Origin of the sequence: Pseudomonas sp. MYb185, assembly GCF_002979975.1 — a bacterium.
Taxonomy (GTDB): Bacteria; Pseudomonadota; Gammaproteobacteria; order Pseudomonadales; family Pseudomonadaceae; genus Halopseudomonas.
On record NZ_PCQD01000014.1, the window covers coordinates 1 to 57,246 of the forward strand.

General features: G+C 61.4%; 54 protein-coding genes (1 of these 54 only partly in view). 13 read left to right on the top strand and 41 right to left on the bottom strand.

What is annotated here, in order from left to right; translation table 11 throughout:
* Window positions 1-328: 328 nt before the first annotated feature.
* From CQ007_RS16640 to CQ007_RS16710, 17 genes are all read right to left on the bottom strand, one after another.
* A complete protein-coding gene (locus CQ007_RS16640; protein ID WP_105646963.1) occupies window positions 329-1,423 on the bottom strand; it encodes a 3-deoxy-7-phosphoheptulonate synthase in 1,095 nt (364 codons plus the stop codon).
* 264 nt (window positions 1,424-1,687) lie between these two features.
* Window positions 1,688-1,816 carry a hypothetical protein gene (locus tag CQ007_RS19240; RefSeq protein WP_256582322.1) on the bottom strand — a complete coding sequence of 43 codons (129 nt, stop codon included), beginning with the start codon at window positions 1,814-1,816 and terminating at the stop codon, window positions 1,688-1,690.
* A 254-nt stretch (window positions 1,817-2,070) separates the two neighbouring features.
* A complete protein-coding gene (locus tag CQ007_RS16645; RefSeq protein WP_105646964.1) occupies window positions 2,071-2,991 on the bottom strand; it encodes an SPFH domain-containing protein in 921 nt (306 codons plus the stop codon).
* 36 nt (window positions 2,992-3,027) lie between these two features.
* Window positions 3,028-3,501: an NfeD family protein gene (locus CQ007_RS16650; RefSeq protein ID WP_105646965.1), complete on the bottom strand. Its 474-nt coding sequence runs from the start codon at window positions 3,499-3,501 to the stop codon at window positions 3,028-3,030.
* Window positions 3,502-3,643: 142 nt separating this feature from the next.
* Window positions 3,644-4,510: an iron-sulfur cluster carrier protein ApbC gene (apbC, locus tag CQ007_RS16655; RefSeq protein ID WP_105646966.1), complete on the bottom strand. Its 867-nt coding sequence runs from the start codon at window positions 4,508-4,510 to the stop codon at window positions 3,644-3,646.
* 38 nt (window positions 4,511-4,548) lie between these two features.
* Window positions 4,549-5,325, bottom strand: coding sequence for a ferredoxin--NADP reductase (locus CQ007_RS16660; RefSeq protein ID WP_105646967.1), 777 nt, complete (start codon window positions 5,323-5,325; stop codon window positions 4,549-4,551).
* A 28-nt stretch (window positions 5,326-5,353) separates the two neighbouring features.
* Complete coding sequence (locus CQ007_RS16665) at window positions 5,354-6,361, bottom strand: YeiH family protein (protein ID WP_218278908.1); 1,008 nt, start codon at window positions 6,359-6,361, stop codon at window positions 5,354-5,356.
* Window positions 6,358-6,690: a DUF971 domain-containing protein gene (locus CQ007_RS16670; RefSeq protein ID WP_105646969.1), complete on the bottom strand. Its 333-nt coding sequence runs from the start codon at window positions 6,688-6,690 to the stop codon at window positions 6,358-6,360. Before CQ007_RS16670 ends, CQ007_RS16665 begins: the two co-directional genes overlap by 4 nt.
* 11 nt (window positions 6,691-6,701) lie before the next feature.
* Window positions 6,702-6,869 carry a hypothetical protein gene (locus tag CQ007_RS19035; protein WP_177424384.1) on the bottom strand — a complete coding sequence of 56 codons (168 nt, stop codon included), beginning with the start codon at window positions 6,867-6,869 and terminating at the stop codon, window positions 6,702-6,704.
* Between the two features lie 3 nt (window positions 6,870-6,872).
* On the bottom strand, window positions 6,873-7,196 hold the full coding sequence (gene fdxA / locus CQ007_RS16675; protein ID WP_105646970.1) for a ferredoxin FdxA: 324 nt from the start codon (window positions 7,194-7,196) through the stop codon (window positions 6,873-6,875).
* An 81-nt stretch (window positions 7,197-7,277) separates the two neighbouring features.
* Window positions 7,278-8,237: a HEAT repeat domain-containing protein gene (locus tag CQ007_RS16680; protein ID WP_105646971.1), complete on the bottom strand. Its 960-nt coding sequence runs from the start codon at window positions 8,235-8,237 to the stop codon at window positions 7,278-7,280.
* Window positions 8,238-8,248: 11 nt separating this feature from the next.
* Window positions 8,249-8,482 (bottom strand): ferredoxin family protein, encoded by a 234-nt coding sequence (locus CQ007_RS16685; protein WP_105646972.1) that lies wholly within the window; start codon window positions 8,480-8,482, stop codon window positions 8,249-8,251.
* Window positions 8,483-8,556: 74 nt separating this feature from the next.
* The gene (locus CQ007_RS16690) at window positions 8,557-10,296 is read right to left on the bottom strand and encodes a fumarate reductase/succinate dehydrogenase flavoprotein subunit (protein ID WP_105646973.1); all 1,740 of its coding nucleotides are present in this window, start codon (window positions 10,294-10,296) and stop codon (window positions 8,557-8,559) included.
* A 10-nt stretch (window positions 10,297-10,306) separates the two neighbouring features.
* Window positions 10,307-11,050 (bottom strand): GntR family transcriptional regulator, encoded by a 744-nt coding sequence (locus tag CQ007_RS16695; RefSeq protein WP_105646974.1) that lies wholly within the window; start codon window positions 11,048-11,050, stop codon window positions 10,307-10,309.
* 69 nt (window positions 11,051-11,119) lie between these two features.
* The gene (locus CQ007_RS16700) at window positions 11,120-11,998 is read right to left on the bottom strand and encodes an ABC transporter ATP-binding protein (RefSeq protein WP_105646975.1); all 879 of its coding nucleotides are present in this window, start codon (window positions 11,996-11,998) and stop codon (window positions 11,120-11,122) included.
* Entirely contained in the window at window positions 11,995-12,726 is a 732-nt protein-coding gene (locus CQ007_RS16705) for an ABC transporter permease (RefSeq protein ID WP_256582326.1), read from the bottom strand. Before CQ007_RS16705 ends, CQ007_RS16700 begins: the two co-directional genes overlap by 4 nt.
* A 225-nt stretch (window positions 12,727-12,951) precedes the next feature.
* Complete coding sequence (locus CQ007_RS16710; RefSeq protein WP_105646976.1) at window positions 12,952-14,253, bottom strand: ABC transporter substrate-binding protein; 1,302 nt, start codon at window positions 14,251-14,253, stop codon at window positions 12,952-12,954.
* Window positions 14,254-14,846: 593 nt separating this feature from the next.
* Between CQ007_RS16710 and CQ007_RS16715 the strand changes: the two genes are divergently transcribed.
* On the top strand, window positions 14,847-15,764 hold the full coding sequence (locus tag CQ007_RS16715; protein WP_371919840.1) for a triacylglycerol lipase: 918 nt from the start codon (window positions 14,847-14,849) through the stop codon (window positions 15,762-15,764).
* 66 nt (window positions 15,765-15,830) lie between these two features.
* Complete coding sequence (locus CQ007_RS16720) at window positions 15,831-16,835, top strand: lipase secretion chaperone (RefSeq protein ID WP_105646978.1); 1,005 nt, start codon at window positions 15,831-15,833, stop codon at window positions 16,833-16,835.
* A gap of 3 nt (window positions 16,836-16,838) precedes the next feature.
* Here the strand turns inward: CQ007_RS16720 and CQ007_RS16725 are convergent, their stop codons facing one another.
* The 3 genes from CQ007_RS16725 to CQ007_RS16735 are packed head-to-tail and all read right to left on the bottom strand — an operon-like array spanning window position 16,839 to window position 19,688.
* The gene (locus tag CQ007_RS16725) at window positions 16,839-17,183 is read right to left on the bottom strand and encodes a YdbL family protein (protein WP_105646979.1); all 345 of its coding nucleotides are present in this window, start codon (window positions 17,181-17,183) and stop codon (window positions 16,839-16,841) included.
* Window positions 17,184-17,195: 12 nt separating this feature from the next.
* Window positions 17,196-17,384, bottom strand: a complete 189-nt coding sequence (locus CQ007_RS16730; protein ID WP_105646980.1) for a YnbE family lipoprotein — start codon at window positions 17,382-17,384, stop codon at window positions 17,196-17,198.
* A gap of 12 nt (window positions 17,385-17,396) precedes the next feature.
* A complete protein-coding gene (locus CQ007_RS16735; RefSeq protein ID WP_158256790.1) occupies window positions 17,397-19,688 on the bottom strand; it encodes a YdbH domain-containing protein in 2,292 nt (763 codons plus the stop codon).
* A gap of 86 nt (window positions 19,689-19,774) precedes the next feature.
* On the opposite strand from CQ007_RS16735, the gene CQ007_RS16740 reads away from it, so the two are divergent.
* Complete coding sequence (locus CQ007_RS16740) at window positions 19,775-21,235, top strand: phospholipase D-like domain-containing protein (RefSeq protein WP_105646982.1); 1,461 nt, start codon at window positions 19,775-19,777, stop codon at window positions 21,233-21,235.
* A 42-nt stretch (window positions 21,236-21,277) separates the two neighbouring features.
* On the opposite strand, the gene aldA is transcribed toward CQ007_RS16740, so the two are convergent.
* From aldA to CQ007_RS16755, 3 genes are read right to left on the bottom strand one after another with little or no spacing between them, the layout of a single operon-like run.
* On the bottom strand, window positions 21,278-22,714 hold the full coding sequence (gene aldA, locus CQ007_RS16745) for an aldehyde dehydrogenase (protein ID WP_105646983.1): 1,437 nt from the start codon (window positions 22,712-22,714) through the stop codon (window positions 21,278-21,280).
* Window positions 22,711-23,922 (bottom strand): alpha-hydroxy acid oxidase, encoded by a 1,212-nt coding sequence (locus CQ007_RS16750; protein WP_158256791.1) that lies wholly within the window; start codon window positions 23,920-23,922, stop codon window positions 22,711-22,713. The genes aldA and CQ007_RS16750 overlap by 4 nt, the downstream gene beginning before the upstream one ends.
* 28 nt (window positions 23,923-23,950) lie before the next feature.
* Window positions 23,951-25,186 carry a cytochrome P450 gene (locus CQ007_RS16755; protein WP_105646985.1) on the bottom strand — a complete coding sequence of 412 codons (1,236 nt, stop codon included), beginning with the start codon at window positions 25,184-25,186 and terminating at the stop codon, window positions 23,951-23,953.
* A gap of 300 nt (window positions 25,187-25,486) precedes the next feature.
* Between CQ007_RS16755 and CQ007_RS16760 the strand changes: the two genes are divergently transcribed.
* From CQ007_RS16760 to CQ007_RS16770, 3 genes are read left to right on the top strand one after another with little or no spacing between them, the layout of a single operon-like run.
* The gene (locus tag CQ007_RS16760) at window positions 25,487-26,161 is read left to right on the top strand and encodes a hypothetical protein (RefSeq protein ID WP_105646986.1); all 675 of its coding nucleotides are present in this window, start codon (window positions 25,487-25,489) and stop codon (window positions 26,159-26,161) included.
* A 20-nt stretch (window positions 26,162-26,181) separates the two neighbouring features.
* Window positions 26,182-27,234, top strand: coding sequence for an aldo/keto reductase (locus CQ007_RS16765; protein ID WP_105646987.1), 1,053 nt, complete (start codon window positions 26,182-26,184; stop codon window positions 27,232-27,234).
* A gap of 35 nt (window positions 27,235-27,269) precedes the next feature.
* On the top strand, window positions 27,270-27,608 hold the full coding sequence (locus CQ007_RS16770; protein ID WP_105646988.1) for a Rieske (2Fe-2S) protein: 339 nt from the start codon (window positions 27,270-27,272) through the stop codon (window positions 27,606-27,608).
* Window positions 27,609-27,756: 148 nt separating this feature from the next.
* Here the strand turns inward: CQ007_RS16770 and CQ007_RS16775 are convergent, their stop codons facing one another.
* The 8 genes from CQ007_RS16775 to CQ007_RS16810 form a co-directional block, all read right to left on the bottom strand.
* A complete protein-coding gene (locus tag CQ007_RS16775) occupies window positions 27,757-30,201 on the bottom strand; it encodes an RND family transporter (RefSeq protein WP_218278910.1) in 2,445 nt (814 codons plus the stop codon).
* Between the two features lie 39 nt (window positions 30,202-30,240).
* Window positions 30,241-31,344, bottom strand: coding sequence for a YCF48-related protein (locus CQ007_RS16780; protein WP_105646990.1), 1,104 nt, complete (start codon window positions 31,342-31,344; stop codon window positions 30,241-30,243).
* Window positions 31,345-31,421: 77 nt separating this feature from the next.
* The gene (locus CQ007_RS16785; protein WP_158256792.1) at window positions 31,422-32,819 is read right to left on the bottom strand and encodes a DUF1329 domain-containing protein; all 1,398 of its coding nucleotides are present in this window, start codon (window positions 32,817-32,819) and stop codon (window positions 31,422-31,424) included.
* Window positions 32,820-32,849: 30 nt separating this feature from the next.
* The gene (locus CQ007_RS16790) at window positions 32,850-34,559 is read right to left on the bottom strand and encodes a DUF1302 domain-containing protein (RefSeq protein WP_158256793.1); all 1,710 of its coding nucleotides are present in this window, start codon (window positions 34,557-34,559) and stop codon (window positions 32,850-32,852) included.
* 478 nt (window positions 34,560-35,037) lie between these two features.
* Window positions 35,038-35,484, bottom strand: coding sequence for an ester cyclase (locus tag CQ007_RS19430; RefSeq protein ID WP_105646993.1), 447 nt, complete (start codon window positions 35,482-35,484; stop codon window positions 35,038-35,040).
* Between the two features lie 114 nt (window positions 35,485-35,598).
* Window positions 35,599-39,129 carry an indolepyruvate ferredoxin oxidoreductase family protein gene (locus CQ007_RS16800; RefSeq protein WP_371919839.1) on the bottom strand — a complete coding sequence of 1,177 codons (3,531 nt, stop codon included), beginning with the start codon at window positions 39,127-39,129 and terminating at the stop codon, window positions 35,599-35,601.
* 7 nt (window positions 39,130-39,136) lie between these two features.
* Window positions 39,137-39,841: a glutathione S-transferase family protein gene (locus CQ007_RS16805; RefSeq protein WP_105646995.1), complete on the bottom strand. Its 705-nt coding sequence runs from the start codon at window positions 39,839-39,841 to the stop codon at window positions 39,137-39,139.
* The gene (locus tag CQ007_RS16810; RefSeq protein ID WP_256582324.1) at window positions 39,841-41,310 is read right to left on the bottom strand and encodes an FAD-binding oxidoreductase; all 1,470 of its coding nucleotides are present in this window, start codon (window positions 41,308-41,310) and stop codon (window positions 39,841-39,843) included. Before CQ007_RS16810 ends, CQ007_RS16805 begins: the two co-directional genes overlap by 1 nt.
* A 287-nt stretch (window positions 41,311-41,597) precedes the next feature.
* Here CQ007_RS16810 and CQ007_RS16815 point away from each other — a divergent pair, with 287 nt between their 5' ends.
* Window positions 41,598-42,032 (top strand): nuclear transport factor 2 family protein, encoded by a 435-nt coding sequence (locus CQ007_RS16815; protein ID WP_158256795.1) that lies wholly within the window; start codon window positions 41,598-41,600, stop codon window positions 42,030-42,032.
* A 15-nt stretch (window positions 42,033-42,047) separates the two neighbouring features.
* Here CQ007_RS16815 and CQ007_RS19300 read toward each other — a convergent pair whose 3' ends face one another.
* From CQ007_RS19300 to CQ007_RS16855, 7 genes are all read right to left on the bottom strand, one after another.
* Window positions 42,048-43,367, bottom strand: a complete 1,320-nt coding sequence (locus CQ007_RS19300; protein ID WP_146114603.1) for a PAS domain-containing protein — start codon at window positions 43,365-43,367, stop codon at window positions 42,048-42,050.
* Between the two features lie 21 nt (window positions 43,368-43,388).
* On the bottom strand, window positions 43,389-44,159 hold the full coding sequence (locus CQ007_RS16830) for an enoyl-CoA hydratase/isomerase family protein (RefSeq protein WP_105647000.1): 771 nt from the start codon (window positions 44,157-44,159) through the stop codon (window positions 43,389-43,391).
* Window positions 44,159-45,397, bottom strand: coding sequence for an NAD(P)/FAD-dependent oxidoreductase (locus CQ007_RS16835; RefSeq protein ID WP_105647001.1), 1,239 nt, complete (start codon window positions 45,395-45,397; stop codon window positions 44,159-44,161). Before CQ007_RS16835 ends, CQ007_RS16830 begins: the two co-directional genes overlap by 1 nt.
* A gap of 41 nt (window positions 45,398-45,438) precedes the next feature.
* Window positions 45,439-45,756, bottom strand: coding sequence for a 2Fe-2S iron-sulfur cluster-binding protein (locus tag CQ007_RS16840; RefSeq protein WP_105647002.1), 318 nt, complete (start codon window positions 45,754-45,756; stop codon window positions 45,439-45,441).
* 69 nt (window positions 45,757-45,825) lie between these two features.
* Window positions 45,826-47,223 (bottom strand): enoyl-CoA hydratase/isomerase family protein, encoded by a 1,398-nt coding sequence (locus tag CQ007_RS16845; RefSeq protein WP_158256796.1) that lies wholly within the window; start codon window positions 47,221-47,223, stop codon window positions 45,826-45,828.
* An 11-nt stretch (window positions 47,224-47,234) separates the two neighbouring features.
* Window positions 47,235-48,440, bottom strand: a complete 1,206-nt coding sequence (locus CQ007_RS16850; RefSeq protein WP_105647004.1) for an acetyl-CoA C-acetyltransferase — start codon at window positions 48,438-48,440, stop codon at window positions 47,235-47,237.
* A 48-nt stretch (window positions 48,441-48,488) separates the two neighbouring features.
* Complete coding sequence (locus tag CQ007_RS16855) at window positions 48,489-49,271, bottom strand: SDR family NAD(P)-dependent oxidoreductase (protein WP_105647005.1); 783 nt, start codon at window positions 49,269-49,271, stop codon at window positions 48,489-48,491.
* A gap of 255 nt (window positions 49,272-49,526) precedes the next feature.
* Here CQ007_RS16855 and CQ007_RS16860 point away from each other — a divergent pair, with 255 nt between their 5' ends.
* From CQ007_RS16860 to CQ007_RS16875, 4 genes are all read left to right on the top strand, one after another.
* Window positions 49,527-50,534, top strand: coding sequence for an AraC family transcriptional regulator (locus CQ007_RS16860; RefSeq protein ID WP_105647006.1), 1,008 nt, complete (start codon window positions 49,527-49,529; stop codon window positions 50,532-50,534).
* Between the two features lie 167 nt (window positions 50,535-50,701).
* Window positions 50,702-51,115: an ester cyclase gene (locus CQ007_RS16865; RefSeq protein WP_105647007.1), complete on the top strand. Its 414-nt coding sequence runs from the start codon at window positions 50,702-50,704 to the stop codon at window positions 51,113-51,115.
* Window positions 51,112-51,915, top strand: coding sequence for an SDR family oxidoreductase (locus CQ007_RS16870; protein WP_105647008.1), 804 nt, complete (start codon window positions 51,112-51,114; stop codon window positions 51,913-51,915). Before CQ007_RS16865 ends, CQ007_RS16870 begins: the two co-directional genes overlap by 4 nt.
* 13 nt (window positions 51,916-51,928) lie before the next feature.
* Window positions 51,929-52,735, top strand: coding sequence for an EthD domain-containing protein (locus CQ007_RS16875; RefSeq protein WP_158256797.1), 807 nt, complete (start codon window positions 51,929-51,931; stop codon window positions 52,733-52,735).
* A 190-nt stretch (window positions 52,736-52,925) separates the two neighbouring features.
* On the opposite strand, the gene gabT is transcribed toward CQ007_RS16875, so the two are convergent.
* Complete coding sequence (gene gabT, locus CQ007_RS16880) at window positions 52,926-54,200, bottom strand: 4-aminobutyrate--2-oxoglutarate transaminase (protein WP_105647010.1); 1,275 nt, start codon at window positions 54,198-54,200, stop codon at window positions 52,926-52,928.
* A 24-nt stretch (window positions 54,201-54,224) separates the two neighbouring features.
* A complete protein-coding gene (gene gabD, locus CQ007_RS16885) occupies window positions 54,225-55,685 on the bottom strand; it encodes an NADP-dependent succinate-semialdehyde dehydrogenase (RefSeq protein ID WP_105647011.1) in 1,461 nt (486 codons plus the stop codon).
* A 155-nt stretch (window positions 55,686-55,840) separates the two neighbouring features.
* On the opposite strand from gabD, the gene CQ007_RS16890 reads away from it, so the two are divergent.
* Together CQ007_RS16890 and CQ007_RS16895 are read left to right on the top strand one after the other, a co-directional pair.
* Entirely contained in the window at window positions 55,841-56,497 is a 657-nt protein-coding gene (locus CQ007_RS16890; protein ID WP_105647012.1) for a hypothetical protein, read from the top strand.
* The gene (locus CQ007_RS16895) at window positions 56,494-57,171 is read left to right on the top strand and encodes a DUF2931 family protein (RefSeq protein WP_105647013.1); all 678 of its coding nucleotides are present in this window, start codon (window positions 56,494-56,496) and stop codon (window positions 57,169-57,171) included. Before CQ007_RS16890 ends, CQ007_RS16895 begins: the two co-directional genes overlap by 4 nt.
* Window positions 57,172-57,229: 58 nt before the next feature.
* Here the strand turns inward: CQ007_RS16895 and CQ007_RS16900 are convergent, their stop codons facing one another.
* On the bottom strand, window positions 57,230-57,246 hold the 3' portion of the coding sequence (locus tag CQ007_RS16900) for a MarR family winged helix-turn-helix transcriptional regulator (RefSeq protein WP_105647014.1). The gene runs 445 nt beyond the window's last position; only the last 17 of its 462 coding nucleotides appear in the window; the start codon falls outside the window, past its right edge; the stop codon is at window positions 57,230-57,232.

A 57,246-nucleotide genomic window follows, 5' to 3' on the forward strand; every position in this document is an offset into this window, starting at 1 on the left:
CGACAGACCCGCAGCGGCACCCATAGCATGTCGTCGCGCAGGGGCGCGACAACCCGAAAAGCGCGCCCTCGAGCATTAATGCCACAACTGCGCTGGTATCACGGGGTGTAGCGCCCCTGCGCTACGCCGACAGACCCGCAGCGGCACCCATAGCATGTCGTCGCGCAGGGGCGCGACAACCCGAAAAGCGCGCCCTCGAGCATTGATGCTACAACTGCGCTGGGATCACGGGGTGTAGCGCCCCTGCGCTACGCCTGCAGACCCGCAGCGGCAGCGGCAGCATGTCGTCGCGCAGGGGCGCGACAACCCATCATCCTCGCCCCCTCCGTCATCCCCGGCGCAGACGCTCTGCGGCACCGCGCAACAGTTGCTCGGTCCCCGTCCAACCCAGGCAGCCATCGGTGATCGACACGCCGTACCGCAACTCACCGGACAGCGGCTGGTTGCCGTCGAACAGGTGGCTTTCCAGCATGACCGCGCGCAGGCTCGCGTCGCCGGCCAGGCGCTGAGCGATCACGTCATGCAGCACCTCCGGCTGGCGTAGCGGGTTCTTGCCGCTGTTGGCATGGCTGCAGTCGACCATGATCCGCGGCTCCACTCCGGCTTGTTGCAATGCCGCACGCGCCGCCGCGACGCTGGCGGCGTCGTGGTTCGGGCCCTGATTGCCGCCACGCAGCACCAGATGGCTATCCGGATTGCCTGCGGTCTCCACCAGCGCCGGACGACCCAGGTCATCCACACCGAAATGCTGATGGGCATGGGCCGCAGAGCGCATCGCATCGACGGCGATGCCCATGCTGCCATCGGTACCGTTCTTGAATCCGACCGCCATGTCCAGCCCGCTGACCAGCTCGCGATGAACCTGCGACTCACTGGTCCGCGCACCGATCGCCGCCCAGCCGAGCAGGTCATCCACATAGCCCGCCACCAGCGGCTGCAGCAGTTCACTGGCCAGCGGCAGGCCCAGCTCCAGCATCTGCAGCATCAGCCGGCGGGACAGCTCCAGGCCACCGGCCATATCACCACTGCCATCCAGCCGGGGATCATAGACCAGGCCCTTCCAGCCAATGGTGGTGCGCGGCTTCTCGATGTAGGCACGCATCACCAGCAGCATCTGGTCCTCGACCTGCGGGGCGAGATCGGCCAGGCGCCGGGCGTACTCCAGTACCGCCTCGGGATCATGGATGGAACAGGGTCCGACCACCACCAGCAGGCGCGGGTCATCACCATTGAGGATGTCGCGGATGGACTGACGCTGGGCCTGGACCCGTTCCGCCAGGGCGCGGTGCAGCGGCAGATGCTGGCGCAGTTCGGCGGGGGTCGGCAGCGGCCGGGTGTGACGACGGGTATTGCTGGCGAGGCTCTGCTCAGGCTCGATGCTGTGCAGAACGGCGATATTCATGGCGGAAACGGAAGAATTCATCAGTGCTGTCCTCAGCCGCGCGGTTCACTCCGCGCAGCGTTCTATCGTGTTAGTCGATGTAATGTCTGGTTGTCATGGGTACGACCGCTAAATCGCCAGCTGCAGTAACGGTAGGAGTAGGTGAAGTAAGTGCTCATGTCTGAATCCTCTATGTGTATCTGGCCGTTATCGGCCCAAAAAACAAAACCCCCGGTCGGAAGGCCGACCGGGGGTTTCTGAATACTGCGGTGGGCGGCCCGTTTCTATTGGGCCGCCTGATAGGGATCAGGTCAGCCCGTGGCTAAACCAATACCCATAAAAATAAGCGGAAACACCCGTATCCACAGCACAGGCAGCAGCCGCCACGGCACTCGCCGGGATGCTCTGATGCTGAATGGATGTGATCTGTGACATGGGTTGCTCCGTTGACTGACAGTTAACTTACTGCATTAGCCGAGTCTGTTCAACTATCTGCGTCAAAGCATGGCAGCTGGCGATGACGATAACGTGACATCCGCCGCATATAAGGCTCCGGTCGTCTGTCTGGTGCATGTGGAGCAAAGCCTCTGTCGCCAAGGATGGCGACAGGGAGCCTACATGGACGTATTCACGGCGTCTTTGCGGGCATGCAGCGGATAGACGATCCCAACTCGTAACACATCGACAACCTATTGCTTCACCGTATCCAGGGTCTTGGTGATCGCCGCTACCGCCCCGCCGATATTGCTCAGCTCCGCCGGCAGGATCATGGTGTTGTTGGTCTTGGCCAGCTTGCCGAACTCGGTGACATACTGTTCGGCCACCCGCAGCGCCACCGCATCCTTGCCGCCCTGGGTATTGATCGCTTCGGCCACCAGACGCAGACCTTCAGCGGTAGCCTGGGCCACCAGCTCGATCTGCCGCGCCTTGCCCTCGGCCTCGTTGATCTGACGCAGTTTGTCGGCTTCGGACAGGTTGATGGTTTCCTGCTTGATACCCTCGGAGACGTTGATCTTGGCCTGCCGCTCACCCTCGGACTGGGCCACCACCGCCCGGCGTTCCCGCTCGGCACGCATCTGTTTCTCCAGTGCATCGAGGATGGTCGCCGGCAGTTCGATATCGGCGATCTCATAGCGCATCACCTTGACGCCCCAGGGCCGTGCTGCCTCGTCCAGCGCATCCACCACCTGCACGTTGATGGCGTCACGCTCCTCGAAGGTCTTGTCCAGATCGATCTTGCCGATCACCGAACGCAAGGTGGTCTGCGCCAGCTGCGTGGCGGCATAGCGGTAGTTGGATATGCCATAGCTGGCAGCCTTGGGATCCACCACCTGCAGGTAGATGACACCATTGACCACCACCTGGATATTGTCCTTGGTCACACAGGCCTGGCGATCCACATCGATGGCTTCTTCCTTCATCGTGTGACGATAGGCAATGCGGTCGACGAAGGGGATCAGCAGGTGAAAGCCGGCCTCCAGGGTCTTGGCATATTTACCCAGCCGCTCGACCACGTAGGCAGAGCGCTGCGGCACTATCTGCGCAGTCTTGGCCACGGTAATGACGATCAGCACCAGCAGTGCCAGGGCGATAATTGTTGCGGTTTCCATACATGCCTCTCCGTTCGATTGGTTATAGATTCAGATTCAGGAAACGCTGTCGGTACGCCGCGCAGCCACCTTCAATACGATGCCGCTGAAACCGACCACCCAGGCCGTATCGCCGGCGCGCAGCGGATCACTGGATTCGGCATCCCACTTGGCGCCATTGAGCTGCACATCGCCGATACCATCGCTGAAATCGGTCAGTACCATCACCCGCTGGCCAAGCACACCGGCATTGTCCAGATCGTTGTCCGGGCGACCGGCCACCGAGCCCTTGAGCCAGCGCGTGCAATGACGCCGCAGACCGAACAGGGCAACCAGGCTGATCAGCCCGAAGCACAACAACTGCACCGCCAGGCTGTCGATGATACCGAACAGCGTGAGCAGACCGACGACCAGGGCGCCAATGCCGAAGAACACGGCGACCAAACCCGGAATGAATAATTCGGATATCAGCAACGCCAACCCCAGCAGCAGCCAGAAGGCGTATCCATTGAGAAAGCTGCCAAGCAACATGGACTTTTCATCCCTAGACGCCCCACTCGGGGCCACGCGGCCAGACTAGCAGATTGGCCGCCCAGCTGTTGGAAAAATGGCCTGAATGTGTGAACCCGGCAACGACCCGGAGCCTGCCTATGGATCCCCTCGTCAACCGATCCTAGGCAATGGTGATGGTCGGTACCGGCTGCGTGATCTGGGCGGTGGCGGACAATCTCGCGGCGATCCTGCGCGCGATCCCCCTATAGGTCTGGGCCAGAGCGCCCTGCGGATCGGCCACGAGAATGGGACAGCCGTCATCAGCACCGATGCGGATGCGGATATCCAGGGGCAACTCACCAAGCATTTCACTGCCGTACTGCTCGGCCATACGCAGCGCGCCCCCTGCCCCGAAGATGTGTTCCTCATGACCGCACTGGCTGCACAGATGGGTGCTCATGTTCTCGATGATGCCCAACACCGGAATGTTGACCTTCTGGAACATCTTCAGGCCCTTGCGGGCATCGAGCAGGGCAATGTCCTGTGGGGTGGTGACAATCACCGCGCCGGAAACCGGCATGCGCTGCGCCATGGTCAGGTGGATATCACCGGTCCCCGGTGGCATATCGATGATCAGGTAATCCAGTTGCTGCCAGTCCGTCTCGTTCAGCAATCGTGCCAGCGCCTGGGTGATCATCGGGCCGCGCCAGATAACCGGGGATTCCTCATCGACCAGAAATCCGATGGACATGGTTTGTATACCGTATCCCACCAGCGGTTGCATGCGACCTTCAACCACCTGCGGCAAGCCGGTCAACCCCAGCATTCTTGGCTGGCTGGGGCCGTACAGGTCGGCATCGAGAATGCCGACCCTGGCGCCCTCTGCGGCAAAAGCCAGGGCCAGATTGGTGGTGGTAGTCGATTTGCCGACTCCGCCCTTGCCCGAAGCCACGGCAATAAGATGTTTTACTCCGGGTATTGATTGGGGGACCCTCTCGACCGCTGGGCTTGATGGGGTCGTTGTCATTGCGGCTTGTGCTTGAAACATGCTGTACTCCTGGCCCGGCGGTCGTGGCCGGGCGGCTGTCACTTTTCGACAAAGGCCCGTTCGATCACGTAATCGCCCGGCTCTCCCTGCTGCGCCGAGGCGCAGAACCCCATGCCATCGAGCATCCTGGTCAGCTCCTCCAGCATGGCCGGGCTACCGCACATCATCACCCGGTCAGTCGTGCTGTTGATTGCGGGCAAGCCCAGATCGCTGGTCAGCTTGCCGGTCTCCAGCAATGTGGTGATGCGGCCCTGGTTGCGAAACGGCTCGCGGGTGACGGTGGGATAGTAGATGAGCTTTTCACGCACCTCTTCGCCGAGGAATTCATGCTCCGGCAGCTCCCGGGTCAGATAGTCGTGATAGGCCAGTTCACTGACCTGACGCACGCCGTGCACCAGTACCACCTTCTCGAACCGCTCATAGACCTCCGGATCGCGGATGATGCTCATGAACGGGGCCAGCCCGGTGCCGGTGCCGAACAGGAACAGGTGCTTGCCGGGGCGCAGATCATGAATCACCAGGGTGCCTACCGGCTTGCGGCTGATCATCAACGAGTCGCCCGCTTTCAGATGCTGCAGCCGGGAAGTCAGCGGCCCGTCCGGCACCTTGATGCTGAGAAACTCCAGATACTCGTCATGGTTGGCGCTGACGATGCTGTAGGCGCGCATCAGCGGCTTGCCGTCGATTGGCAGGCCGATCATGACGAAATGCCCGTTCTCGAAACGCAGGCTCTGGTCGCGTGTGGTCTTGAAGCTGAACAGCGTATCGTTCCAGTGATGGACACTCAGAACACTTTCCGTACCTATTGCTGCCATGGGGGCATCCTCCAACGATTGCAGAAAATCAACTCGTAAACAGCGCCAGCGAACCGATGGCGAACACCATCAGCAGCAGGCTCGTAATCAGTAGCAGGGCTATTGGCTGCCAACCCTGCGCCAGCAAGGCGCCCAGACTGGTGCGCATGCCCAGCGCCGCCATGGTGACCAGCAGGCAGGCGGTGGAAATCGACACCAGCATGTTTTGCAGCGGGGAAGGCAGCCAACCGAGACTGTTCAGACAGAACAGCGCCAGAAAACCCAGCAGAAACCAGGGGAATTCCGTTTCGCCGGCCCGCCCCCGGCGCAGCAGCAAGCCGAGCAGGAGTACCAGTGGCGCCAGCAGGGCCACGCGCAGCAGCTTGGTCAGGGTGGCGATGTCACCGGCGGAATCGGAAATCAGATATCCGGCGCCCGCCGCCTGGGCCACATCGTGAATGGCGGTACCGAGCAGCAGACCTGCCTGCACATCGGTATACCCCAGGGCGGAGAGCAGCGGCGGGTAGACCAGCATGGACAGGGTTCCCAGCACCGTTACCCCGACGACCACAGCCAACAGCCGGCGCTCCTCCAGCCGGCCAGCCGGGAGCACCGCGGCTACCGCGATAGCCGCAGATACACCGCAAATGGCAACGGCGACACCCGCCACCAGGCTTTGCATGGTAGGCAGACCCAGCCAGCGGCCCAGCCCCAGGGCCACGCCGATGGTCAGGGGTACGCAGGTCAGTACCACCAGCAACGGCAGGCTCCCTACCACCAGCAACTGCTCCACGCCCATGCGTGCGCCCAGCAATGCCACGCCGATGCGTAGAATCTGGCGGCTGCAGAAGTTGATCCCTGGCTGGACGCGCTCATCGCCAGCCTGGCTGGCAAAACCAAAGCCGAGCAGCAGCACCAGCAACAGAGCCGGGGTCAGGTAATGCTCCGCCAGGAAGCTGCCCGCCAGGGCCAGCACCACGCAGAGTGCGACACCGGGATACAGGCGCCGCACCGCCATCCACCACAGCCACTCCCGGGGTTGGGCGCGCTCGCTCATGCCGCTTGCTCGCCGGGGCTGGTGGTCAGGCCGGCCAGTTCGCGCAGGTAGGCCCAGGGGTAGAGCCCGCGATAGTGGCCATCGGAAAAGTGGAACTGCAGACCACTGATGCCCGATACCTCAAGCCGGTCAATAGCGACCTCGGCGTCGATCAGCGTCAGGGTGCCAACCTGCCGGTCCCGGACGCAGGATGCACAGGCGCAGGACTTGCGCAGCGCCAGACAACTGAAGGTGCTGAGCTGGCCGTCCGACCAGCGTATTTCCAGCTGCTTTTTCGCCTTTCTCAGGCGTACTTCCCGGGGTGCCTCGACAACGATCTGAATGGACATGGTTCTACTCCTTAACTATTCGGGCCGGTACGAGCCGGGATCAGCAGCACTGGCGCCTCGGCGAGCCTGATAAACCGGTCTTCCAGCAGCACGGGACGAGCGCTGTCGCTGGCGGCGCCGACAATCAGCAGGGCGACCAGCATCTGTTTCAAGCCACTCGTCATGACAAGTTGGCGCATGGGTCAGCGCTCGAGGAACTGCAGCTTGCCGCCCTGATCGACCCAGTCATCTGCGCCGTGCATGGGCGCGCTGGTCTGGCTGATGACCGGCCAGAGCTCGGCCAGCTCGGCGTTCAGCTCGATGAAATGCGCCTGCGCTGGGGGTATCTCCTTGTCGGCGAATATCGCGTCAGCAGGACATTCCGGAACGCACAGACTGCAATCGATGCAGGTCTGCGGATTGATCACCAGGAAGTTCGGGCCTTCATGGAAGCAATCCGCCGGACAGACTTCCACGCAGTCGGTGTACTTGCAGCGGATACAGTTTTCGGTAACGACACAGGTCATGGCGAAATCCTCATTACGTATGCTTTTCAACCTGCTGACCCGGCCAGCCCGTCACGCGGCTGGCCGGGTCAACCGCCCGGCTCAGGCAGCTGCGCCCAGCTTCGACATGGCCCAGCGCGCGAGCTTGCGCACGTCCGGGTCCGGATCATCCATGGCGACCGCGATGAAGGGCCGGCCATCGTCATGGCCGATACTGCCCAGCGCGCCGATGGCCGCCTTGCGCAGGTTGCTCATGGGATCGCGTGCGCACTCTCCCAGCACCGGAATCGCGCCGACCGCCCCCAGCTTGCCCAGGGCATCGACGGCTTTCTCGCGAACCTGCCAGAAGCTGTCACGCGTGGACCTGATCAGCTCCGGCATGGCCTGCTGGTAATCCAGCTTGCCGATGCTCACCGCCGCCTCGATCCGCACCTGCCAGTGCGGGTCGCCCAGGAGACCGACCAGCGCCGGCCCGACCTGCGCCGCTTCGGCATAGACCAGTGCACCGGTGGCGGCACGGCGCACATCCGGGTCTTCATCCTGTTGCGCGCGTTCCATCAGCGCCGGCAGGTTTTCCGGTTGTTTCAGCCAGCCGATGACGCCCACCGCCTCGCGGCGTACCAGCGCATCGGGATCGCCCAGACGCGCCAGGGCGGGCCCTTGGGCAGCGGGATTGCGCAGCGGCTTGAGCGCACGCAGGATGCCCGCCACCACGAAGCTATCCTGGCTACCCGCCAGCGCCTCCAGCAGCGGGTAGGCGGCAGCCGGGTCCTTCAGGTCGGCCAGGGCATGGGCGGCGGCGTTGCGCACCACCTCGTTGCTGTCACCCAGGGCAGCGATCAATGCATCGGCGATATCCACCGCATCGAATTCGTCCACCACCTTGGCTGCCTCCTGGCGCACCGAGGGGTCCGGGTCGTTGAGCGCCTGGATCAGCAGCTCGGCGGCTTCCGGCTCACCGCTGTCCACCAGGTCCAGTACCGCAACGCGGCGGATACCCGGGTCGCTGGAAGCGAGTTTCAGGGCAATGTCCTGCAGGTCTGGATCGTCATACGTCTTCATGGTGTCGTCCTTCAGCGCAGGAGGTAAGGGATGTTGACCTTCACCGCATCGGTGGGGCAGTCGGTCTCGCAGGGCATGCAGTACCAGCATTCGTCGTACTTCATGTGTGCCTTGCCGGTGTCTTCGTTGATCCACAGAACGTCGAGCGGGCAGACATCGATGCATACGCGACACCCCTTGTCGGCGATGCATTTCTCTTCGTCCACAACGACCGGGACGCTGGCGTAATGGTTGGCTATGGGCATGGTTGTATCCTCATCAAGGCTGTAGTCGGGTCTGGAGCGCCGCGGCCATGCAGGCCGCAGCGCGTACTGTCGGTTCAGGCGTTGGCCGCTTTCTTGACACGCATCTTGCTGTAGGCGTCCTTCTCCTCCCCCAGCGGTACGATGTACTCGGCGACCGGCCGCTTGCCGCTGGCCATGTTGCCGTTGGCGTCCTTGAACAGGCGGGTGTGGTAGAACCACTCGGCGTTGTCCTGCTCGGGATAATCGACGCGGTAGTGGTACAGCCCCCAGCGCGATTCAGTGCGGTACAACGAGGCGCGGGCGGCCATCTCGGCGCAGTCGATGATCGACTGCAGCTCCAGCGCACGCAGCAACTGGTGTGGGTCGGCGGCCGAGAGCAGCGGCAGGTCCTCGCGCACGGCAAGAATGCGCTCCAGGCCGATCTCCATCTTCCTGGTGACCTTGGGCGGTTGCAGGTAATCGTTCACCAGCCGGCGCACCTTGTATTCCATCTGCTCGGGCGGGATACCGTCCCTGACCTGCAGCGGGGCCTGGATGCGCGCCAGCTCCTCGGCAATAAAGCCCTCGTCGAGCACGGGCGTGGCGCGATCCTTGACGAACTGCGCCGCGCTTTCGCCGCAGATCTGGCCGAAGACGAAGGCCCCGAGCATGTAGTTGTGCGCGACCGAGGCCATATCCCCGGCGCCATACAGGCCTGGCACCGTGGTGGCGCCGGTTTCGTCGGTCCACACGCCCGAGGCGGAGTGGCCGGAGCAGAAGCCGATCTCGGAGATATGCATCTCGACCATGCGCTGGCGGTAGTCGACCTTGCGCCCGTCATGGAAGCGGCCGCGGGTCGGTCGCTCATTGGTGTGCAGCACGGTCTCGATCTCCTGGATGGTTTCCTCGGCCAGGTGATCAAGCTTGAGAAAGACCGGTCCGGTGCCGGATTCCAGTTCCTTGAAGAACTCCAGCATCATCTGGCCGGACCAGTAATCGCATTCGATGAAGCGCTCGCCATAGGCATTGGCGGTGAAACCACCCAGGGGACCGGTAACGTAGGCGCAGGCCGGGCCGTTATAGTCCTTGAGCAGCGGATTGACCTGGAAGCACTCCAGGTTCACCAGATCGGCACCGGCATGGTAGGCCATGGCATGGCCATCTCCGCAGTTGGCGGGGTTTTCATAGGTGCCGAACAGGTAGCCGGAGTTGGGCAAGCCGATGCGACCGGCGGCACCAGTGGCCATGATCACCGCCTTGGCACGGATGATGATCGGCTCGGCGGTACGGGTGTTCACCCCGATCATGCCGGCGATGTTGCCGTCCGGGTCCTTGAGCAGGCGGGTGGCCTGGAAGCGGTTCTCGATCTCCACCCGCACGCGGCGCAGGCGACGGTAGAGAATCTTCTTCACGTTGTGCCCTTCGGGCATCGGCAGGACATAGGTGCCCAGGTGATGCACCTTCTTCATGTCATAGTCGCCGGTTTCATCCTTCTGGAAATGCACGCCCCAGGAATCGAGCTTCTCGATCATCGGGAAGGAACGCGTGGCGTAGGCCATCAGTGCCGGCTGGTGGACGATGCCATCATTGGCGATGGTGATCTCCTTGACGTACTGCTCGGGGGTAGCGTGGCCGGGCACCACCGCATTGTTGAGCCCGTCCATGCCCATGGAGATGGCACCGGAACGTTTGACGTTGGCCTTTTCCAGCAGCATCACCTTCAGCGAAGGGTCCTGCTCCTTCACCGTTACCGCGGCCATCGGGCCAGCGGTGCCGCCGCCGATCACCAGCACGTCGGTATCGATTACGGGTATGTCATTGATGGTTGTAGTCATGGCTGATCTCCTATTTCCGCTCTACACGGAACTGGTATTTGAATGAATCACCGCGGTAACAGAGGTATTCGAAGTCGATGGGGCGACCGTTGCGGTCATGGGTGAGGCGCTCCACCCGCAGGATCGCCTCACCGGCTTTGAGGCCGAGCAGGTCCTGGGTTTCGTCATCGGCGAGCACCGCCTCAAGGCCGATCTCCGCGCTGCCGAGGGGGATGCCGAAGAAGTTTTCAAGCATGGGGAAAATGTCGCCGGACAGGTCCCGGGAAAACAGCCGCTGGCCGATATCCAGCGGGAAGTAACTGCTCTCCAGACACACCGGCTCGCGGTTGAGGTAGCGCACGCGCTTGACCTCCACCACGTCCTCGTGGAGTGGCAGACCGAGCGCTGCGATCACCGGCTTGGACGGCTTGCCCTGGCGGATACCCAGCAACCTGCCGGTAGCTTCATAGCCCTGGGCGGCCATCGCTTCACCAAAGCCCTGCAGCCGTTGCACGTTCTGCACAGCCTTGGGTTTGCTGACATAGGTACCCTTGCCCTGGGCGCTGAACACCAGGCCTTCGTTATGCAGGTCACGCAGCGCCTGGCGGATGGTGATGCGGCTGACGCCGAAGGCATGCATCATTTCGTTTTCCGACGGCAGGCGCTCATGGATGGCATAACTGCCCTCCAGAATCCTGCGCCGCAGGTTGTCGCGGATCTGCACATACAACGGCAGCGGCGACTGGCCCGGCGCGAATTGCTCAGTTCCTTTCATGGCGGTCACTCCGGTTGTCATGACATGTCATGTCGAGCACAGGCGGGAGAAACATCGGATTACCCATGGTCAGCCCGCCTGGTTCTGTTGTGTGAAGGCCGCCAGGGTCTGCTCGCGGATCAGTTCCAGACACTGGCGCTTGAGCACCATGAATTCAGGAGTGGTGAGCAGGGCCTGGTCCCGCGGGCGCGGTAGATCCACCTTGATGTCGGCGATGATTCGCCCGGGGCTGGCGCTCATCACCACGATGCGGTCGGAGAGGAATACCGCCTCGTCGATATCGTGGGTAACGAACACCACGGTGTTGCGGAACTCACGCCAGATCTCCAGCAGATTCTCCTGCATCATGATCCGGGTCTGCGCATCCAGCGCGCCGAAGGGCTCGTCCATCAGCAGGACACTTGGGTAGTTGGCCAGCGCCCGGGCAATCCCCACACGCTGCTGCATGCCCCCGGACAGCGTGGTGGGATAGGCATCGGCGAACGCCGCCAGACCGACCAGCGACAGGAAGGTGCGCGCCACGCTGCTGGCCTCGGGGCGACTGGCGCCCGCCATCAGCGGACCGAAAGCGACGTTGTCGTGCACGCTTTTCCAGGGGAACAGCGAGTGCTGCTGGAATACCATGCCGCGATCCGGTCCCGGTTCGGTCACCGCCTTGCCATCCACGCTGAGCTGCCCCCGGGTGGGAGTGACGAAACCGGCGATGGCATTGAGCAGGGTCGACTTGCCACACCCGGATGGCCCGAGCAGACAGACGAACTCGCCAGAGTGGATCTCCAGGTTGGCCTGCCCGACCGCCACGGTCCTGGCCCCCTTGTGGCCAAACTCGATATCGACCCCGCTGACCAGAATCCTGCCGCGCCCCTCTACGTCTCTGATGGACTTGGACTTGAGCCGACTGTGATCGAGTACGGCGAGACGGCTGTCGTTAACCAGGGTGCTGTTCATACACGACCTCCTGTGGGCTGCCAGCGCAGCAGCGGACTGCAGACCTTGCGTACCAGCAAGGTGCTCAGCGTGCCGAGCAGGCCGATGGTGAGCATGCCAATGATGATTTGCGGATACTGGATCAGCGTGTAGGAGGTCCAGGTGAAGTAGCCGATACCGTACTGGCCGCTGATGATTTCCCCGGCGAGCAGGGAGAACCAGGCCACGCCCATGCCCACCGCCAGACCGGTGACGATGCTCGGCATGGCACCGGGGATGATCACGTGCCAGAGGATCGAGCGATTGTTGGCACCCAGACAGCGGGCCGCGCGCACCAGTACGCCGCTGGTCTGTTCAACGCCGTGCACGGTGTTGAGCACCACCGGGAACAGCGCCCCGAGGAAGGTGATGAACACGATGCTCGATTGCTCACTGGGCAGCATCAGGATGGCCAGCGGAATCCAGGCCACCGCCGGTATCGGGCGCAACAGCTCGATGTACGGCAGGATGATGTCTTCGGCCCACTTCGAGCGGCCCATCAGTACGCCCAGTGTTACCCCGAGCACCACTGCCAGACCGTAGGCGATGGCAATGCGCTGCAGGCTATGGGCGATATGCAGGTAGAACTCGCTGCCTGACAGCTCGGCCATGAGCGCCTGGCCCACCAGCGCAGGCTCCGGTACATGTTCGAAGTTGACGAACAGATTGAAATCGTAGGTTGAGGCAAGGTGCCATAGCACCACCGCCATGATCAGCGCAGCGACACGCACCAGATAGCGCCGGCTCTTTTCCACCAGGGCGTGCCGTGCAGCTATCCGTGCATGGGCGCCCTGCTCGGCATGCTGCGCCACCGGCGGCAGCGGGGCGCTGGCGGTCAGCGTGTCACCAGACTGGCGGGGTTCGGTTACTGCAGTGGATACTGGCTCGGCAACCACTGCGCTCGCTTTCATATTCATATCGGCACTCCTTCAGCGTCAGGGCAGCATTGCCACGGCATCGCCCTTGAGCAACGCGGTACCGCCGTGCTCGACGAGGTATTGATCGGAGTCGGACTTCTTCATGAAGGCGACCACCTCGCCCGCATCGCCACGTACCAGATAGGCTGCCTTGCCGAACAGCTTGAGCCCGGTGAGGTTGTCGTACACATAGGTGGCGTTGATCCTGTGGCCGGCGGCGTTGGCCTCCTCAACGGCAGCAAGCATGTCGGCGATGGAGGGGAAGCCCTGGACGCCCTGGCCTTCGAGCCACATCTCGGCGGCGGGCAAGTCCTGGTTACCCGGCTCGGTACTGACTACGGTCTGCACCATCGCGTCGTAGTCGAGGCCGGCGCGGGCATAGACGCGTTTCAGGTAGCTGTCATCGATCCAGGCGTCGAAGTCCAGATCCGGAATATCCATTTCCTTCTGCAACAAGGCGTGGTCGTACTTCAGGGCCTCGACCCACTGCGGTTTGATACTGGCTTCCATGGTGGAAATACCGCTCTGGCTGAAATACAGGTACAGCACTTCCTTCTCCACACCGGTCCATTCGGATACCTGGGTGGCAGCCAGCACCGGATCGGACTGAATCCATTGCTGAGCCTCCAGGGTGGCAGCCAGCACAGCCTCGACGATCTGCGGATGCTCCCGGGCAAAAGCCTCGCGCACCACAATGCCGTGGAAGGTGGGTATACCCGCCTCGCTGCCATCGAAGATCTTGCGTGCCGTGCCGCGAAATTCCATGATCTCCGACCACGGACAGAAGTCGGCATGGGCATCGATGCGTCTGGCGGCGATATTGGCGGCACCCACCGGTGGTGCCTGATTGACGATCTGCACCTTGCCGAACAGCCCGGCGTCACGCAGTGATTTGAGCGTCATCCCCCAGGCGGCGCTACCCACCGGAACGGACAGACTCTTGCCAGCAAGATCGGCCAGCGACTGTACAGGGGAGTCATAGGGCACCACGATGCCGTTACCGGTGCCCTTGAGGTTGTAGCCGGTGACACCGATGAATCGGGTCTGCTGGGATTTGGTTTCCTGAAACTTGGCGCCGTTGACAATCAGTGGGTAGTCACCCATGACACCAAAGTCGAGCTTGCCGGCAAGCATCTGGTTGGTGATGGGCGGGCCGGAGTCGTAGTCACGGAATACGATCCTGTACCTGGCATCTTCATACTGCCCGGCGGTGGGCAGATATTTTTCAATGAGTTTCAGCTTGTCCAGAATCACGCCACCGGAAACGGTATTGGTCACCATGCTCTGATGACCGATGCCGATTTCAATGGTCTTCGCCATTGTCATTCCGCTGAACAGAAACGTACTGCTTAGTGCAAGAGCAATCAGGCCTTTTCGGTTCGTCATCGTCTTCACCTTGCCGGTTGGTCAACTTGTATTAACAGGTCATAACGCCTGCTATTACTTCTGCACCGGGCGTGCCAAGGTTCCGAAAAAAACTCCTATCCTTATGATCTTGAAGAGGAAAAATTGAACCCCGGGTGCATGGGACATGCACTGCGAGCAGCGGGAAACCGCCCGGCATTGGTGCGAGCGCAAACCTGGTGGGTCGCTTGGAGGCAAACGCATGGAGAAGGCTTAAGACAAGTGATGCAAGTTGCTGGCAGGGGCTGGATGGGGTGACAACGGCTCCCTGAGCCATATTTTCAGGCCCGTCCGAGTACCGTCTGTCGGATTCACAACATGAATGATGTCGCCATAGAGCGGGTGACCTGCCAGTCAACCACCGGCCTGCAGGTCATCCTGGCCCCGGCCCCGACAGACCCCACCGGGCTGGTTATCCTCTCAGAACCCCTGTTGCGCAGTCAGGGCTCAAATAAATACAACAATCAAGAAGGATACTCCGCATGTATCGCAAGCATCTCGTTGGCGCCATGGCGCTGACCGCCATGCTGGGCATTTCCAGCCAGGCCCAGGCGTTCTGGTTCAGTTCCTCCGATTACACCAAGACCAAATACCCCATCGTCCTGACCCATGGCATGCTCGGCTTCGACAGCATCCTCGGTGTCGACTACTGGTACGGTATTCCCCAGGCCCTGCGCAAGGACGGTGCCACCGTCTACATCACCGAGGTCAGCCAACTGGATACCTCGGAGGCCCGTGGCGAGCAGTTGCTGTCCCAGGTCGAGGAGATCGTTGCCATCAGTGGCCAGCCCAAGGTCAACCTGATAGGTCATAGCCACGGCGGCCCGACCATTCGCTATGTCGCCGCGGTACGGCCGGACCTGGTCGCCTCGGTCACCAGTGTCGGTGCACCGCACAAGGGCTCGAAAACCGCCGATTTCATTCGCAACGTACCGCCGGGCTCCGCCGGTGAAACCATGCTCGCCGGTATCGTCAATGGCCTGGGCGCGCTGATCAACTTCCTTTCCGGCAGCAGCTCGACCACGCCGCAGAACGCTCTCGGGGCCCTCGAATCGCTCAACTCCGAGGGCGCCGCCCAGTTCAATGCGCGCTACCCCCAGGGCCTGCCGACCAGCGCCTGCGGCGAGGGTGAGCATACGGTCAATGGCGTGCGCTACTACTCCTGGAGTGGCACCAGCCCGCTGACCAATGTGCTCGATATCTCTGACCTGATGCTCGGCGCCTCGTCGCTGACCTTCGGCGGCGAAGCCAACGACGGGCTGGTTGGGCGTTGCAGTTCACGCCTGGGCATGGTGATCCGCGACAACTACCGGATGAACCACCTGGACGAAGTGAACCAGGTCTTCGGCCTGACCAGCATCTTCGAAACCGATCCGGCGTCGGTCTATCGCCAGCATGCCAACCGGCTGAAGAACGCCGGCCTGTGAGCCATTGGCCGGCCCCGGTGGGGCCGGCCAGCATGATGTATCCCCGCAGCCATTCGGACCCGATCCATGAAAGCCGTTATCTACGCCCCCCTGTTGATCAGCGCTGCACTGCTTGGCTGGCACTTTCTCGGCCCCGCTGACGGCCCGGCAACGCAGGCCCCCCTGGCAGAACGCAGCGGTCCCCAGCAGGAAGCCGGCAAGACCATCCTGCCAATGTCCACCAGCGCCGCGCGCCAACCGGCCACCGTATCCGGCCCGGCGCCCACGTCACTGCGCGATACCGCGGTCGACGGCATGCTGGAGGTCGACCACCGGGGCAATCTGCTGATCACCGACCAGATCCGCCATCTGTTCGACTACTTCTTCACCACGGTGGGCGAGGAAAGTTTCGACAGTGCCGCCGCGCGTATCCGCCATTACCTCGCCAGCCAGTTACGGCAACCGGCACAGGACCAGGCCCTGGACTTGCTGGAGCGTTATATCGAATACAAGACCGAACTGGTGGCCCTGGAGGAACATTTTCCGGTGCTCGCCGACCTTGACGAGCTGAGAGCGCGGGAAGATGCCGTGCAACGCTTGCGCGCCGGGCTGTTCAACACCGAGACCCACGCCGCGTTCTTCGCCGCCGAGGAGGTCTACAACAGCTTTACCCTGGAGCGTCTGGCGATTCTGCATGATGATAGCCTGGCCGATGAGGACAAGGCCGGGCGCATCGAGGCGCTGCGCAACGACCTGCCCGAGGCCATGCAGGACCTGCTGGTGCCGCAGATCCATCAGGAATTGAGCCAGCAGACCCGCAGCCTGCAAGAGCAAGGTGCCAGCCCGGAACAGATCCAGCAGTTGCGTCTGAACCTGGTGGGCCCGGAGGCTACCGGCCGGCTGGAGACGCTCGACCGGCAACGTCAGCAATGGCAACAGCGGCTGGAGGACTTCAACCATGAGCGCGAGGCGATTCTGCAACACCCCGGCCTGGCCGACAGCGACAAGCAGCAGGCCATCGATAGCCTGCTGGAGGAGCAGTTCGAACCCAGTGAGCGGCTGCGGGTAAGCAGCCTGCTGGACAACCGCTGACCGCTACTTCTTCATCCACACTCCATTGAGCATGATGTACTGGCCGGGAGGAGTGCGCTCAAGGGCCTTCTTGCCGGCCATGGACTCGACGTCGCGCAGCTGGATATTGTTCCCCGTGGCCAGACGCTGGTATTCCTCGCGCCGCGCCTGGTTGATCTGGCGGGCAATCTCGGCGGCGTTGCCCCCGGGCGTGACCACTCCCAGATAACCGTCCGGCTGCTCACCCACCTGCCCCGCCGCCTTGGCCGCCGGCAAGGCGGACATCGCCTCGTTCAGACTCAGTGCCAGGGCCGGCGCGCTTAGCAGCAGCGCCAGCAGCAGACCGCCCATACGGATACTCATACGCATGCAGTTTCCCTCCTAAAACAGTCCGCTGGATTCACTGAACAGTTCGTCCAGTTCCTTGTCGACCTTGATGTAGATCTCATGCTGGATCTTCACATTCAGATTGATGTTGATCGGGTCGCTGGGCGCCGCCAGCTGTACCGTCGGTGTACAGGCAGTGAGCACCCCGACAGCCACCGCCATTATCATCAGACGCCAATGCATATACCTCTCCTGTCATGGGTTACGCCGCTGCAGATAGTACTGCTGAACCCGGTTCCTGATGATCTCGCTCACCTGTCCGCTGAGCTGCAGGCTGGTCAGCAGGGCCGGAATGTCTTCTTCCAGGCGGATGTTCAAGTGCACCGGCCGGCCCTGCTGGAAAGCCGGGTTGCTGCCTTCGAGCCGCAGCCCGAGCACCAGTACGCCCTGCTCATCATAGGACACATCGCTGGCCAGCACCTGATAATGAAAGTTGTCCAGTGCCGCCGCCAGTTGTTCCAGATTGGGATTGCTGGCCGCCAGGTCGCGCAGTTGCTGCGCCTGGTAGCGTAATACGCCGCCAGGCTGACGCGCCTGCAGTTGGCCATCCTCGACCAGCAGTTTGCCATCCGCCAGGGTTACCGGGAAGCGCCCATCCAGTGTGCCCTGCCCACTCAGCCCCTCCGCCGGATAGACCTCGAAAAGCCGAGCCAGTTCGACGCCCTGTACCACCGCCACCAGTGTCTGCCGCGCCTGGCCCAGATCCACCGCCGCCGGCTCCAGGTGCACGCGCCCATCCAGCACGCCGATACTGGCGCTGCGCAGATCGAGCACCCCGGCCGTTGGCTGGCTGAGCGTGGCGGTGTAGATGCCACTGGCAGTCACAGGGCCGAGCGGCAGGCCGGGGTCCACCACGCTCAGGCCCAGCGCCTCGGTAGCCAACCGCAGCCGCTCACCCTGTAGCGACACATCCAACGGCAATGACAGGCCGCTGAAGCTGGCCCGATCATAGATGCCCTGGCCCCCGGTCAGCGTCAGCCGACCGGTGAGACGTTCCAGGCCATCGCGTCCTGTGGCCTGCAGCTGGCCGCTGATCCGACCGCTGGAGAAACTGAGTAGCGCCGGCCAGTCGGCAAAGGTCGCCACCAGAGGATCGGCAGCGCGCAGAAAGATCTCGCCCAGCTTGAGGTCCAACCGCCAGGGCTCACCGCTGGGCCAGCCCAGCCGCACGTCACTGTTCAGCCCACTGAGCGCACTCAACCTGCCCTCCAGAGTCGATCCGGCAGCGGAGTGCCGCAGCGTGCCGAGCAGATTCCAGCCCTGGGGCTTGAGTGCCGCGTGGCTCAGCCGGCTGGCACCCAGCTGCAAGGGTACATGCATGTCCAGTTGCGCCGGTGTGGCCAGCGGCAACGCCAGCGTGGCCTCACCCAGCCCCGCCCGCAGCCCCGCCAGTTGCAGACCGGCATCGGCCAGGCTCAGGCTGGTCGCCGTCAGCAGCGCCTCACTACCCAATGCCAAGGTCAGTCGCTCACTATCGACCTGGGCCTGGAACGGCCAATCCAGGCGCAGGTCCTGCGCCTGCACACCCGACATCGCCAGTTGCGGCGCAGCCAGTTGCAATCGGGCCGCAGGCAACCTGGCCTGCCACTGTGGCTGACTCACCAGTTCCAATGCCGTGTCCAGTTGGCCGCTGACGGCGCCTTCGACCTGCAGCCGCACCGCCAGCGCAATGCTCTCCTGCCATGTCGCCAGACTGCCCGGCAGGGGTGTCACCTGCATACTCAGGGCACTGGGTCGCAGCTGCGCCGGCAGCGCGTTCAATGCATCAAGCTCGGTCAGTCGCCAATCTGCCTGGCCTTCACGCAGCAACCATTCGTCACCGCGGTTCTCCAGGTCGACCTCGGCGCTGCCACTGAGCTGGCCCAGCCCGGCCAACAACAAGGGTTGCGGTACATCCACGCCGGCCTGCAACAGATAACGGTCGGTTTGCTCCTGCAATCGCAGCGAGCCGTGCAGACGCTGCGCGTCGGCCTGCAGGTCGAGCTGGGCATCCAGCCTCAGGGGCTGCCGGCGACTGGTCAGTTGCAGATCCCCCAGCAGGGTGCAGAACTCGCCCTCGCAGGGCAACTGCAATTGCAGGCTGTCCACGCTCAACTCATCGGGCAACCAGGCCAGCGGTCCGGCCAGATCGGCCAATGCCGGCAGGCTCCAGTCATCGTTCACCGGCTCGCGCTGGGGCAGGTTGGCCGCTGGTTGCCAGACCAGTTGCATATGTTCCACGCGCAGTTGAGCAACCCGCGGCCCACCCCGCCATACCGGCTGCAGCCTGATCCCCTCCAGACGAAAACCCAGCCGCCCCTGCTCGGTGGCATAGGCGCCGCCAAGTTGCCCCAGCTGCAGCGCACCATCGCTCCAGCGCAACTGCTGCCAGTCCAACTGCTCGATCCCCGCTGCGGTCAGGCTGCGCTGCAGCCACTGCCCGGCCAGCAGCGCAGCCAGCAGCACGAACAGCAATACCACCACAGCACCGAGCGCTGCTTTGCGCATCGACCGCTCTCCTCGAAACAGACCCTGACAAGCACCTGGCATCAAGGTTAGCATGCAGCACCACCCCCCATGATGAAGGCAGCGATATGGATATTCTCCGCCGGGTCAATCGTCGCAAACGGCGACCTCGGCCGTTACGCAGGCTGGTCCTGCTATTGATGGTGCTGTGGCTGGGTATGAGCTTGTTCCAGGCCCATCGCCCCTTGCCGGATGGCCTCTCGGTCAGCCAGCCCTGGCGCCCTGCCGAGAATGTGCAATTGCTGCTGGACCAGACCTGGCAGGCAGCCGATGGCCAGCGCGACAGTCGTCAGCAGATCTTCGACCAGGTGCTGGACATCATCGGCCAGGCCCGCCGCCTGGTGGTACTCGACATGTTCCTGTTCAATGAATTTGCCGGGCAGAACAGCTTCCGATCATTGTCCAGCGAATTGTCACAGGCGCTGATCACTGCCCGCAGCCAATATCCGGGGCTGGAGGTCATGCTGATCACCGACCCGTTCAATACCCTCTACGGCGGCATCGGCAACCCCCAACTGCGGTCCTTGCGACAGGCCGGCGTACAGGTGGTGATGACGCCCCTGCAGCAACTGCCGGCCTCCAACCCGTTATGGACCGGCCTGTGGAGCCTGTGCTGCCGTTTTGTCGGCAATAGCACCGACGGTGGCTGGCTGCCCAACCCGGTGGGCCAGGGCAAGGTCACCTTGCGCAGCTACCTGCATCTGGCCAATTTCCGCGCCAACCACCGCAAGACCCTGGTCGCTGATTCGGGCAACAGCTGGACCGCCCTGGTCACCTCGGGCAATCCGCACGACGCCAGCAGCCGGCACAGCAACCAGGCGCTGCGCTTCGAGGGGGCCGCCGCGCTGGACCTGCTGCAGACCGAGCAGGCAGTGGCCCGGATGGCGGGTATCGATACCCGTCACTGGCAGCAGCCCCCTGTCGCCAATGCCACGACGAGTGAGCCCAGACTGCGTGTTCTCACCGAAGGCGCAGTGCGCGACGCCCTGCTGCAGTTGATCGACAGCGCCGCGCCCGGCGACCACCTGGACATGGAGGTGTTCTATCTCTCCCACCGCCCGTTGGTCGAAGCCTTGATCAGCGCCCGGCAACGCGGCGTGGTGGTTCGCGCCCTGCTGGACCCCAATCGTGATGCCTTCGGTCGCGAAAAGAACGGCATCCCCAACCGGCAGGTCGCCTGGGATCTGCACCGCGCCGGCATTCCCCTACGCTGGTGCGCCACCAGCGGCGAACAGTGCCACCGCAAATGGCTGCGCCTGGACCGTGCCGATGGCAGCAGCGAACTGATCAGCGGCTCGGCCAATTTCACCCGGCGCAACCTGGATGACCTGAATCTGGAGACCGATGTGCAACTGGCCTCGGACAGCAACTACCCGCCGATGGTCACTGCCCGCAGCTCGTTCGAGCGGATATGGAATAACGAAGACGGGATTGTCTACAGCCTGCCCTATGAGGAATTTGCCGACCATAATGTCGGGCGTTATGTGTTGTCCCGGGTGATGGAGGCGACGGGGTTGTCGACCTTCTGAGAATAACGGGGCGCCCCGCCAGGAGAGCCCCGTACAGTCTGATCAGCTCTGAATGTAGGCTACCTGGGTATGAGTGTACTCGTACAACCCATGCTTGCCATCAGCTCCGCCGATACCCGAGCGCCGCACCCCGGCATGGAAGCCCTGGATGGCCTCGAAGTTCTCGCGGTTGACGTAGGTCTCACCGAACTTGAGGCGGGAAACCGCGCGCATGGCCGAGTTCAGGTCATTGGTGAAGATCGATGAGGTCAGTCCGTACTCACTGTCGTTGGACAACGCAATGGCCTGGTCCAGATCATCCACCGGCTCGATCAGCAGCATCGGCCCAAAGATCTCACGCTCCAGCACATCCATGCCCGGGCCGGTATTGATCAGAATGGTCGGTTCGAAGAAACAGCCCGCTCCTGCTTCGTGGCCCTTGCCACCGATCAGCACTTCTGCGCCCTTGCCTCGGGCATCGTCCACCTGACGGGTCAGCCGCTCGACCGCCGCCCGGTTGATCAGCGAACCCATGTCGCTGCTCTCGGCCAGGGGGTCGCCCATGCGGATGGTGGCGAAGTCAGCCCGCAACTGCTCGCAGAACCGTTCATACACCGACCGCTGTACATACACCCGCTCGGAACAGTTGCAAGCCTGTCCAGTATTCATCGTCTTTGCCCAACGCAGCGCCGCCACCGCCAGATCCAGATTGGCGTCGGCCAGCACAATGGATGGCGCCTTGCCGCCCAGCTCAAGGCTGAGTTTGGTCACGTTACGTGCGGCATTAGCCATGATCGTCGAGCCCGCCCCCGAACTGCCGGTAAAGCTGATCATATCGACGGCGGCACTGGTCACCAGTTGCTGGCCAACCGTGCTGCCCAGGCCGTTGACCAGGTTGAACACGCCTGGGGGCAGCCCCGCACTCTCTACGATGCGAGCGAACTCGTAGGCGCAGAATGGCGTTTCCTCGCTGGGCTTGATGACAATGGTATTGCCAGTGATCAATGCCGGTGCCACCTTGCGCGCGATCATGAAGAACGGAAAGTTCCACGGCAAAATCCCCGCCACCACACCCATGGGGCGACGGAACAGGAACATGTTCTCGCCAGGGCGGTCACTGCTGATGATCTCGCCTTCGATGCGACGGGCCCACTCGGCGTAATAATCCAGATATTCCGCCGCCAGCCCCACCTCGAGCTGCGCCAGCGCCAGCAATTTGCCCTGCTCCCGGGCAATGACGTTGGCTATCTGCGGCGCCGCTTCGCGGATACCAGCGGCGATACGACGCAGATACTGGGCACGGGCAATCGCCGGCTGGGCTGCCCAGGCATCCTGAGCTGCACGTGCCGCGCCGATGGCGGAATCGGTCAGCGCCGCACCTGCGTCTGGCGCTGCCCCCAGGCTCTGTTCGGTGGCCGGGTTGATAACGTCGATGAGGTTGTCAGCGCTGGCAATGAACTGGCCATCAATAAAATGTTGAAACTGCAATGAACTGGTCATGAATAGGCTCCTGAGCGCAGTGCGCCGGTGGGTACGGATGCAGACAGATAAACCGGCCGCGATTCAAGGTGAGTAAGGGCGCTGCGATCAAGGTCATCGATATGGGGAACGCCTATCAGTGCCAGGGTGCGCTCGGTCTCGCGACGCATGAGTTCCAGCATACGCGCCACCCCTGGCTGGCCGTAGGCCGACAGTGCATACAGGTATGGGCGGCCAATCAGGCAGGCACGCGCGCCGAGGGCCAGCGCCTTGACCACATGGTTGCCGCGGCGTATGCCACCATCCAGCACCACTTCCAGTTGATCGTCCACGGCATCGACGATATCCGCGATCAGGTCCAGCACCGCGGGGCTGCCATCGAGCTGACGACCACCATGGTTGGATACGATGATGCCACTGACACCGGCCACGACAGCGTCCCGCGCATCGGCTACTGACTGCAGGCCTTTGATGATGAATGGCTTGCCCCAGTACTGCTGTAGTTGCTCGACCCGCGCCCAGGTAATGTTCTGCTCCATCTTCTGGGCGAAATAGCTGGTCAGCGTACCCAGCGACTTGGAACCATTCGGCGTCGGCACATTGGGCAGGGTGATCCCGCCATGTGCCAGGTAACGCATGCCCCACAGTGGCTTCTGTACGAAGGACAGGATATTGCGCCGGTTGAGCTGCGGGGGGACAGTCAAGCCAAAGCGCAGGTCGCGCTCGCGGTTACCGGCCACCACGCAATCCACCGTCAGGCAGATCGCATCGTAGCCAGCCGCCTTGCAGCGATCGATGATAGCCCGATTCAGGCCATCGTCATTGAGCAGGTACAGTTGGAAGATCTTGGGCCCGACCGAGCCGTCGGCCACCTCCTCCAGACTGCTGGTAGCCATGGTCGAGAGCATGTATCCCGCGCCCATACGCGCTGCCTCCCGGGCCACCGCCTGCTCACCGTCAGGATGGAACAGCCGGCTCATGCCGGTAGGCGCCATGAATACCGGCCATTCCAGATCGCAACCGAAAACCCGCCGGCGCATGTCCACGGCACGAATATCACGCAGCTGCCGGGGCACCAGTTGATAACGCTCGAAGGCCTGCACATTGGCCCGGGCGGTCAGCTCGTCATCCGCTGCGCCCTCTATGTAGTGGTACAGCGAACCGGGCAGCCGACGCCGGGCGACACGCGCGAAGTCCTGGCAGTTGAAACAGTCATTCAATTGGGTCATGGCGCGAACTCTCGACCTGAAGGCGCTATCAGCGGACCTTGAAACGGACACGCAGGCTATGCGGCCCCCGGGCAAAGTACGAATCCAGCCAGTGAACCTCATTGGATACCGGCTCCAGAACCTCAAAGCGCGAAAGCACCTGCTCCATGGCTACCCGTGCTTCCATCCGGGCCAGGAAGCTGCCCATGCAGAAGTGCGGTCCCTGGCCGAACGACATCATCGGGACTTCCTGCTTGCGATCGATATCGAATACATCAGCGTTGGCATATTTGCTTTCGTCACGGTTCGCCGATGCCAGCAACGGCATTACCGCTTTGCCCTTGGGGATCTTCACACCACCCAGCTCGGTATCTTCCTTGGTATGCCGGAACAGCATCTGCACCACCGGGTTGAAACGCAGCACTTCTTCCAGCAACGGCGGGACCAGACTGTGATCACTACGTACCCGCTGGTAGACCTCGGGGTGGCGATGCAGCTCCACCATGGTGCAGCCCAGCAGGTTGGTGGTGGTTTCGACGCCACCGATCAGCAACAGCGTGGCCATCTGCAATACTTCAAGGCGGGTCATGGTTTCACCCTGAACCTCGGCAGTGATCAGCGTAGACAGCAGGTCATCCTGAGGATTGGCCTTGCGTGCGTCATACAGTTGCTCGAAGAAATTCCTCAGTTCGTCCGAGTGCTTGCGAATTTCCGCCAGCCGTTCGGGGCCATAGGCCTGTCGGTTAGCGGCTGCCAACAGGTCATCAACCCAGACCTTGAATTCCGCCCGACGCTCGGTAGGCACTCCCAGCACCTCGCTGATGATGGTGACGGGATACAGGGCCGTGAACTCCCAGACCCAGTCAAACTCACCTTCCTGGCCATATTTTGCGACAAGGCCATCGATCAGCTCATTGACGATCTCAACGGCCCGGCCTTCCATTGCTGCCACCTTGGAAGGCACGAACGCCTTGTTGGCCAGTTTGCGCAGATGCACATGATTGGGCGGGTCCATGGAAATCATCGGCGGCACTTCCGGCACCGGATCATACTCACCCAGCAGTTCCGGCCAGAAGTGCTGGGAACTGAACAGGCGGTGATCCTTCAGCACCTTGTCCACGTCGTCATAACTGGCAACGGCATAGGTATCCATGTGCGGTAGATACATGACCGGTTCGGTGGCACGCATCTTGGCGTAGTAAGGATACGGGTTCTGCTTCACCGCATCATTCAACGGGTCGTACTTGTCAGCCAGATCGGCGGTGACTGTATTGGACAGAGACATAACGGCTCCCTTTGGTTCTTGTTCTTGATATATGGAAGGTCGTGCCCGCGCTACGCCCGGACACCTGAATTAACGTGGCCCTAACGCTAGCCCCCCAGCCGCATCGCCCTCAATGACATATCGTGACAGCACCGCGCTCCCCGTGCCATTCGCTGGAATGGATGCCGAGCGTAACGCACGGAGGCCATGATTGGCGCGAATGGCTCCGCCGTGACCTGAAAAGTGCTGGGTTGTGCCTGGCTCCAGCGCTATAACAACCAGGCTATTCCGAAAGCTAAAACAATTAGATGGAGTGTCATCATGTACGGTCTCTACTCAGCACAACTGGATGAAAGTCACCTCAATGCACAGCAGCGCAAGTACCTGAAGCAACTGCGCGCCGGTTCGGCATTGAGCATAGAAGGTACCAGCGGTATGGCAGGGGGCAATACACGCAAGAATTTCGCTACCAGCTCTGCCTGGCTGTCCGGTTTCTTCGACAACGGAGCGCAGAATATCGTCGACATGTATGCCGATGAGTTCGTCTGGGAAGACATGGAGTTCGATCTGACGATTACCGACAAGGAAGAACTGTTCAAGTTCTTCACCGTATTCGATGATGCTGGCCCCGATTCCCCCCATGGCGTACACCTCTTCAACCTGATCAGCAATGACAGCCACCAGGTGCCGCTATCCCACGCCACCATTCGTACCGAAGGTGTCCCCGAAGGCTGGGACGAGGCCGAGTACAAACGCCTGGCTGGGCCGATCATGATCGGCGCCGACTTCGAGTATGACGAATTCAGCTACATGCAGTGGATATGGCGCGCCCAGCACAATGCCGATTTCTTCGGCATCCCGGCTGCCGGCAAGACTACCGTCACGCGCGGCACCTCCACCCAGTTCTATCGCAACGGCAAGATCGTGCGCTGCCGCACCCACTGGAATTTCCGTGAGTTCGCCATCCAGCTGGGCGTCGTACCACGCGTCGGCTGACCGGTAACGAGGTACGACATATGCAATATTCCATTCTTGGCCGTAGCGGCCTGCGGGTGTCCAGGCTATGCCTGGGCACCATGACCTTTGGCCCGGGCGCGGACTGGTCGCGCTCCGAGGAAGAAAGCCGCACGGTATTCGATGCCTATACCGAGGCCGGCGGCAACTTTATCGATACCGCCAATATGTATACCGGTGGCGAGAGTGAACGCATTGTCGGTCGACTGGTTGCAGCCGATCGCGAACGTTTCGTCATCAGTACCAAATACACCAATGCGTTGCCGGGCAGAGCCGATCCCAATGCCGCCGGCATGCACCGCAAGAGCCTGACCCAGTCACTGGACGCCAGTCTCAAGCGACTGGGCGTGGACTACATCGATCTGTACATGGTGCACTGGTGGGATTTCACCACGCCGGTGGAGGAAGTGCATCGCGCGCTGGATGACGCCATCAGCGCCGGCAAGATCCTGCACGTCGGCCTGTCCGATGTACCGGCCTGGGTCGTTTCCCGGGCACAGGCATTTCATGAATTGCGCGGTCTGTGTCCGATCAGTTGCATGCAACTGGAATACAGCCTGGTACAACGTTCCATCGAGCGGGAACACCTGCCCCTGGCACAGGCCTACGACATCGGCATCACGGCCTGGTCGCCACTGGCAGGTGGCATTCTCAGCGGCAAGTACACCCGTGCGGCACCGTCGGACGGCCCCAAACGAGTCGACTCCATGCAGTTGCAGGCGCTGGATGAGCGCAACCGGGGGATTGCCGCGGCGCTGGATCAGGTCGCCGATCGTCTCGGCGTGACCTCATCCCAGGCAGCCCTGGCCTGGGTCATGTCGCGTGGGGTGATCCCCATCGTCGGCGCTACCCGTCCCGAACAGATGCGGGAAAACCTTGCCGCCTGCTCGGTCCAGCTGGATGCCCAGACGCTGGCGGAGCTGGATGAGATCAGCGCTTTCGACAAGGGTCACCCATACAACATGCTCGACTGGGACATGCCGATCAGCCTGGGGTATGGCGGCATGTTCGACCAGATCGATATACCCCGCTTCCCCGGGCGCCGCCCGGCCTGAGCGAATAGCAAAAACAACAAGATGAGGATAACTGAATGAGCACCGCAGACGCAGAACTGATCACCAGCAGTCTGGTTTTTCATCGAGTGGGCTCCGCCGCCGCGCTACGCGCCGGTGAGCCGATCGGCGCTACCATCGAAGGCCAGGCGGTTGCCGTGTTTCTGGTGGATGATGAATTCATCGCTACCCAGGGCATATGCCCCCATGCAACCGGCCCCCTGCATGAGGGGGAAGTCGAGGGCCGCACGCTGACCTGCCCCTGGCATGGCTGGAGTTTCGACCTGGATAGCGGCGTGTGTGAGGATGACCCTTGCCTGCAACTGGCACGCTACCCGGTGAAAGTCGACGGAGACGATATCCTGGTCGGTCTCTAGCCTTCACAGCAGAATGATCCTTGGGCGCCTTCGGGCGCTCTTTTTTGTGCCCGATACGTTACTCGGAAACATCGAGCGCGTGAGGAAACAACGACAGAGCCGGTGACCGCTAGCAGTCACCGGCTCGGAACTCACATGGCCTAGCAGCTCAACAAGCCCTGGCCAACATCGCCGCGTCGCTGTGTTGCTCCTTCGATATCGACGGCACCCCAGGCTCATCATCAGCCTGTACTGCCACCTTGCGATCCGGCATCAGGAAGGTCATCAGACTCGGCACGATGATCAGGGCACCCAACATGTTCCACAAGAACATGAAGGCCAGCAGGATACCCATGTCCGCCTGGAATTTGATCGGCGACCAGGCCCAGGTGACTACTGCCGCAGACAGGGTGATACCGATCAGAGCCACCACCTTGCCAGTGGAACCCAGCGCCGCCAGGTAGGCATCACGTACTGAAGCCCCACGGCGGTAATGAACCAGATGCATGGTCAACAGATACAAGGCGTAATCCACACCGATCCCCACACCCAGTGCCACCACCGGCAGGGTAGCTACCTTCACGCCAATACCCAGGATGACCATCAGAGCTTCACAGAAGATGGTGGTGACCACCAGCGGTATGACTGCCGAGACCACCGCGCGCCAGCTGCGGAAAGTGATGAAGCACAACAGGATCACCGACGCATAGACATACAGCAGCATGGTCACGTTGGCCTTTTTCACCGCAATATTGGTCGCCGCTTCAATACCCGAGGAGCCGGCTGCCAGCAGGAACTGTCGCTCAGGCGTATTGTGCTCGGCTGCGAACACCTCGACGGCTTCCACCAGGCGGGTCAGGGTTTCCGCCTTGTGGTCGGTGAGGAAGGCGATCACCGGCGCCACCGATCTGCCGTCATTGAACATTTCCGGGTTGGAGTCGTAGACGGTATTCAGCGCATCCTGCACCACGTAGGGATCGCGGTTGATGGTCTCCCATTTCAATGACCCTTCGAATCCTGCCGAGGTATAGCGGCGGGCCAGGCTGGCCGCCGATACCGTGGTCTGCACACCCGGCAATTCGCGCAGTATCTGCTCCAGACGCTCCATTTCCAGCAGCGTCTCATAGCTGATCAACCCCTGCGGTGGAGTGGAGACAATCACCGCGAACTGGTCGCTGGATAGCTGGTAGTGGCTGGTGATATAGGCGTTGTCCTGGTTGTATTCGGAGTCGGCTCGCAGCTCAGGCGCACCGGGGTCCAGGTCACCAATCTGGATGTTCAGGCTGATAATGAAGGCCACCGCCGTGAAGATGGCAGTGAAGATCAATACACCTGCGGCCCGACGGCGATCGGTGAAACCACCAAACCAGCGTATCACCGGATGAATCGACTGTTCATTCTCAGCCCCAGCGGCATTCCTGCTCTTTCTGACCCCGGTGTACGACAGCAGTACCGGCAACAGGATGAGGTTAGTGAAGATCAATACACCAACACCGATACTGGCGGCGGCGGCCAGCCCGCGGATAACCGGAATATCAATGATTGCCAGCACAGCGAAACCGACCGCATTGGCCAGCAGCGCGGTGAGTCCAGCCAGGAACAGGCGCCGGAAGGTATAACGAGCCGCGACATATTTATGCGTGCCGCGCGCGATGTCCTGAGTCACCCCATTCATCTTCTGGGCGCCGTGGGACACGCCGATGGCAAAGATCAGGAAAGGCACCAGGATGGAGTACGGGTCCAGTGCGAACCCGGCGAGCTGCATCACACCCAGTTGCCATGCCACCGCGACCGCCGAGCAGCCGGTCACCAGTAAAGTACTGCGCCAGCAGCCCGTGTAGAGCCTGATGATCGCCACGGTTATCAGTGCCGCCAGCAGGAAATAGTTGAGCACCTCACCCAGTCCCCGGATCAGATCTCCCACCAGCTGCGCGAAGCCAATCACATGGATAGTGACTCCCTGCTCTTCATAACGCTTCAGGTCTTCAATACGGTCACGAAACGCCCGATAGTCCAGGGTATTGCCGGTAGCCGCATCCCGATCGACCAGGGGCACGAACAGCATGCTGGAACGATGGTCATTGCTCACCAGCGAGCCGGTAATCCCGGCACGCCCGATATTGCGGCGCAACTCCTCGATATTCTGCTCCGATCCGTCGAAATTGTCGGGCATGACCGAGCCGCCCTGATAGCCGTCGGCGGTGATCTCGGTCCAGCGCACCACAGGCATCCACAGGGACTTCATGAACGAGCGATCCACACCCGGGATCAGAAACACCTCATCATTGATTTCCCGCAGGGTATTTAGGTACTGCGCATCATAGATGTCACCGTCATCATTGCTGACCACGATGCGCACGGAATTGCCCAGTCCCTTGAGCGCGCCGGCATGCTCCATGTAATTACGGATGAATTCATGCGACTGCGGCATCATGTCTTCGAAACTGACCTTCATCGGCAAGCGCAGCGCAAAGAAACTCAGCACCAGGGTAATGACCAGGCACAATGTCGTTAGCAGAGTCCGATGGTTGAACACCAACCGCTCAATGAGGCCACCGGAACGTCTGTCGAACTCGCTCGGGTTGGATATGACTGGCATATCCTGATTTTTCATGACTGCTTTCATCTGCATTATCCCGGGTCGGTTAGTTGATTATCTGCGTGCAGAGGCATGCACAGCCTCGGACCGGATACCTTCCAGGCTGGTCATCAGCAGTCTCTCCTCATCCAGTGATACCACTCCGGTATAACGCGCAAAGCCCTTGCCTCGCTCGAGCTGCAAAGCATCGGTTGCGGTGTTGCCGAACAGTAGGTCGCCACGGGCGTTGACCAGAACGAAGGCGTCCTTCTCCGCCAACGACGCTCCCGCTGTCAGCGACACGTTCGAAGAACTATGCAGCGTCACCCAGCTACGCCCCTGGTCATCGCTGCGATAGGCTGTGCCGCTCAGACCGTAGGCAATGATGCTGTCGCCCACGCTCAGCAAACCGAAGAAGCTGCCGTCATAGCCGGTCTCGATCTTTTCGAAACGCTGTGTGTCTGGCTCCAGTTTGAAGATCACACCACGCTCGGCGGCGATATACACCCCATCGTCCACCCCATGGACTGCATTCAGGTTGAGCAGATCTTCGTTATCAATACGGTGCAGCCAGGGCTGCCAGGTCTTGCCAGCATCCGTGGTGGCGATCAAGGTGCCGAAAGAGCCAACGGCAAAGCCGTGCAGAGCGTCAGCGAACCATACATCCAGCAGCGGTAGCGTCGGGCCCGCGGCATAGTTCAACGAGATGGCGGACTGCGCTGCTTCAAGCAACTCGGGTTCGATTTTCAGATTGGCGTAGTACTCATTGAAAAGCGCCTTGGCAAGCCTGCCGTCCAGCTGCTTTTCCCAGGTCACTCCGGCATCACCGCTATGCAGAACGACACCATCGTGGCCTACCACCCAACCTTGTTGCGGCGTAGGGAAGTCCACTGCCAGCAGATCGCTCTGCACTGGCGAGTGGCTTTGTGTCCATTGGCTGCCGTCAGCCGATGTGGCAATCAATCCGCCTGCTCCAACCGCAACCAGGGTTTCCCCTGCCCTGGCAACGGCCTGGGTCGGGCGCTCCATCAAGCGGGTGATGGCATCGGCAGGCCAATCGAGCGGATCGCGAAACTCAGCAAGAGTATGAAGGGAGACAGGCATCAGCAGCAGCAAGGTCAATACGCCTGCAGGCAACTGCCTGATTCTTTGATGTAGGTGCTGAAAGATATTATTCATGTCATTTCCTGCCCAGTCTGCAACTCGGGTGATGAAACAGCGAGGCAGAAGAACTGGCTTCTGCCTCGACTCCTCAATCAGCGGACACTGCCCCCGGAAATCGCCCGTGGCGTCAGTCTCAGCACCAGCCCTTCATCGCTGCTGTACCCACGCAGATAGTTGCCGGACTCTTCCGCACCCACGTTGATCAATACGTAGTTACCCTTGATCAGATCGTTGGCAACAAAGGAGTTATTGATCATGCCGCCGGTATCGTAGGCCGGGAAGTTGTACAGATCCTGCACTTTCCACAGGGCACCACTGTTGTCATAGGACTCGGTCTGCACGAAGCACCAGCAGTCCTCCTCGATCAGGAAAACCCGCTTGCTGTAAGCGTGACGGGCCTTGTCTTTGCGGTCCGCCTCAACCACCCAGATGCGACGCTTTTCCCAGCGCAGAATGTCCGGATTGACATGGTTATCGGCCAATACTTTCTCGGAGCTGAGCTGCTGACCGAACACGTTATAAGGAACGATGAGTTCCTTCTTGCCCACCAGCTTGAAGTCGAACCTGTCCATGCGCCCGACAAAGCCCCAGGGCTCATCCCAGAACAGCACACCGGCGTAGGCAGTCATGGGAATGTCATAAGCGAACTCGGGGGCCTTGCGTACCCGTCGCTGGCCCGGGGTATAGATCCAGATCGGCGCAGCCGCCGCCGCATCGGGCGTGTAGTAGTTGAGGAACTGCGTACCTGCCGAGGTCGGCGGAGAGTAAAGCAGCGTATTGAAACCGAATACGCCATCGTAGGTCTTGCTGCGGAACTTACCGGTCTGTTCCGACCACGGGTGCAGGTAGGAGGCGTCATTACCCGGCAGGGGGTTACGTGTGCCGCCATGGTCCACCAGCCAGCTCTTGCTGCGGAACTGGGTAACCGCAGGAGCAAAACGGAACATGTGGTTCCACATTGCCTCATAGCCCGTTTTCGGAATCGGGAAGGGAATGCCCTGGAACGGCTTCCCGTCATCGGCGCCACCTTCAACCTTGTCACCCTCCACTGCGCCACCGAGCTGGGCAGTGGTGGCATTCTTCACCGTATTGTCCAGGAACCACTCGGGATAGCCCATGCTGCGGCGAGTAGGGTAGACATCCAGGCGGTAGCTAGGAAAGCGCTCCAGCATGGCCTTGGTACCCGCGGACAGATACTGATCATACTCCGCCATGTTCTGTGAGCTGATGCTGTACAGCTTCTCATCCCCGGCGAAGGGATCGTCATAGACATCCGGGTTGGCCTTCTGCTGACCGATCAGACCACCCTCATAGGCGGGAATGGAGCCATCGGCATTGGCACCCTGCTCGGCACCGAAGCGGGTCAGCTTCTGGCCCAGCTGTTCGGCCTCCTCGGCGGAGACTGCGGCATAACCGGTATTGCTGGCGAGAATGGTGATGGCCAGGGCCAGTACGGAGCGATAAAACGTCTTGGTCTTGTTGTTTTTCATAATCATGTCCTCAGAGTCTTGCGACAGAGCTCAAAATGAAGATTTGTACATCAGCGCGACCCAGCCCTTGTCATTCAGGGCCACCGGACCATTGCCGCCAAAGCCGGAATAGGACTCACCCAACCCCGGCACCATGGCCTTGGGACTGGTCTTCCATTTGTAGCCGTTGTATTGCAGCGTCACGGTATGCTTTTGCTGGTAGGTACCCCTGATGCCGATGGAATAGATTTGGGTGCCTTCGGCATAGAAAGAGCCGGCGGCATAGGCCGGGTTACCGGAGATGCCGTAAGTCAGGGATGTCGGCATGCTCAGATCCAGACCCGGTGCTACCTGCAGCCACTGCGGCTCGAACAGCAACGCAACGGCAAGGGAGTTGCGTGTAGCACAACCGTCCCATTTGTCTCCAGGTGAGGCGCCATCGACACTGTCGACACAGCTGGCGTGTCCCTCACCGTTGAAGAACTGCTTGTTCTTGGTCACTCGATCCAGGTGCGTGTAGGACAACTCGGCCAGCAGAACGCCGGTATCCCACAGTGCGTTCTGCTGCAGACTCACCAGGCCGTTGGCAATGACGTTGATCACATCGCCGCGGGCGCCCTCGCGATAGGCAACACCGGGCTGGCCGTTGGAGAAGGCGCTGGCCAGGGCGGTGTCGGTACGGTAGGAAATTTCCAGACCGGTACTCAGGGTGCCGAAAGTACGCTCATAGCTCAGGCCATAGAGTCTGACCTTGTCGGCATAGTTGAGGTGAACCTCCCCCCCTCCGCCGGCATATATGGTACCGCCGGGCCAGGGCTGAACCTCATCGAACTGCCGGTAGTAGAAACCGAGGTCACCCCTGGCCCATTCCGGCGCCCAGTCGACCTTGATACCGAAGTTGTTGTTGATATCGTCTGGCTTGTACTCATGACCGGCAGACACCGGACCGCCGAACATGCCAGCCACCGCCCCGCCACTGGTGGGGCCGCTGTACAGGATGTCAAACGGCGCCAGATAGGTTCCCCCTTCCGGAAAACGGTTGGCGCGAAACTCCAGGAAGTACTGGGCAGATACCGAAAGTTGATCAGTCAGGTCAGCGGTTGCCATGACCTGGGTACGCGGCAGGAATAGCTCCTTGACCTCGGAGCCCGGCTGAGTAAAGGACTTCAGAAAGTCGATCGGGTGCTGTGAATAGCCGATATTGGAGAAGCCGAAGAACAGCGCATTACCCCACTGCTGGGTGAACCGTCCGGCGCGCAGATAGAGGGGAACATCCCCTATATCGGTGTTGTGAAAGACAAAAGCATCCAGTATCTCGCCACCCTGGATGTGATAGCGCTTGGTCTTGCTCGAATATTTGCCGCTCGGATAGCTGAGAATGTCATCAAAATTCGGATTGGGGTTGGTTTTGACACTATCGTTATAAGCAAAGTCCTTCCAGGCCGACCCTGATAACCGGAACCCGGTACGCCCCTTGTAGACGCCCTGCAGCTCGGTAAGCGCCTGGAAGCGGTTGGTTACCATATCTCCCTTGTCGAACTTGTAGTTGCTCGAGGCATAAAACGGATGGTTGGCAATCCCCTTGTCCCGGCCCTGGACACGCCAGCCGGCGGTATATTGCACAGTGGTATCCAGACTGAGGTTCCAGTCCGGATGGGCATTGATCTGGAACGCCTGAGCGTGGGGCACGACACTCGCCGCGAGTATTGCCACAGGCAGGAACTTCAATGCTGGCAAAGCTGTTTTTCTTATCTTCTGCATGACATACCTTCTTGGATTTATTATCAGGTTGCTGTCCTGCAGCCTGGTCCTATGGCAGGCTGCGTTAATCTTCCGCGACGCTCGGCTCATATGGGTTCTTTCACTGTCGACTCCTCTGCATGTATCTGGCGAACAGGGATAAATATGCCCAAAGCCGCAAACTTATTTGATTAGTGATCCTGATCACGAGCTGATACAGGAAACCATGCATGGCATCATGATTAAAACTACTATCGGCTCATACTTCACTTTAAAAAATGCATGTCATCAGCTTTCAGACTGGCACTTTCATAACACTCGCAACAGCTTTCACATTAGTTTCCCTGGCACACCTGCTCAATGGCATTACGCGCCATGGGAAAGCAAGCCATGCCAATCATCTTCCACCGCCCTCCTTCTACTCCTTTTATATGCACCACCAGCTGATATTCATAACTCCATAGCCAAAGTCATGAAGCCAAAGCTCAAGCACCGCCAGCTAGAACTGGAGCCTGGCAGGGGCTGGAAGCCCCAACTGCTGCAAGAGAGCCGCCGTATCCCACAAGCTTCTTTCCAGGATGATTTTCTGATCCCGGAACTTGTGAATGGTAATTCCTGTTACCTTGGTGACTTTGCCGGCGGCAGGGAGCCCAAGGAAGTCAGACTTATGCTCGATTTCCCAAGTCCACTCGAGCGCGCCTCCATTCTCATCTCCGTGATAGCGGCTGGCATTGAAATAGTGCAAAGAAGCATCTGGGCTTGTGTTTTCAAAAGTCTTGAAAAGCTCTCTCAGCTGACTCTTATTGTTTACTATACGCACCCCAAGATTCATATCTTCGTACTCGAAATCTTCTGGATAATGAGCCATCAATGCTTCCAGGTTGTCATCAAACAATTCCAACCAATCCTGTTCCCATTTGATATTCATAGTCACTCTCAAAACCATCAAAACCAGGTTATCCAAACATCACTTAAGTTAAAGCCAGCATTGGCATGATCACATCCAACACCTTGCCTTGAAGTTGCAACGGAGCACTGCCCCTACCGCAACTCAATCACTTCACATTGATTCTTTCATCGGCTCCACCTCTGCTGGTATCTGACGAACAGGGATGAAGGTGCCCACTCTCCCAGCGGCAGGATCATTGAAGGCCGCCAACAGCTGCGGCTCGAGATCCCGGACTTTCTGGACATTGGCTTCCTTCACATGCCCGAAGCCACGAATCTGGGTGGGCAGTGAGGCAATCTGTACGGCACTGGCATGGTTGGCCGGGGTCAGGCGGCCGATCAGTTCCAGCAGGCGCTGCTCGTACTGATCGATAAGTTGGCGCTCCATTTTCCGCTCGGCGGTGTGACCAAAGGGGTCGAGCAGCGTGCCACGCAGCCCCTTGAACCGGGCCAACACGGAAAACACATGGCCAACCCAAGGGCCGAACTCGCGCTTTTGCAGATGGCCAGTCTCCGGATCACGCCTGGAAAACAGCGGCGGCGCCAGGTTGTAGCGGTAATGCGCACCCTCAGCGAAGGTCTCGCGCAGCTTGGCCTTGAATGCCGGATCGCTGTGCAGCCGCGCCACCTCGTATTCGTCCTTGTAGGACATCAACTTGGCAAAGTTTCGAGCTACCGCCACGGCCAGCGCGTCGCTACCCGGCACTGCCTGCTGCTCAGCCAGGACAACCTTCTCCACCAGGCTGCGATAGCGCTTGGCCCAGATCGCATTCTGGTATTTGGTAAGCAGTGCTACCCGGTGGCTGACGATATCGTCCAGCCCGGTCAAGGGCTTGAATTCGGGTTCAGGCAGTCGGTTACTGACCGCCTGGGTGATCCGGTCCGGGTCAACGGCCTGCAGGCGGCCCAGCGCGAAGGCTTCCTTGTTGAACTGGATAGCCACACCGTTGATCTCGACCGCCCGCTCAATGGCCGCCGGCGATACCGGCAACAGCCCCAGTTGCGCTGCGTAGCCAACCAGGAACAGGTTGGCGGCGATGCTGTCGCCCATTAGCGCCAGCCCCATTCCCGAAGCATCGACCTGGTGCAGTTGTCTGGACGACGCGCCCAGTTGCTCGACCAGCCCCTTGCTGTCCACCACCAGATCGGGATTGCGCTGAAATGCGGGAGTCGGCGTCACTCTGCCGTTCATCACCGTCTGGGTGCGCTGGGGATCGTAGGTAATGGCCGGTTCCTTGGAGAGCGCCGCCACCGCGTCGAATGCCAGCGCCAGATCGGCCTCACCGATACCGAGCTTCTGGGCTCCCAGATCCTGCTGTTTCCGGGCGATACGCACATGACTGAACACGGCGCCGTTCTTCTGGCTCAGCCCGGTCATATCGAAAATCGAGCAGGCCTGACTCTCCAGATGGGCCGCCATACCCAACAGGGCACCGACAGTGACCACGCCAGTCCCGCCGATACCGGAGATCATGATATTGAAGGGGGTATCCAACGCCGCCAGTGGCGGAGTGGGCAGATTCCTGGTCAGGTCCTTGATCTGCGAGGATTTTTCCGGTTTGCGCGGTTCGGCATCCAGCACGGTGATGAAACTCGGGCAGAAGCCTTTTACGCAGCTGTAGTCCTTGTTGCAGTTGGATTGGTCGATCTGCCGCTTGCGTCCCAGCTCGGTTTCCTTGGGCCAGACGCTGACGCAGTTCGATTGCACCGAGCAGTCACCGCAGCCTTCACAGACATCGGAGTTGATGAATACCCGCTTGGCCGGATTGGGAAATTGGCCGCGCTTGCGTCGGCGGCGTTTCTCGGCAGCGCAGGTCTGCTCGTAGATGATAACGGTGACACCCTTGGTGTCGCGCAGTTCGCGCTGAACGGCTGAATAGGTATCCCGATGATGGACGGTCACACCTTCACCCAAGCCGCTGTGACGGCCATAGTTGTCCGGGTTGTCGGTCACCACCACACACCGCTCGACCCCTTCCGCCAGCACCTGGCGGGAGATATCCCCGGGGGTCAGCGGACCGTCCACCGGCTGACCACCGGTCATGGCTACGGCGTCATTGAACAGGATGCGGAAGGTCATGTTGACCTTGGCCGCCACCGCACCACGCACCGCCAGCAAGCCAGAATGGTAATAGGTGCCATCGCCCATGTTCTGGAAGATATGCGGCATATCGGTGTAGTGAGCCAGGCTGTACCAATGCGCACCTTCGCCACCCATCTGTGTGTTAGGCAGCATTTCCGGGCCGCTGTACATGGCCATGGCGTGGCAGCCGATGCCACCGGCGGCCATGCTGCCCTCGATGGTACGGGTGCTGGTGTTGTGCGGGCAGCCGGAACAGAAATAGGGCGAGCGGGCCACCTCGGACGGGCTGCTGTCGGCAATGCGCTGCATTTCCAGCTCCAGCCGCTCCCTACGCTCGGTCATGCACTGATCAATCACACCCAGGCGACGCAGCCGTTCGGCTATCACCAGCGCCAGCTGGATAGGCTCGAGCTGGACGTCGGATGGGATCATGAACTCGCCATTCTCATCCTGCTTGCCGACGATCAGCGGAGTATCCTTGCGTCCGTAGAGAATGGCCTTGGCCTGGTTCTCGGTCAGGCCGTCCTTTTCCTCGATGAACAGCAGCTCATCCTGATGGCGGGCGAAGCTGATCAGTCCTGTGGCTTCCACCGGATAGACGCAGCCGAGCTTGTAGAACGAGATACCCAGCGCGCCCGCAGCGGCTTCGTCCAGGCCAAGCAGATGCAATGCCTGCATCACGTCCTGGGCAGCCTTGCCGTTGGAAACGATACCCAGACGACGCTGGGCCGCATCGATGCGCACCTCATCCAGCCCGTTGGCGGCAACAAACTTGCCGATCAGCGGCCAGCGGTAGCGCTTGACGATGATCTCTGATTGCTGGCGATCGAGGTGGGTTGGGAAGTTGTGAATGCCACCCGGCGGCAACTCACCCCGATCGGGTAACACCACCGACGGCGTCGCCTCGCCGATATCGATGGTCATGGTCTGCTCGAGCGTTTCGTTGCTCATCTTGAAACCGGTGTACAGACCGGTATAGCGGGACATGGCAAAGCCGAGCAGCCCGAAACGGATCACGTCGTGCACGTTCGAGGGTGCCAGGATCGGCATGCCGGCATGCATCAGCGCCACTTCACTTTGGTGCGCCACGGTGGAGGATTTGCCCGAATGGTCGTCACCAGCGACGATCAGCACCCCACCCCGCGGATCAGTACCGGCGATATTACCGTGCTTGAATGGGTCACCTGAACGGTCCACGCCCGGACCCTTGCCGTACCAGATGGCAAACACACCATCTTTCTTGGGCTTGGGTGTCGAGCCCAGGATCTGCGTGCCCCATACAGCAGTAGCCGCCAGGTCCTCGTTGACGCCTGGCTGGAACAGGATGTCATGCTGCTCCAGCAATTTTTTCACCCGCCACAGCTCCAGGTCATAACTGCCCAGCGGTGAACCACGGTAACCGGAAATGAATCCGGCGGTGTTCAAGCCGGCCTGGCGATCAATCTCGCGTTGCAGCATGGGCAGGCGCACCAGCGCCTGGGTCCCGGTCATCAGCACCTGGCCCGACCCTGCAGTGTATTTATCCTCTAGCTTCACGTCTCGCATCGTTATTGTTCTCATCTGATCATCAACCTCTGATGGATTCGCCTGCACGGAATGGGTAGGTCGCCTGTTTTTCCATCAGGTAGGCACCGAAGGCCTCGGCAAAGGCGGCCAACACGATCTGCGAGCTGTTACGCTGCGCCATCAGTTGCGCCCATTCGCTCAGGCCCAGCTCATGCAACAGGGAACGGCCATAGACTTCGCGGCTGACCCGCTCGGCCAGATCCAGGCAATAAAAGGCAAACAGGTCAGCGTGGCCGGCTTGCTCACCGGCCAGATACGGCTGCGGTTGCGCCAGGCTGCGCAGCGCGATGGTGGAACGATCCAGGGTCTGGCGCGCCGTCTCAATGGCAGCACTGCTGTTGGTGGCGCCCATGAATACACCCGGATACAGCGAGCGCATCGGCAGCTCGACATATACCTGCACCACATTGATCAGTTGGCGCTGACGTGCCCGGGTAAAGGGGTCTGTAGGCAATAGGCAGGGGAAACAGTCTTCGATATAACCGAGAATGGCCACGGTCTCGGCAATCCAGCCCTGGGGTGTTTCCAGCACCGGAATCTTGCCCATCGGACTGAGTCGCAGGAACTCCGGTGTCTGACTGGCGCGGCACTCGACGATCTCGAAGCGCACCCCGCTTTCCAGCAGCGCGGCGTGGGCAATATTGAAATAGTTGCTCACCGCGTAGCCGTGCAGGCGCAGCATGACCGGGGGCGTAACAGGGCTCATCACTCGCCTCCCTCACCGGCGGCACGCTCGAGCACCTTGCCCGGATTGAGAATGCCCTGCGGGTCCAGCAGTCCCTTCAGCGAATGCATGATGTCGCGTTCGATCGGATTGCGGCTGATAGGGAACCAGCGTTTCTTCTCCAGGCCGATACCGTGTTCGGCCGATACCGAGCCGCCATACCGGGCCAGCGGCTCATAGACACAGGCCTCGACCTGTTCGCGGTCTTCGTCCTGGCCTGCGCCGATGGCGATATGCAAGTTGCCGTCACCGACATGCCCGAGAAAGGCAATCGACCCCTCGGGCCACAGCTCATGCAAGCGCTCGGTGACCAGGCGCATGTACTCTTCCATATCGCCCACCGGCAGCGAGATGTCGAAGGCATAGAAAGGCTGGAAGTCGCGGACAATATGCTCCAGGTCCTCGCGGATATCCCAGATACCCTGCTTGTCCCGTTCGGACTGTGCGATCACCGCGTCCTCGATCATGCCCAGCTCAATGCCCTTTTCCAGGGCCCGGGCAAACATCTCTGCATCATGCTGCTGATCGGAACCCAGGGACTCGATGATGGCGTAGAACGGCTTGTCCGACGGCAGCGGGGGCTGATGCCGACCAGCGGCGGTGTTGACGCTATAAAAATTATTGTCGAGCAATTCGAAGGCACTCAGTTGCCCGCCCAATGCGCCATCCATATGGCGCAGCAGCTTCGCGATCTGATCGAAACTGCTAGCGCAGACCATCGCCGTATTACTGCTGGAAGGTTGCTCGCGCAGGCGCAGAACCAGCCGGGTGATGACTCCCAGGGTACCCTCGCTGCCAATGAACAGCTGCTTGAGGTCGTAGCCGGTATTGTTCTTGATCATCTGGTTCATCGAGGACACCACCCGGCCATCGGCGAGCACCGCTTCGATACCCAGCACCTGCTCACGCATCATGCCGTAGCGGATAACCCGCACACCGCCGGCGTTGGTCGCGGCGTTGCCGCCCAACTGACAGGAACCGCGCCCACCCAGATCCAGCGGAAAAATCAGGTCGAACTGCTGCAGGTGATCCTGCAGGGTTTCCAGCACCACACCGGCCTGCACCACCGCCGTACGATTGGCCAGATCCACCGATTCAATGCGGTTCATCCGCTCCAGCGACAACGCGAGATCCCCGCGCCGGGTCTGGGTTGCCCGCACCCAGCCGGACATGCCGCCGTGTACCACCACCGGCTGGGCGAACTCATGGCACAGCGCGAGAATCTGCGAGACCTGCTCGACCGTTGTCGGCCGGACGATGACATCCGCTTCGATTCGCGACATGAACACGCCGGGATGCCGTGAACTGACATCTTCACCGAGCAGCAGGCCCGCCTCGTCGACGATGCCGCGCAACGCGGAAAGCAGTTGCGGGAGTACCCCAGCATTGGCAACCCCATTCAGTGGTGCCTCATCCGCCAGCTGACCCATTGTTGTGTCGTTTGCTTTCATCGCTTCAGGCTCTTTTATCAATTCTTATTGCTCTCTCCCGGGCTGCAGGGCGCAGCATTCGCGGGAGGCCGTTGAGCTGATTCTTGATAAAAGGAGAGATGCCAGCGATGGCAACCCGTGGGCACAGACAGCATTTCGTGCCAAAAACCGGATATCCTGCAAGCCGCGTCGGACAAGGCCCGGCGGCTGTCACGAAAGGTTTTGCGGTGTCCCGAATGGCAATGGCCGAGCCTCGGCAGGGGCGACTATAACCAGCGCTCACACACATGCCCCAGAGGGAAACTCCCATGCAAACATGGCAGGATCAGCAGGACATCAGCGCACTTCTCATCCAATACGGCTGGGCCCTGGACAACAGGGACTGGGATGCCCTGGCCGGGGTGTTCAGCGCCGACGCCCAGGTGGACTATGGCAGCCTGGGCCTGTTCGAAGGGCAGTCGGCGATCGTCGCGGTAGCGCGGGCCTTTATCGAATCCTGCGGCGCGACCCAGCATCTGATCGGCAATATCCGTATCAACGTCGAAGGTAACCAGGCGCAAGCACAATGTTATGTACAGGCCACCCACGCCGCGCAGCAGACGCAGGATCCGCGACTGATGACGCTATGGGGCGAGTATCGTGATCAACTGGTACGCAGCGACAACGGCTGGGTAATCATCAAGCGCAGCCTGCATATCCAGCATGTGCACGGAGATATCGGTGCGCCCCTGAAAGGCCGCTGACCGCAGATATGAAGCTCAGGGGCGGGAACCGATCATCTCCACTGCCTGCTGGGTTGCCTCGCTGGTGCGGGTAGCCAGCTTACGCACTTCATCCGCCACCACCGCGAAGCCGCGACCGGCGTCACCGGCACGGGCGGCCTCGATAGCGGCATTGAGCGCCAACAGGTTGGTCTGGCTGGCAATGCTCTGGATGGTGGCAACGATTTCCGTCAGCTTGTGCAGGTTCAGCTCCAGGTTCCTGCGCTGCTCAAGCTGCTCTGCACGCACCAGCTCTTCCAGGCGCATGGCATGGATATCAACCAGCGCACCGACTACTCGTACCGGTGTACCGTCCGGCGTGCGTCGGGTCTGGCCACGGGAGCGGAACCACCGGTATTCCCCATTCTTGAGTTTGATCCGGTAGACCGCTTCGAAGGGCGTCCTGCCACTGCGATCAGCCAGATGGGCAGCGAAGACCCGGACCACCTCCTCCTTGTCCTGAGGGTGAATACGCGAGGTCCAGCTGTCCAGCACATTGGGGAATTCCTCTGCAGTCTCGAATCCCAGCAGATGACGAAACTGCATGGACCACCAGAAGGGATTGCGCGGGTTCAGCGGGTCACCATCGACCACCTCCATGTCCCACAGACCATCGCTCAGCATTTCTCGAGCCATCTCGAAGCGGGTCAGCGTCCTGTCGAGTTCCTGGTCACGCTGGCGCTGCTCATGGGTATCGCGTAGAGAGCCGGCAACGCGCAGGCACACACCATGGCTATCGTATTGGGCCTGGCCAGTAGTGATGAACCAGCGATACTCGCCGCTCTTCATCGCCAGCCGGTACTCCAGGCAATAAGGCACCTGCCCTGCCCCAGCGTGGATATGCCGGGCCAGTGTGTCCAGCGTTGGTTGTCTGTCCTCGGGATGCAGGCGCTCCACCCAACTGCTCAACCGGTTGGGAAAATCCTGTTCGTCATCGAAGCCGAGCAACGAGCGGAAGCGGTCGGACCACCATAACCGGTTCGCGGGATTCATCGGGTCACCATTGACCACCTGCATGTCCCACAACCCTTCCATGCTGGCCTGGCTGATAAGCTCCAGCCGAGCATGCATGTACTCGCGGTCGGTCTCGTCACTCTGCAGCTGGGCAGTCAGCCGGTGCAACTGCTCGGACAGCTGGGTGAACTGCTGCCGCTCCCTCTGGCGATCGGCATGGTGGTTCTGCCATGCCTGCCGGACCTGAGTGAACAGTGGGCTGCCATGACCTCCGGGCGGCAGATCCGCCAGCCCGCCCTCAAGCACATCGACAAGTTGCGTCAGACATTCGGTTGCGGCTTTATCGGTCCTTGAAAAAAACACATGGCTATCCTTTTGCTGCTATCAACCGAATTGCGGTTTGCGCCGATCGAAAAACGCCGTTATACCCTCACGAAAATCATCGCTGGCAGCGCAGGCGGCGAAGGCCCGATGCTCATCCTCAAGCTGTTCGGCCAGGGTTCGATCCCCGGCCTGGCGCAGCAGTCGTTTTATCGCCGCATTGGCGCCAGCCGGGCCACACGCCAATTGTTGCGCCAGTTCCATGGTGCGCTGCGACAACTGCGGTGCCGGCACCACCTCGGCAATCAGCCCCAGCTCCAGCGCCTGCTCGGCACCCAGCGGCTCGTTGAGCAATGCCAGACGCATGGCCCGCTGCAACCCGATCTGACGGGGCAGATGCCATGAGCCACCACCATCGAGACTGGCGGCAATGGCGCTGTAGGCCAGGCAGAAACGGGTATCGTCGGCTGCCAGCGTCATATCGCACCCCAGCGCCAGGCTCATGCCAGCACCGGATACTGCGCCGTGCACACTACCCAGCACGATCTGCGGCATCTGTGCCAACATCGCCAGCGCCCGGTGCAGCGGCTGGATGATCGCCGACGCCATCACCGCCGGCTCCGGCGCGTCGCGAAATGCCGCCAGGTCACCGCCGGCCATGAAAGCGCGACCGGCACCGGTCAGCACTATCACCCGCACATCCGCGCGCACTTGCAGCTGCTGACACACCTCCAACAGGCGCGAGGCCAGCGCCACATTGATCGCATTCAGCGCGGCCGGGCGATTGAACTCCAGCCGCGCCACCCCATGCTCAATGGTCAGTTCGATCGGCATCAGGCGGGTACCGCCAGCGACTTCAGGGGAATGGAGGCATCGGCCAGCGCATCCAGATCCGGAGCCATCCCGGCTTTCACCAAGGCCTTGCCCTGCACGAAGTCACGTACCAGGTTGACACTGTCCAGCGCCAGAACACGCCCTTCCTTCAGATATACCACCGAGAAACTGCGCGCCGCTGGGTCACCGCGCAGCACCATCTGGTCATATCCGGCCGACAGGCCCACGGTCTGCAACTTGAGGTCATACTGATCTGACCAGAACCAGGGCAAGGCGTTATAGGGCTGCGGGTTGCCGCTCAGGTAGTCGGCCACCACCCTGGCCTGGTCGTTGGCGTTCTGCACCGACTCCAGGCGAATCGGGGTCCCCGTGGCACAGAATGCGTTGTTATGTGTGGCGCAGTCACCGATGGCGAAGATATCCGTCGCGCTGCTACGGCAGAATTCATCGACCAGAATGCCGCCGGCCTCGATACGCACACCGGCTTCAGCCAATGGCGCGACCGAGGGCAGAATACCTATGCCCGCCACCACCATCTGCGCCGGCAGCAGAGTGCCGTCCAGCAGCTTCACGGCACTGACCCGCCCATTCTCTCCGAGGATCTGCTCTACACCACTGTTCAGTCGCACGTCGACCCCGCGGGCGCGATGCTCAGCTTCATAGAAACGCGACAATGGCTCGCCGGCGACCCGTGCCAGGACCCGGTCCTGAGCCTCCACCACAGTCACCGACTTACCCTGGGCAGTGAGTACTGCCGCCGCTTCCAAGCCAATATAGCCACCACCGATCACCACCACGGTATCGGTATCATCGAGTTCGCCACGCATGGTATCGACGTCGGCACGGGTCCGCACATAATGTATGCCGGTCAGGTCATGGCCCGGGCAGGCAAGCCTGCGTGGCGCACCACCGGCGGCCCAGATCAGCGTACCGTAGCCGAGGTATTCGCCCGACGCCGTCTGCAACTGGCGGGCCTGGGCATCCACGGTCGCCACGCGCCAACCGGTCAGTACCTCGATTGCGTGGCCGCGCCAGAATTCCTCGGGGCGCAACAGCAAACGCTCGAACGGCTTGTCTCCGGACAGGTATTCCTTAGACAACGGTGGCCGCTCGTAGGGTAGATCCGGCTCGTCTCCGACTATCGCCACGCTACCGGTGAATCCACGCTGGCGCAGCAGGCTGGCGGCCTGTGCTCCCGCATGCCCGGCACCGACAATTATCACGTCATATGTTTGCATCACTGCTCTCCTGTGTTACGCAATCCGTCGGCGACGGCAGATCAATCCTCGGGGGCGATTCTCACGCGGATACCATCCAGCTCATCGCTGAAGATCACCTGGCAGGCCAGGCGTGAAGTGGGGCCGCGATGCTCGGAACAGTCCAGCAGATCACTTTCATCCTCACTGGCTGGCCCGACCCGATCGGCGAATTCATCGGCAATGATGATGTGGCAGGTGGCACAGGAACAGGTACCGCCACATAGTGCGAGAATCTCCTCGACCCCGTTGTCACGCATGATATCCATCAGCGTCAGCGATGCCCGGGCCTGCATGGAAATCTGCTGGCCAGCGCGGTTTTCAACGATAAGAGTGCTCATGTTATTTTTCTCTCTCAACGACCCTAATAGTGTCAGCGGCCCGCCCGACGGAGCGAGCCACCAATGGAATCAGGCATACAGACCCTGCCCGGCTTCCAGCCTGCGAAGCAACCCGGGCGGGACGGCGAACCGGGCGCCATACTCCTGTTCAAGGCTCTGCGCCTGGGCAATGAAGGCCTCAAGTCCTTCAATCTCGATATATCCCAGCGGGCCGCCGGTCCAGGCAGGAAAGCCAGCCTCGACCGCACCCAGGTCCGCCTCCAGCGGATCGACTACGATGCCGGCATCCAGGCAACGGGCGGCAGCCAGCGCCTGAGCATACAGCAGCCGACGCTTGAGCAGGCCGATGGTCTCCAGATCAGCATCTTGCGTCTCGGCTGGGGCAACAGATACCGGACTACCCGTACCCACCGAGGTGACCCGACACAGGTTGGCCACCAGCACAGTCGAGTAGCCTTCCTCCAACAGAGCTTGCTGCTCCTGCTCCGACACCTGCTGCAGCACACCCAGGTAACTCTCCAGATCTTCCCGCTCCTTGCGCCTGGCCAGCGCCTGGCGGGCGATGAAGAAGGTGCGTGCCATTGCCTTGGCCTCGGGCTTGCGCAGGGTGTTGAAGAAGTAACGCGCCTCGATGCGCAGCCCAGCATCGATCGGCACCTGCGAGCCTTCGTAGATGCATTTGAGGATATTGCCCAGCGAGGGGTGCTCACTGCCGAAACCGGTATGTCGCGCTGCGATCGCCGGAGCGAAATGGCGATAGCCCTCCGCTGTATGCGGGCCACCACCCGGCAATCGATAGCCCTTCTCATCCCATGGCGCCTTGGCCTCAGGGTGTGTCAGTACCCAGCGGCGGGCATCTTCCAGCGCGTTGTCCATCGACATCACGGCATGCACAATGCCACCGGCCAATGCGTCCTCCATGGAAATCAGTTCACCTTCCAGCAGCCAGGGTGCTGCGGCCCGGATGCCGACCAGACGTGGCAGGCGCTGGGTGGCGCCGCCACCCGGCAATAGCCCGACACCGACTTCCGGTAACGCCATGCGCAGCTTGGAATCGGCAACCGCTACCCGATAGTGGCAGGCCAGAGCCAACTCCAGGCCACCACCGACAGTCACGCCATGGACGATTGCCGCCACCGGTTTGCCACAGGTTTCCAGCTCGCGCAGGCGGCGGGAAAAACCGCCACTCTCCGCAACGCCACGAGTCAACTCCTGCTCGCCATCGAGAGCACACCAGCCTGCCATGTTTTCGAGCAACTCCGGCAGGTCGGCCCCGGCACAGAAGCCGCCCGCTTTGCCGGAGAGGATCACCGCACCACGCACATCATCCGAGTTGCGCAGCATATGCAACAACTCATCGAGTTCACGCTGCACCTCATCACTGATGACGTTCATACCCTTGCCCGGCACATCGAAGGTGATGACCGCGACCCCATCGCTCTCGGTTCTGACTGAGAAATTCTTCATCGTTGGACTCCTCATACCCGTTCGATGACGGTGGCGGTGCCCATGCCGGCGCCGACACACAGGTTGATCAGGGCGGTCTGCTTGTCACTGCGCTCCAGCTCGTCCAGGGCGGTACCGAGAATCATGGCACCGGTTGCGCCCAGCGGATGCCCCATGGCAATGGCGCCACCATTAACGTTGAGCCGCGCCGGGTCCAGATCCAGCTCCTGCTGATAGCGCAGTACCACCGAGGCGAAGGCCTCGTTCAATTCGAACAGGTCGATATCGTTCAGGGTCATGCCCAGGCGCTGCAGCACCTTGCGCGTCACCAGCGCCGGGCCGGTGAGCATGATGGTCGGCTCCGAACCGATGGAGGCCATGCCGATAATCCTGGCACGCGGCTTCAACCCCAGAGCGTCACCAGCCTCGCGCGAGCCGATCAGCACCGCGGCAGCGCCGTCCACCACACCGGATGAGTTGCCGCCATGGTGCACATGATTGATTTGTCCGGCCTGGGGATAACGCGCCAGCGCCAGCTGGTCATAGCCGGACTCACCCTGAGCGATAAAGGCCGGATTGAGGGTGGCCAGCGACTCCAGGGTGGTTTGCGGCCGCATATGCTCGTCCCGGTCCAGCAACACCAGGCCCGCCTGATCACGCACCGGCACGATCGAACGCGCAAAGCGCCCCTCGCTCCAGGACCGGGCGGCGCGCTGCTGGCTCTGCACGGCATAGGCATCCACATCCTCGCGGCTGAAACCATCCAGCGTGGCAATCAGATCGGCACCAATCCCCTGCGGGGCGTAGTAGTGATCGAAGGCAAAGGCCGGATCAACCAGCATGGCCCCTCCATCCGCCCCCAGCGCCACCCGGGACATGGATTCCACACCACCGGCGATCACAAAGCGCGCTTCGCCACTGGCGACCTTGCCTGCCGCCATGTTGCAGGCCTCCAGGCCTGAGGCGCAGAAGCGGTTGATCTGCACGCCGGGCACCCGCTGATCGTAGCCAGCGACCAGCGCGGCGATCCGCGCCATATCACTGCCCTGCTCGCCCACCGGCATGACGCAACCGAGAATGACGTCATCAACCAGCGCGGTATCCAACTGGTTGCGTTCGCGAATGGCCTGCAGCACCTGGCTGGCCAGACTCAATGCGGTGACCTCGTGCAGGGCACCATTGGGCCGGCCACGCCCCCGGGGCGTGCGTACGGCGTCAAAAATATAGGCTGAAGTCATTCTTCCTCCGGGCTGTTGTTCTTGGCTTCACGGACGGGCAGCGATTGCTTAGCGCGGCGCCAGACGCAGCGCACCGTCCAGGCGTACCGACTCGCCATTCATATAGCTGTTGGTGACGAGAAATCGGGCCGTGTCGGCGTATTCCTGCGGGTCGCCCAGGCGCTGCGGAAAAGGCACGGTGCCTGCCAGCGACTGCTGCACACTGCCCGGCAGGCCGGCCATCATCGGAGTGGCGAACAGCCCCGGCAGAATAGTGTTGACGCGGATGCCGTCACCCATGAAGTCCCGGGCGATCGGCAGGGTCATGCCGACTACCCCGGCCTTGGAGGCGGCATAGGCGGACTGGCCGACCTGGCCATCCTGGGCGGCAATGCTGGCGGTGTTGATGATTACCCCGCGCTCACCATGCTCCAGTGGCGCCAGGGTCAGCATGCCCGCTGCCGATTGGGACAGACAGCGAAAACTGCCGACCAAATTGATCTGGATCACCTGGTTGAACGACTCGCTGGGAAACACCCGGATCTCACCGGTCTTGCGATCACGCCCGGCGGTCTTGATACCCTTGGATACCCCCGCGCAGTTGACCAGAATGCGCTCCTGGCCATGCACACCCCGGGCACGAGCGAAGCCAGCGGCCACCGATTCGTCGGATTGCACATCCACCGCACAGAAGATGCCGCCAACCTCAGCGGCCACCGCCTCGCCGCGCTCGGCATTCATGTCGAAGATAGCCACCTTGACGCCATCGGCCGCCAACCGGCGCACCACCGCCTCGCCCAACCCCGACGCACCGCCAGTCACTACCGCCGCGATATCCGCACTCAATTTCATCTCTACCCCTCCAGCGGCCAGTGGATTCCTGGCTGGCCTGTTCTTGTCATTTGCAGCCATTGTGTGACTTCCGACGCAACAGGCCTTGTCCTTAGGTGCCAGAGGTTAACTTTTCACGCCATTAAGTGGCATGGACCGTCCGAGCCGTCATTTGACAAGACACTGACCTTGTGTCTTATTCTGCGGCAGTCGCACACGATAAATATAAAGCGCTCACCATGGGCTCCTACCCATGGTCCTGTGAGGAGGTTAAGCATGAAGTCCGGACATTCTGGCTGGGTTCTGGCCATCGCACGTACTCTGGATGCCTACGGCCTGTCACACGAAGATATCTTCCGCCAAGTGGGCATGGACCCCAGCATTCTCAAGGATGCCAACAGCCGCTACTGGCAGGAAATGATCAGCCGCCTGTGGCGCACCGCGGTCAAGGAAACCGGAGACCCCAACTTCGGACTCAAGGTGGCTACCCAGATCCGCCCATCGTCTTTCCATGTGGTCGGCCACGCCATGAGCTGTAGTGCCACGCTCGGCGATGCCATTCACCGTTTCGCCCGCTATGCCAAGCTGATCTCCAGCTCGGCGATGATCCATCTGACGGAAACCGATGAGCATCTGACGCTGAACTTCGCCTTCGATACCGGCGACATGCCGGTACTGCCGGAAACCATGGACACAGTGGTGGCCGGGCTGGTGTGCTTCAACAACTGGATCGTCGGCGAGGAGGTCGCGCCCGTGGCAGTGCGGCTCAAACGCCAGCTTCCCGTCGCGCCCAAGGAATACCTCCGTCTGATGAAATGCCCGGTGCTGTTCGAGCAGCAGGAAGATTGCATCATCTACAACCAGGCCGATATGCACCGCCCCATGCTCTCCGCCGATGAACACCTGGCCTCCACCCTCGATAGCATGGCAGTCACGCAGATGGCACAACTGTCCGAACGCTTCGCCCGCAAGGTACGGGACTGTCTGCTGCAACAGTTTTCCGAGGAGAGCGAGATATCACGTCGGGCTACCGCGCAGCTGATGAATATGACCGAACGCACCTTGCTGCGCCGTCTCAAGGAAGAGGGCACTACCTTCCAGGAAGTGCTGGACAACCTGCGCGAAGAGCTTGCCTATCAGTATCTGCAGCGGCCGGATTGTACCGTGCAGAGTGTGTCCTTCATGCTCGGCTTCTCTGACGCAAGCACCTTCTCCCGCGCCTTCAAGCGCTGGACCGGACGCCGTCCAAGTCTGGCCCAGCACAGCGCCCACCAGGATGCCTGATGGCGCCAGGTACCGAGGCCTGATCAGCCACCCCATTCTGCCGGCTCCTGCCGGCATATTGTCACGTTCAGCCCGAGTCTGACCCGGGAAGCCATCGCTGCGGGCGGCTCCTCCCGGTACGGTTGAATCAACTTCCCCATACAAGAACAATCAGGAGAGCGATAGCCATGAACCTGGAATGGTCCCAGTACTGGATAGGTCTGTTTGCCGACAACAACGAAGAGCTGATGACTCTCTATGCCGATAAGTTCGAGTTCGAGGACGTCAACCTGGGTGTGCATATCATTGATGATCTGGCCGCGCTGCAAGCGTTCCACTCCAATTTCATTGTTGAAGATCCCAGCCAGTCCTATAACCGGTTCGAGGTCTTCGAGTATGTGGGTGACAAGCGTCTCGGTTCCTTTCAGTGGACCTGGGAAACCAAGCATGCCGGCGATTTCCTCGGCGTAGCCGCTGCCGGCAAGACCACCAAGACCCGTGGCGTGACCGTCATGGCCTGGGACGAGAATGGCAAGATCACCCTCGAACGCAGCATCTGGGATGCAGTGCCGGTATTACGCCAGCTGGGTGCTATTGCATGACGGTATCAAACGTATACGAGGAACTGTTTTCCCTGTCGGGCAAGACAGCCTTGGTCACCGGCGGCGCCAAGGGCATTGGCGCGATGATCAGTCGCATGCTGCTGCGTGCAGGCTGCAAGGTGTTCGTTACCGGCCGCAGTCGCTCGGCAGCCGAGCAGTTGACCACCGAACTGGGGCCCGATGCGGCGGCACTGACCTTTCTGCAGCATGATCTGTCACAGCCCGAGGGCATCGACGCGCTGGCAGCGGAGCTGGACGAGCTGTGCCCGCAGCTGAATATCCTGGTAAACAATGCCGGCACCTTCAATGCGGCGCCTCTCGGCGATACCGACAGCACCAGTTGGAATGAGCTGATGGGGCTCAATCTGCGCGCACCTTTCCTGTTGGTGCAGGCATTGCTGCCCTTGCTGGAAGCTGCCGGCAGCAATGCGGACCCGGCCCGCATCATCAATCTCGGCTCCATCGGCGGCCTGATGCCGCAGAGCAATGGCGGAGCCTATGCCTATGGCTGCAGCAAGGCGGCCGTGCATCAGCTGACCCGCATGCTCGCCTCAGACCTGCGCAGCCGCAATATCAACGTCAACGCCATCGCGCCAGGCTACTTCCCCAGCGACATGACCTCCGGCTTTTTCGAGGCAGTGCCCAACCTTCGGGAAAACATGCTGGCACAGATTCCCGCCGGGCGTTTCGGCAGTGCCGAGGACGTAGGCGGCATGGTGATTTTCCTTGCCTCCCGCGCCGGCGCCTACCTCACCGGCTCGATCACCGCGCTGGATGGTGGCCTGCTCAGCGCGCCATGAAAGGAGACAAACCATGCAAGCAGTGACGACCGTCGCCCTGCTGCGGAAAAGGGAAGGGATGAGCAGCCCGCTGTTCAGCAAATACTGGCGGGACGTGCATGGCATGCTGGCCACCCGGATTCCCGGGTTCCGCGCCTATGTGCAATACCACCTGGAGGCACCCTGGCCGCTGGCGGGTAATGAGCACAGCTCGCCCGACAGCAGCCTGCACGGCATCGCCGTGGTCGATTTCGATAGCGAAGAAAAGCGTGGCGGGCTGGCTGACAGCGAGGTAGCCGGGCTGATCCGCGAGGACGAGATCAACCTGTTCCACAGCTCGCTGCTGTACAACCTGCCCGGCGGCGCCGACAGCCTGTTGCAGCAGACGACCGAAGAGGCGGCACAGCCGCACCACCACTTCCTGCTGCTGCGCGGCGCGTCCGCTGCTGGCGAGCAGGCCTTGCGCCAGGTACTGCAGCAACATCCCAGCCTGCGGCAACTGCGCAGCTTCGCTCTGGACAGGGGGGATGCCGGGCAGTGGAAGACACCGGGGGTCGACAATCAGCTGTCAGACGACAACCAGTTCGACCTGATGCTGCAGATCACTGGTGACCGCAGGCTGTCATCCGAGACGATAGAGCACGCAGTGCAGACCCTGTCCCCCGCACTGGCGCGGGTACGGCTGTATCCGGTGCGGGCGGCCTATGCCATGGTCAGCAATGGCCGACCGACCCACCTGGGACTGCGCGGGCTGGACGTACTGCAGACCATCCAGGCAACCGGCGCCGACAACCAGCTGGATGCGCGGCTGCTGCAATGTCTTTACGGCGTGGCGCCCTGAGCCGCAGCTTCCCCTTGGCCGCGATGCCCCGCGCCATGGAGGGTCGAGTTCCATCTCGACCAGCGTAGCTGCCTGAAACGCCGCCGGCCGGGATGGAACCCGGCCCTCCATGGACCCGCGCTGCCGGGATGGTCGAGCGCGACTCGGTCGAGCCCCTTCTCGGCATGGGATCGGCACAGACTGCCAACCCTCAGTCCAATTCCGCCAGACAGGCCGCAATGATATCCATCCCTGCCTCCACCTCCACATCGGTCGCAGTCAGCGGCACCAGGATGCGGATCACGTTGGCATACTGCCCACAGGACAACAGGATCAACCCCTTCTCGCGTGCCTTGATCACCAGGCGACTGGCCAGTTCCGGGTCGGGGTGGCCACCCCCGGTCATCAGTTCGCAGGCGACCATCGCGCCCAGCCCGCGCACCTCGGCAATACGTTTATCGCCGTCGGCCAGTTGTTGCAGGCGGCGGGTCAGCATGTCGCCCAGAGTACGGGCGCGGGCCAGCAGGTTTTCCTCCTCGAAGACCTCCAGCACCGCCAATGCGGCGGCGCAGGCGACCGGGTTGCCGGCGTAGGTACCGCCGAGACCGCCCGGGGCGATGGCATCCATCAGCTCGGCCCGGCCGCAGACGCCAGCCAGCGGGAAGCCACCGGCCACCGATTTGGCGAAGGTGGTCAGGTCGGCGCTCACCCCCATCTGCTCCATGGCGAAGAAGGTGCCGGTGCGCCCGGCGCCGGTCTGCACCTCATCGGCGATCAGCACGATGCCGTGCAGGTCACACAGCGCCCGCAGACGTTGCATGAACTGCGCCGAGGCCACGCGGAAGCCGCCCTCGCCCTGTACTGGCTCGACCACCAGCGCGGCGATATCCCGCGGTTCGGCGTCGGTCTTGAAGATCTGCTCGATGCTGTCGATAGCGTCATCCTCGCTGACGCCGTGCAGCGGGTCGGGGAAACGCGCGCGGAACACGCCACCCGGCATCAGGCCCATGCCCGAGGCATAGGGCATGGTCTTGCCGGTCATCGCCAGGGTCATCATGGTGCGGCCATGATAGCCACCGGCAAAGGCGATCACCCCGGCCCGGCCGGTGGCGGCGCGGGCGATCTTGACGGCATTTTCCAGCGCCTCGGCACCGGTGGTGACCAGCAGGGTCTTCTTGGCGAAGTCACCCGGGACCAGTGCGTTGATCTTTTCGCACAGCGCCACGTAGGGCTCGTAGGCCACCACCTGGAAGCAGGTATGGGTATACAGCTCGAGCTGGCGCTTGACCGCATCGATCACCTTGGGGTGGCGATGGCCGGTATTGAGCACGGCGATGCCGCCGGCGAAGTCGATATACTGGTGACCTTCCACATCCCACACAGTGGCGTTTTCCGCACGCTCGATGAATACCGGGTGGATCTGGCCAACACCCCGCGCCACCGCCTGCTCGCGCCGCAGCATAAGGGATTCGTTGCTATCAGTCATGACGCTCCTCCTTTGGCCGGCGGGTCAGATCCCGCCCAGGCACAGGTATTTGATTTCCAGGTATTCCTCGATGCCGTACTTGGAACCTTCACGGCCCAGCCCGGACGCCTTCATGCCGCCGAACGGCGCCACTTCGGTGGAGATCAGGCCAGTATTGATACCGACCATACCGTATTCCAGCGCCTCGGCAACGCGGAACACCCGGCTCAGGTCGCGGGCATAGAAGTAGGCGGCCAGGCCGTACTCGGTATCGTTGGCCTGGCGGATCACGTCGGCCTCGTCGTCGAAGCGGAACAGCGGCGCTACCGGGCCGAAGGTCTCTTCACGGGCGATCAGCATGTCGCTGGTCACCTCGGTCAATATGGTCGGCTCGAAGAACAGACCTCCCAGCGCATGTGGCTTGCCGCCAGCCAATACGGTGGCGCCAGCGTCCACAGCGTCCTGCACATGGACCTGGACCTTGCGCAGCGCCTCGGCATTGATCAGCGGTCCGGTGGTGACCCCTTCCTGCATGCCGTCACCAACCTCCAGGCGGCGCACCGCAGCGGCGAGCTTTTCGGCGAAGGCGTCATAGACTGCCTCCTGCACATAGATGCGGTTGGCGCAGACGCAGGTCTGCCCAGCGTTGCGGTATTTGGAGATCATCGCACCTTCGACCGCCGCATCCAGATCGGCATCATCGAACACAATGAACGGCGCGTTGCCACCCAGCTCCAGGGACAGTTTCTTCAGGCTCGGCGCGCACTGTTGCATCAACTGGATGCCGACCCCAGTGGAGCCGGTGAAGGACAACTTGCGCACCACCGGGCTGGCGCACAGCTCGGCCCCCACCTGCCGGGAGTTATCCACCCCGGCGGTGATCACGCTGAGCAAGCCGGCGGGCAATCCGGCCTGCTCGGCCAGGTGCACCAGCGCCAGGGCGGAAAACGGTGTCTGCGGCGCCGGCTTGAGCACCATGGAGCAACCCGCCGCCAGCGCCGGACCGGCCTTGCGGGTGATCATCGCGGCAGGGAAGTTCCACGGCGTGATGGCCGCCGTCACGCCAACCGGTTCCTTCTGTACCAGGATACGCTTGTCGCCCTGATGCGCCGGGATCAGATCGCCGTAGACCCGCTTGGCCTCCTCGGCGAACCATTCGATAAAGGAGGCGCCATAGGCGATCTCGCCCCGAGCCTCGGCCAGTGGCTTGCCCTGCTCGGCGGTCATGATCCGCGCCAGATCCTCCTGGTGCTGCATGATCAGTTCATACCAGCGACGCAGAATGACAGCCCGCTCCTTGGCAGTGCGGCGGCGCCAGGCCGGCTGAGCCGCCTGTGCTGCCTCGATGGCCCGGCGGGTATCTTCCACGCCCATATCCGGCACGCTGCCCAGCCGCTCGCCAGTGGCCGGATTGAAGATCTCGGTACGCTGACCGCGCTCGGCCTCACACCAGTTACCATTGATGAAAGCCTGCTGGCGAAACAGCTCGGGGGCGTGCAGTTCCATGGGGAATCCTCCTGTCCAGAGATGGCGTCACGCATTTGCCACATCAGTGTTTGATATTTCAAACATGCTATGTCGGCGGGGGAATACAGACAAGCAGGCCAGGCAAAAAAAGCTGGGGGAAATCGTGCCCTGAGAAGGGCCGGCACAGTGCCGTATTGAATGGGAACGCCAGCCATGAGGAGCTGGCACTGCCCGGCGTGCATTCCAACCTCGGGGGCGGCTATCCGGCCGTGGTGCACGAGCGTCTGCTGATCGGCCGTCCACGCCTGTGTCGTGCGGCCTACTACTCGATGGACAATATCGACCGGGCCAAACTGGAACAGTCACGGGAATGGCGTGCCCGGGAGACGGAAGAACAGGAGCTGCGCGTCAGGGGGTTGCCTGGTCAGGGCGAACTCCTTCGTGAAAGCATTGGCCTACGGCCAGCGAGCGACAATGGATATCGTCAGGCCAAGGATATGCTGTTGATCCTGGGGCTGGAGCGCATGGTGCGGGGTGAGCTGTCGCGGGTTGCGCTACGCGTGATGCATATGAAAGCGATAGCCCATAACGCTTCACTCAAACCTATTCCAGACGCCCAGATATTTGCCATTCCCTCAGACCTGCAAGCTATCGCCAACAAGATCATCACCTCAGCCATGGCAGGTCAGAGCGCGGAGCTGAGCGAGGCGGAAAAACGCTTTCTGCATGGCCGCTATATCCACAGCTCGGCCAACTGGACATCAACCTACGGCTTGATGCTGAACAAACCGCACAGCCAGAACCAGCGTGCGGTGTATGAAGACCAGCCACAACGAGGTTATCCGGTATGAAGGCGTTACTGCTGGCTTTCAGCCTGCTGACTTTCCTGGCTGGTTGCACCGGCCAACCCATTCATGACCCGCTGCGTCCGCCGCCACCGGACCTACCCTACCGCACCTGGGAAATTGGCCTGCTGGCACCCAACTATATGGAGGTCTGGGTCGAGAGCGTGGATGTACTGGATCAGCGGGGGATAGGCTATTACCGAGTGCATGGCGGTGTTTCATCCATTCAGAACCCACCCGACAACCGTGGCGACCCGAGAGGCTGGCCAGCCAGACCTGGAGCAGGCAAGACAATGCCGATGACCGGCATCGACCTTCCCGAGATGGTGGTCGTACGCTGGCAATCCCTGGCCGAACCGCAGACCTATCGTGTGAGAATCGATATACCGGAGGCTATACGACAAGAAATGGTGACCCCCTATCCCGCCTTCTGCCGTTTCGATGGCCAGCATATCCAGGATTACCGGGCCGTGGTCACCATTGGTCTGGCGCCGGGCGGGATTGCCAAGGCCTGGCTGAGTGGGGACTGCCTGGAACCTATCGAAATCGGTCGATTTGTTGGCTCTGTCCATCCAGATGGACCTGATGAAGGACGCACGAATGGTCGATACGCTTTACCACTGGCGCCAGCGGCACAACAGTATATCGATAGTCATGGTATCCCCTTTGGCAGCTGGTAGGTCAGCGCCTCAGCTTACCCACCATCTTCCATTTCCAAAAAAACAGATAACGAGCCTGCTATACCAGCGGCTCAT

Bases quoted from the DNA above. Each gene is read 5' to 3' on its own strand.
- CQ007_RS16770 (WP_105646988.1), top strand. From the start codon at position 27,270: ATGAGCACCGCAGACGCAGAACTGATCACCAGCAGTCTGGTTTTTCAT.
- CQ007_RS16850 (WP_105647004.1), bottom strand. From the start codon at position 48,440: ATGACTTCAGCCTATATTTTTGACGCCGTACGCACGCCCCGGGGGCGT.
- CQ007_RS16755 (WP_105646985.1), bottom strand. From the start codon at position 25,186: ATGTCTCTGTCCAATACAGTCACCGCCGATCTGGCTGACAAGTACGAC.
- CQ007_RS16895 (WP_105647013.1), top strand. From the start codon at position 56,494: ATGAAGGCGTTACTGCTGGCTTTCAGCCTGCTGACTTTCCTGGCTGGT.
- CQ007_RS16700 (WP_105646975.1), bottom strand. From the start codon at position 11,998: ATGAACAGCACCCTGGTTAACGACAGCCGTCTCGCCGTACTCGATCAC.
- CQ007_RS16735 (WP_158256790.1), bottom strand. From the start codon at position 19,688: ATGCGCAAAGCAGCGCTCGGTGCTGTGGTGGTATTGCTGTTCGTGCTG.
- CQ007_RS16805 (WP_105646995.1), bottom strand. From the start codon at position 39,841: ATGAGCCCTGTTACGCCCCCGGTCATGCTGCGCCTGCACGGCTACGCG.
- CQ007_RS16865 (WP_105647007.1), top strand. From the start codon at position 50,702: ATGAACCTGGAATGGTCCCAGTACTGGATAGGTCTGTTTGCCGACAAC.
- CQ007_RS16845 (WP_158256796.1), bottom strand. From the start codon at position 47,223: ATGAAGAATTTCTCAGTCAGAACCGAGAGCGATGGGGTCGCGGTCATC.
- CQ007_RS16695 (WP_105646974.1), bottom strand. From the start codon at position 11,050: ATGAAAGGAACTGAGCAATTCGCGCCGGGCCAGTCGCCGCTGCCGTTG.
- CQ007_RS16840 (WP_105647002.1), bottom strand. From the start codon at position 45,756: ATGAGCACTCTTATCGTTGAAAACCGCGCTGGCCAGCAGATTTCCATG.
- CQ007_RS16815 (WP_158256795.1), top strand. From the start codon at position 41,598: ATGCAAACATGGCAGGATCAGCAGGACATCAGCGCACTTCTCATCCAA.
- gabT (WP_105647010.1), bottom strand. From the start codon at position 54,200: ATGACTGATAGCAACGAATCCCTTATGCTGCGGCGCGAGCAGGCGGTG.
- CQ007_RS16750 (WP_158256791.1), bottom strand. From the start codon at position 23,922: ATGACCCAATTGAATGACTGTTTCAACTGCCAGGACTTCGCGCGTGTC.
- CQ007_RS16860 (WP_105647006.1), top strand. From the start codon at position 49,527: ATGAAGTCCGGACATTCTGGCTGGGTTCTGGCCATCGCACGTACTCTG.
- CQ007_RS19035 (WP_177424384.1), bottom strand. From the start codon at position 6,869: ATGCGCCAACTTGTCATGACGAGTGGCTTGAAACAGATGCTGGTCGCC.
- CQ007_RS16765 (WP_105646987.1), top strand. From the start codon at position 26,182: ATGCAATATTCCATTCTTGGCCGTAGCGGCCTGCGGGTGTCCAGGCTA.
- CQ007_RS16680 (WP_105646971.1), bottom strand. From the start codon at position 8,237: ATGAAGACGTATGACGATCCAGACCTGCAGGACATTGCCCTGAAACTC.
- CQ007_RS16830 (WP_105647000.1), bottom strand. From the start codon at position 44,159: ATGCCGATCGAACTGACCATTGAGCATGGGGTGGCGCGGCTGGAGTTC.
- CQ007_RS16705 (WP_256582326.1), bottom strand. From the start codon at position 12,726: ATGGCGGTGGTGCTATGGCACCTTGCCTCAACCTACGATTTCAATCTG.
- CQ007_RS16810 (WP_256582324.1), bottom strand. From the start codon at position 41,310: ATGAAAGCAAACGACACAACAATGGGTCAGCTGGCGGATGAGGCACCA.
- gabD (WP_105647011.1), bottom strand. From the start codon at position 55,685: ATGGAACTGCACGCCCCCGAGCTGTTTCGCCAGCAGGCTTTCATCAAT.
- CQ007_RS16640 (WP_105646963.1), bottom strand. From the start codon at position 1,423: ATGAATTCTTCCGTTTCCGCCATGAATATCGCCGTTCTGCACAGCATC.
- aldA (WP_105646983.1), bottom strand. From the start codon at position 22,714: ATGACCAGTTCATTGCAGTTTCAACATTTTATTGATGGCCAGTTCATT.
- CQ007_RS16785 (WP_158256792.1), bottom strand. From the start codon at position 32,819: ATGAAAAACAACAAGACCAAGACGTTTTATCGCTCCGTACTGGCCCTG.
- CQ007_RS19240 (WP_256582322.1), bottom strand. From the start codon at position 1,816: ATGTCACAGATCACATCCATTCAGCATCAGAGCATCCCGGCGAGTGCC.
- CQ007_RS16775 (WP_218278910.1), bottom strand. From the start codon at position 30,201: ATGAAAAATCAGGATATGCCAGTCATATCCAACCCGAGCGAGTTCGAC.
- CQ007_RS16690 (WP_105646973.1), bottom strand. From the start codon at position 10,296: ATGACTACAACCATCAATGACATACCCGTAATCGATACCGACGTGCTG.
- CQ007_RS16660 (WP_105646967.1), bottom strand. From the start codon at position 5,325: ATGGCAGCAATAGGTACGGAAAGTGTTCTGAGTGTCCATCACTGGAAC.
- CQ007_RS16780 (WP_105646990.1), bottom strand. From the start codon at position 31,344: ATGAATAATATCTTTCAGCACCTACATCAAAGAATCAGGCAGTTGCCT.
- CQ007_RS16855 (WP_105647005.1), bottom strand. From the start codon at position 49,271: ATGAAATTGAGTGCGGATATCGCGGCGGTAGTGACTGGCGGTGCGTCG.
- CQ007_RS16730 (WP_105646980.1), bottom strand. From the start codon at position 17,384: ATGCATTGGCGTCTGATGATAATGGCGGTGGCTGTCGGGGTGCTCACT.
- CQ007_RS16725 (WP_105646979.1), bottom strand. From the start codon at position 17,183: ATGCGTATGAGTATCCGTATGGGCGGTCTGCTGCTGGCGCTGCTGCTA.
- CQ007_RS16650 (WP_105646965.1), bottom strand. From the start codon at position 3,501: ATGTTGCTTGGCAGCTTTCTCAATGGATACGCCTTCTGGCTGCTGCTG.
- CQ007_RS16685 (WP_105646972.1), bottom strand. From the start codon at position 8,482: ATGCCCATAGCCAACCATTACGCCAGCGTCCCGGTCGTTGTGGACGAA.
- apbC (WP_105646966.1), bottom strand. From the start codon at position 4,510: ATGTTTCAAGCACAAGCCGCAATGACAACGACCCCATCAAGCCCAGCG.
- fdxA (WP_105646970.1), bottom strand. From the start codon at position 7,196: ATGACCTGTGTCGTTACCGAAAACTGTATCCGCTGCAAGTACACCGAC.
- CQ007_RS16835 (WP_105647001.1), bottom strand. From the start codon at position 45,397: ATGCAAACATATGACGTGATAATTGTCGGTGCCGGGCATGCGGGAGCA.
- CQ007_RS16790 (WP_158256793.1), bottom strand. From the start codon at position 34,559: ATGCAGAAGATAAGAAAAACAGCTTTGCCAGCATTGAAGTTCCTGCCT.
- CQ007_RS16665 (WP_218278908.1), bottom strand. From the start codon at position 6,361: ATGAGCGAGCGCGCCCAACCCCGGGAGTGGCTGTGGTGGATGGCGGTG.
- CQ007_RS16870 (WP_105647008.1), top strand. From the start codon at position 51,112: ATGACGGTATCAAACGTATACGAGGAACTGTTTTCCCTGTCGGGCAAG.
- CQ007_RS16645 (WP_105646964.1), bottom strand. From the start codon at position 2,991: ATGGAAACCGCAACAATTATCGCCCTGGCACTGCTGGTGCTGATCGTC.
- CQ007_RS16800 (WP_371919839.1), bottom strand. From the start codon at position 39,129: ATGAGAACAATAACGATGCGAGACGTGAAGCTAGAGGATAAATACACT.
- CQ007_RS16760 (WP_105646986.1), top strand. From the start codon at position 25,487: ATGTACGGTCTCTACTCAGCACAACTGGATGAAAGTCACCTCAATGCA.
- CQ007_RS16715 (WP_371919840.1), top strand. From the start codon at position 14,847: ATGGCGCTGACCGCCATGCTGGGCATTTCCAGCCAGGCCCAGGCGTTC.
- CQ007_RS16670 (WP_105646969.1), bottom strand. From the start codon at position 6,690: ATGTCCATTCAGATCGTTGTCGAGGCACCCCGGGAAGTACGCCTGAGA.
- CQ007_RS16740 (WP_105646982.1), top strand. From the start codon at position 19,775: ATGGATATTCTCCGCCGGGTCAATCGTCGCAAACGGCGACCTCGGCCG.
- CQ007_RS16875 (WP_158256797.1), top strand. From the start codon at position 51,929: ATGCAAGCAGTGACGACCGTCGCCCTGCTGCGGAAAAGGGAAGGGATG.
- CQ007_RS16720 (WP_105646978.1), top strand. From the start codon at position 15,831: ATGAAAGCCGTTATCTACGCCCCCCTGTTGATCAGCGCTGCACTGCTT.
- CQ007_RS19430 (WP_105646993.1), bottom strand. From the start codon at position 35,484: ATGGTTTTGAGAGTGACTATGAATATCAAATGGGAACAGGATTGGTTG.
- CQ007_RS16710 (WP_105646976.1), bottom strand. From the start codon at position 14,253: ATGGCGAAGACCATTGAAATCGGCATCGGTCATCAGAGCATGGTGACC.